Origin of the sequence: Hydrogenoanaerobacterium saccharovorans, assembly GCF_016901815.1 — a bacterium.
In the GTDB taxonomy this organism is placed as follows: Bacteria; Bacillota; Clostridia; order Oscillospirales; family Ruminococcaceae; genus Avimicrobium; species Avimicrobium caecorum.
The window spans coordinates 114,595-171,276 of the sequence record NZ_JACSNR010000002.1 but is presented as its reverse complement, the minus strand read 5'-3'; the positions used below and the strand labels follow the sequence as shown (position 1 = coordinate 171,276).

The 56,682-nt window shown below is 58.1% G+C and carries 57 protein-coding genes (2 of these 57 cut by a window edge); 40 read left to right on the top strand and 17 right to left on the bottom strand.

Annotated features, from left to right (window positions below):
- From H9X81_RS03130 to H9X81_RS03120, 3 genes are all read right to left on the bottom strand, one after another.
- Positions 1-888, bottom strand: the 5' portion of a protein-coding gene (locus H9X81_RS03130) for a hemolysin family protein (RefSeq protein WP_243423965.1). The gene continues 444 nt to the left of window position 1, outside the view; the window shows 888 of its 1,332 coding nt (coding positions 1-888); it begins with the start codon at positions 886-888; its stop codon lies off the left edge, out of view.
- Between the two features lie 286 nt (positions 889-1,174).
- Positions 1,175-2,113, bottom strand: coding sequence for a hypothetical protein (locus H9X81_RS03125; RefSeq protein ID WP_204719738.1), 939 nt, complete (start codon positions 2,111-2,113; stop codon positions 1,175-1,177).
- Complete coding sequence (locus H9X81_RS03120; RefSeq protein WP_243423963.1) at positions 2,103-5,132, bottom strand: RNA dependent RNA polymerase; 3,030 nt, start codon at positions 5,130-5,132, stop codon at positions 2,103-2,105. The genes H9X81_RS03125 and H9X81_RS03120 overlap by 11 nt, the downstream gene beginning before the upstream one ends.
- A 123-nt stretch (positions 5,133-5,255) precedes the next feature.
- Here H9X81_RS03120 and H9X81_RS03115 point away from each other — a divergent pair, with 123 nt between their 5' ends.
- The 7 genes from H9X81_RS03115 to H9X81_RS03095 all read left to right on the top strand — a co-directional run bounded on the left by H9X81_RS03115 (position 5,256) and on the right by H9X81_RS03095 (position 10,408).
- Complete coding sequence (locus H9X81_RS03115) at positions 5,256-6,092, top strand: AAA family ATPase (protein ID WP_204719736.1); 837 nt, start codon at positions 5,256-5,258, stop codon at positions 6,090-6,092.
- Between the two features lie 542 nt (positions 6,093-6,634).
- On the top strand, positions 6,635-6,946 hold the full coding sequence (locus H9X81_RS03110; RefSeq protein WP_204719734.1) for a plasmid mobilization protein: 312 nt from the start codon (positions 6,635-6,637) through the stop codon (positions 6,944-6,946).
- A gap of 3 nt (positions 6,947-6,949) precedes the next feature.
- On the top strand, positions 6,950-7,567 hold the full coding sequence (locus H9X81_RS11745; RefSeq protein WP_243423961.1) for a relaxase/mobilization nuclease domain-containing protein: 618 nt from the start codon (positions 6,950-6,952) through the stop codon (positions 7,565-7,567).
- Positions 7,568-7,696: 129 nt separating this feature from the next.
- On the top strand, positions 7,697-7,945 hold the full coding sequence (locus tag H9X81_RS11740) for a hypothetical protein (RefSeq protein ID WP_243423959.1): 249 nt from the start codon (positions 7,697-7,699) through the stop codon (positions 7,943-7,945).
- Positions 7,930-8,157, top strand: a complete 228-nt coding sequence (locus tag H9X81_RS11735) for a hypothetical protein (protein WP_243423957.1) — start codon at positions 7,930-7,932, stop codon at positions 8,155-8,157. Before H9X81_RS11740 ends, H9X81_RS11735 begins: the two co-directional genes overlap by 16 nt.
- Before the next feature lie 177 nt (positions 8,158-8,334).
- Entirely contained in the window at positions 8,335-8,619 is a 285-nt protein-coding gene (locus tag H9X81_RS03100; RefSeq protein ID WP_016413476.1) for a hypothetical protein, read from the top strand.
- 85 nt (positions 8,620-8,704) lie between these two features.
- Positions 8,705-10,408, top strand: a complete 1,704-nt coding sequence (locus H9X81_RS03095; RefSeq protein ID WP_204719732.1) for a recombinase family protein — start codon at positions 8,705-8,707, stop codon at positions 10,406-10,408.
- 512 nt (positions 10,409-10,920) lie between these two features.
- On the opposite strand, the gene H9X81_RS03090 is transcribed toward H9X81_RS03095, so the two are convergent.
- Positions 10,921-11,205, bottom strand: coding sequence for a hypothetical protein (locus H9X81_RS03090; RefSeq protein WP_204719730.1), 285 nt, complete (start codon positions 11,203-11,205; stop codon positions 10,921-10,923).
- A gap of 426 nt (positions 11,206-11,631) precedes the next feature.
- On the opposite strand from H9X81_RS03090, the gene H9X81_RS03085 reads away from it, so the two are divergent.
- Genes H9X81_RS03085 through H9X81_RS03060 form a run of 6 tightly spaced genes read left to right on the top strand, consistent with a single transcriptional unit; the run spans position 11,632 to position 17,724 of the window.
- Positions 11,632-12,714: an ABC transporter ATP-binding protein gene (locus H9X81_RS03085; protein WP_204719728.1), complete on the top strand. Its 1,083-nt coding sequence runs from the start codon at positions 11,632-11,634 to the stop codon at positions 12,712-12,714.
- Positions 12,715-12,719: 5 nt separating this feature from the next.
- Positions 12,720-13,670 carry a carbohydrate ABC transporter permease gene (locus H9X81_RS03080; protein WP_204719726.1) on the top strand — a complete coding sequence of 317 codons (951 nt, stop codon included), beginning with the start codon at positions 12,720-12,722 and terminating at the stop codon, positions 13,668-13,670.
- A gap of 18 nt (positions 13,671-13,688) precedes the next feature.
- Entirely contained in the window at positions 13,689-14,534 is an 846-nt protein-coding gene (locus H9X81_RS03075; RefSeq protein ID WP_204719724.1) for a carbohydrate ABC transporter permease, read from the top strand.
- A complete protein-coding gene (locus tag H9X81_RS03070) occupies positions 14,534-15,355 on the top strand; it encodes a PHP domain-containing protein (protein WP_204719722.1) in 822 nt (273 codons plus the stop codon). The genes H9X81_RS03075 and H9X81_RS03070 overlap by 1 nt, the downstream gene beginning before the upstream one ends.
- Positions 15,356-15,408: 53 nt before the next feature.
- The gene (locus H9X81_RS03065) at positions 15,409-16,719 is read left to right on the top strand and encodes an ABC transporter substrate-binding protein (protein WP_204719720.1); all 1,311 of its coding nucleotides are present in this window, start codon (positions 15,409-15,411) and stop codon (positions 16,717-16,719) included.
- Positions 16,720-16,764: 45 nt separating this feature from the next.
- Positions 16,765-17,724, top strand: coding sequence for a CehA/McbA family metallohydrolase (locus H9X81_RS03060; protein WP_204719718.1), 960 nt, complete (start codon positions 16,765-16,767; stop codon positions 17,722-17,724).
- Between the two features lie 167 nt (positions 17,725-17,891).
- Here H9X81_RS03060 and H9X81_RS03055 read toward each other — a convergent pair whose 3' ends face one another.
- A complete protein-coding gene (locus H9X81_RS03055) occupies positions 17,892-18,761 on the bottom strand; it encodes a YitT family protein (RefSeq protein WP_204719716.1) in 870 nt (289 codons plus the stop codon).
- Positions 18,762-18,949: 188 nt separating this feature from the next.
- Positions 18,950-19,315, bottom strand: coding sequence for a CoA-binding protein (locus tag H9X81_RS03050; protein ID WP_177502885.1), 366 nt, complete (start codon positions 19,313-19,315; stop codon positions 18,950-18,952).
- A gap of 204 nt (positions 19,316-19,519) precedes the next feature.
- Between H9X81_RS03050 and H9X81_RS03045 the strand changes: the two genes are divergently transcribed.
- The 6 genes from H9X81_RS03045 (at position 19,520) to H9X81_RS03020 (ending at position 26,374) form a co-directional block, all read left to right on the top strand.
- Positions 19,520-20,236, top strand: coding sequence for a Crp/Fnr family transcriptional regulator (locus H9X81_RS03045; RefSeq protein ID WP_204719714.1), 717 nt, complete (start codon positions 19,520-19,522; stop codon positions 20,234-20,236).
- Between the two features lie 241 nt (positions 20,237-20,477).
- Complete coding sequence (locus tag H9X81_RS03040) at positions 20,478-21,677, top strand: hypothetical protein (RefSeq protein WP_204719712.1); 1,200 nt, start codon at positions 20,478-20,480, stop codon at positions 21,675-21,677.
- A 58-nt stretch (positions 21,678-21,735) separates the two neighbouring features.
- On the top strand, positions 21,736-23,346 hold the full coding sequence (gene ggt, locus H9X81_RS03035; protein ID WP_224762481.1) for a gamma-glutamyltransferase: 1,611 nt from the start codon (positions 21,736-21,738) through the stop codon (positions 23,344-23,346).
- A gap of 112 nt (positions 23,347-23,458) precedes the next feature.
- Positions 23,459-24,142, top strand: coding sequence for a DUF1275 family protein (locus H9X81_RS03030; protein ID WP_204719710.1), 684 nt, complete (start codon positions 23,459-23,461; stop codon positions 24,140-24,142).
- Positions 24,143-24,430: 288 nt separating this feature from the next.
- A complete protein-coding gene (gene pepD / locus H9X81_RS03025) occupies positions 24,431-25,879 on the top strand; it encodes a beta-Ala-His dipeptidase (protein WP_204719708.1) in 1,449 nt (482 codons plus the stop codon).
- Positions 25,880-26,020: 141 nt separating this feature from the next.
- Positions 26,021-26,374 carry a RidA family protein gene (locus tag H9X81_RS03020; RefSeq protein ID WP_177502890.1) on the top strand — a complete coding sequence of 118 codons (354 nt, stop codon included), beginning with the start codon at positions 26,021-26,023 and terminating at the stop codon, positions 26,372-26,374.
- A 69-nt stretch (positions 26,375-26,443) separates the two neighbouring features.
- Here the strand turns inward: H9X81_RS03020 and H9X81_RS03015 are convergent, their stop codons facing one another.
- The 3 genes from H9X81_RS03015 to H9X81_RS03005 are packed head-to-tail and all read right to left on the bottom strand — an operon-like array spanning position 26,444 to position 29,032.
- The gene (locus tag H9X81_RS03015; RefSeq protein ID WP_204719706.1) at positions 26,444-27,055 is read right to left on the bottom strand and encodes a hypothetical protein; all 612 of its coding nucleotides are present in this window, start codon (positions 27,053-27,055) and stop codon (positions 26,444-26,446) included.
- A complete protein-coding gene (locus H9X81_RS03010) occupies positions 27,052-28,284 on the bottom strand; it encodes an AI-2E family transporter (RefSeq protein ID WP_204719704.1) in 1,233 nt (410 codons plus the stop codon). The genes H9X81_RS03015 and H9X81_RS03010 overlap by 4 nt, the downstream gene beginning before the upstream one ends.
- Positions 28,285-28,327: 43 nt before the next feature.
- Positions 28,328-29,032 carry a gamma-glutamyl-gamma-aminobutyrate hydrolase family protein gene (locus H9X81_RS03005; protein WP_204719702.1) on the bottom strand — a complete coding sequence of 235 codons (705 nt, stop codon included), beginning with the start codon at positions 29,030-29,032 and terminating at the stop codon, positions 28,328-28,330.
- A 222-nt stretch (positions 29,033-29,254) separates the two neighbouring features.
- Between H9X81_RS03005 and H9X81_RS03000 the strand changes: the two genes are divergently transcribed.
- The 5 genes from H9X81_RS03000 to H9X81_RS02980 are packed head-to-tail and all read left to right on the top strand — an operon-like array spanning position 29,255 to position 33,041.
- Entirely contained in the window at positions 29,255-29,956 is a 702-nt protein-coding gene (locus tag H9X81_RS03000; RefSeq protein WP_204719699.1) for a YjjG family noncanonical pyrimidine nucleotidase, read from the top strand.
- A 3-nt stretch (positions 29,957-29,959) separates the two neighbouring features.
- Positions 29,960-30,397, top strand: a complete 438-nt coding sequence (locus H9X81_RS02995) for a C-GCAxxG-C-C family protein (protein ID WP_204719697.1) — start codon at positions 29,960-29,962, stop codon at positions 30,395-30,397.
- On the top strand, positions 30,381-31,094 hold the full coding sequence (locus H9X81_RS02990; RefSeq protein WP_204719695.1) for a hypothetical protein: 714 nt from the start codon (positions 30,381-30,383) through the stop codon (positions 31,092-31,094). The genes H9X81_RS02995 and H9X81_RS02990 overlap by 17 nt, the downstream gene beginning before the upstream one ends.
- A complete protein-coding gene (locus H9X81_RS02985; RefSeq protein ID WP_204719693.1) occupies positions 31,091-32,371 on the top strand; it encodes a CCA tRNA nucleotidyltransferase in 1,281 nt (426 codons plus the stop codon). The genes H9X81_RS02990 and H9X81_RS02985 overlap by 4 nt, the downstream gene beginning before the upstream one ends.
- Positions 32,322-33,041 carry an NAD-dependent protein deacylase gene (locus H9X81_RS02980; RefSeq protein WP_191393028.1) on the top strand — a complete coding sequence of 240 codons (720 nt, stop codon included), beginning with the start codon at positions 32,322-32,324 and terminating at the stop codon, positions 33,039-33,041. Before H9X81_RS02985 ends, H9X81_RS02980 begins: the two co-directional genes overlap by 50 nt.
- Before the next feature lie 60 nt (positions 33,042-33,101).
- Here the strand turns inward: H9X81_RS02980 and H9X81_RS02975 are convergent, their stop codons facing one another.
- The 5 genes from H9X81_RS02975 to H9X81_RS02955 form a co-directional block, all read right to left on the bottom strand.
- Positions 33,102-33,380: a hypothetical protein gene (locus H9X81_RS02975; RefSeq protein ID WP_177502899.1), complete on the bottom strand. Its 279-nt coding sequence runs from the start codon at positions 33,378-33,380 to the stop codon at positions 33,102-33,104.
- Positions 33,381-33,502: 122 nt separating this feature from the next.
- On the bottom strand, positions 33,503-34,807 hold the full coding sequence (locus tag H9X81_RS02970) for a hypothetical protein (protein WP_204719691.1): 1,305 nt from the start codon (positions 34,805-34,807) through the stop codon (positions 33,503-33,505).
- Between the two features lie 133 nt (positions 34,808-34,940).
- The gene (locus tag H9X81_RS02965; RefSeq protein WP_177502901.1) at positions 34,941-35,147 is read right to left on the bottom strand and encodes a hypothetical protein; all 207 of its coding nucleotides are present in this window, start codon (positions 35,145-35,147) and stop codon (positions 34,941-34,943) included.
- 203 nt (positions 35,148-35,350) lie between these two features.
- Positions 35,351-35,689, bottom strand: coding sequence for an ArsR/SmtB family transcription factor (locus tag H9X81_RS02960; protein ID WP_177502902.1), 339 nt, complete (start codon positions 35,687-35,689; stop codon positions 35,351-35,353).
- A 25-nt stretch (positions 35,690-35,714) separates the two neighbouring features.
- Positions 35,715-36,539 (bottom strand): DNA-3-methyladenine glycosylase family protein, encoded by an 825-nt coding sequence (locus H9X81_RS02955; protein ID WP_204719689.1) that lies wholly within the window; start codon positions 36,537-36,539, stop codon positions 35,715-35,717.
- A 699-nt stretch (positions 36,540-37,238) separates the two neighbouring features.
- Here H9X81_RS02955 and H9X81_RS02950 point away from each other — a divergent pair.
- The 4 genes from H9X81_RS02950 (at position 37,239) to H9X81_RS02935 (ending at position 43,912) form a co-directional block, all read left to right on the top strand.
- A complete protein-coding gene (locus H9X81_RS02950) occupies positions 37,239-37,523 on the top strand; it encodes a hypothetical protein (protein WP_177502904.1) in 285 nt (94 codons plus the stop codon).
- A 232-nt stretch (positions 37,524-37,755) separates the two neighbouring features.
- Complete coding sequence (gene rlmB, locus H9X81_RS02945; protein WP_345941519.1) at positions 37,756-38,613, top strand: 23S rRNA (guanosine(2251)-2'-O)-methyltransferase RlmB; 858 nt, start codon at positions 37,756-37,758, stop codon at positions 38,611-38,613.
- 30 nt (positions 38,614-38,643) lie between these two features.
- On the top strand, positions 38,644-41,619 hold the full coding sequence (locus H9X81_RS02940) for a hypothetical protein (RefSeq protein ID WP_204719686.1): 2,976 nt from the start codon (positions 38,644-38,646) through the stop codon (positions 41,617-41,619).
- 226 nt (positions 41,620-41,845) lie between these two features.
- On the top strand, positions 41,846-43,912 hold the full coding sequence (locus H9X81_RS02935) for an elongation factor G (protein ID WP_177502905.1): 2,067 nt from the start codon (positions 41,846-41,848) through the stop codon (positions 43,910-43,912).
- A 109-nt stretch (positions 43,913-44,021) separates the two neighbouring features.
- Here H9X81_RS02935 and H9X81_RS02930 read toward each other — a convergent pair whose 3' ends face one another.
- Together H9X81_RS02930 and H9X81_RS02915 are read right to left on the bottom strand one after the other, a co-directional pair.
- Positions 44,022-44,294: a metal-sensing transcriptional repressor gene (locus tag H9X81_RS02930; RefSeq protein WP_177502906.1), complete on the bottom strand. Its 273-nt coding sequence runs from the start codon at positions 44,292-44,294 to the stop codon at positions 44,022-44,024.
- A gap of 13 nt (positions 44,295-44,307) precedes the next feature.
- Entirely contained in the window at positions 44,308-47,625 is a 3,318-nt protein-coding gene (locus H9X81_RS02915; protein WP_430673026.1) for a heavy metal translocating P-type ATPase, read from the bottom strand.
- A 210-nt stretch (positions 47,626-47,835) separates the two neighbouring features.
- Between H9X81_RS02915 and H9X81_RS02910 the strand changes: the two genes are divergently transcribed.
- The 7 genes from H9X81_RS02910 (at position 47,836) to H9X81_RS02880 (ending at position 53,542) form a co-directional block, all read left to right on the top strand.
- Positions 47,836-48,150, top strand: coding sequence for a DUF3795 domain-containing protein (locus H9X81_RS02910; protein WP_177503193.1), 315 nt, complete (start codon positions 47,836-47,838; stop codon positions 48,148-48,150).
- Between the two features lie 62 nt (positions 48,151-48,212).
- A complete protein-coding gene (locus H9X81_RS02905; RefSeq protein ID WP_275951248.1) occupies positions 48,213-49,406 on the top strand; it encodes a phosphoglycerate kinase in 1,194 nt (397 codons plus the stop codon).
- Positions 49,407-49,421: 15 nt separating this feature from the next.
- Positions 49,422-50,210 carry a triose-phosphate isomerase gene (gene tpiA / locus H9X81_RS02900; protein ID WP_204719684.1) on the top strand — a complete coding sequence of 263 codons (789 nt, stop codon included), beginning with the start codon at positions 49,422-49,424 and terminating at the stop codon, positions 50,208-50,210.
- Positions 50,207-51,718, top strand: coding sequence for a 2,3-bisphosphoglycerate-independent phosphoglycerate mutase (gene gpmI, locus H9X81_RS02895; RefSeq protein WP_204719682.1), 1,512 nt, complete (start codon positions 50,207-50,209; stop codon positions 51,716-51,718). The genes tpiA and gpmI overlap by 4 nt, the downstream gene beginning before the upstream one ends.
- A 167-nt stretch (positions 51,719-51,885) precedes the next feature.
- A complete protein-coding gene (locus H9X81_RS02890; protein WP_191393034.1) occupies positions 51,886-52,131 on the top strand; it encodes a hypothetical protein in 246 nt (81 codons plus the stop codon).
- Positions 52,132-52,380: 249 nt separating this feature from the next.
- Positions 52,381-52,905 carry a TetR/AcrR family transcriptional regulator C-terminal domain-containing protein gene (locus H9X81_RS02885; RefSeq protein WP_191393035.1) on the top strand — a complete coding sequence of 175 codons (525 nt, stop codon included), beginning with the start codon at positions 52,381-52,383 and terminating at the stop codon, positions 52,903-52,905.
- Between the two features lie 97 nt (positions 52,906-53,002).
- Positions 53,003-53,542, top strand: a complete 540-nt coding sequence (locus H9X81_RS02880; RefSeq protein WP_191393036.1) for a rubrerythrin family protein — start codon at positions 53,003-53,005, stop codon at positions 53,540-53,542.
- Positions 53,543-53,635: 93 nt separating this feature from the next.
- On the opposite strand, the gene H9X81_RS02875 is transcribed toward H9X81_RS02880, so the two are convergent.
- Entirely contained in the window at positions 53,636-54,274 is a 639-nt protein-coding gene (locus H9X81_RS02875) for an AAA family ATPase (RefSeq protein WP_191393037.1), read from the bottom strand.
- A gap of 42 nt (positions 54,275-54,316) precedes the next feature.
- Between H9X81_RS02875 and H9X81_RS02870 the strand changes: the two genes are divergently transcribed.
- From H9X81_RS02870 to H9X81_RS02850, 5 genes are all read left to right on the top strand, one after another.
- A complete protein-coding gene (locus tag H9X81_RS02870; RefSeq protein ID WP_204719680.1) occupies positions 54,317-54,523 on the top strand; it encodes a hypothetical protein in 207 nt (68 codons plus the stop codon).
- Positions 54,524-54,545: 22 nt separating this feature from the next.
- Complete coding sequence (locus H9X81_RS02865; protein WP_204719677.1) at positions 54,546-55,064, top strand: DUF4830 domain-containing protein; 519 nt, start codon at positions 54,546-54,548, stop codon at positions 55,062-55,064.
- Between the two features lie 68 nt (positions 55,065-55,132).
- Entirely contained in the window at positions 55,133-55,870 is a 738-nt protein-coding gene (locus H9X81_RS02860; RefSeq protein WP_204719675.1) for a pseudouridine synthase, read from the top strand.
- Positions 55,867-56,109, top strand: coding sequence for a hypothetical protein (locus H9X81_RS02855; protein WP_191393039.1), 243 nt, complete (start codon positions 55,867-55,869; stop codon positions 56,107-56,109). Before H9X81_RS02860 ends, H9X81_RS02855 begins: the two co-directional genes overlap by 4 nt.
- Positions 56,110-56,278: 169 nt before the next feature.
- A protein-coding gene (locus H9X81_RS02850; RefSeq protein WP_204719673.1) for a hypothetical protein crosses the window boundary here: on the top strand, positions 56,279-56,682 show its 5' end (the start). Its footprint extends 559 nt past the window's final position; the window shows 404 of its 963 coding nt (coding positions 1-404); the start codon lies at positions 56,279-56,281; its stop codon lies beyond the right edge, outside the window.

Below are 56,682 nucleotides of genomic sequence, written 5' to 3'. Positions count from 1 at the left end.
TACATCCGCCTTGACGCTGTCCGGTACCAAATAGGGAGTCTCCACCGCCTGTTCCATTACGGTCTCACGGCTCCGGTCCGTCAGGCGGAAGTAATCTTTTGCATTGAGGATACCCACCACATCGTCCGCGGATTCTCCACACACAGGATACCGGGTGTGGCGGCTGTTGTGGATGGTGGCGGCCCACTCCTCCATGCTCTCCTCCAGCCACAGAATGGTCAGGTCGGTTCGGTGGGTGGCAATCTCCCCGGCGGTCAAGTCGTCAAACTCAAAGACGTTTTGGATGAATTGCTTTTCTTCGTGGTCAATGGTGCCTTTCTGGGTACCCACATCCACCATCATGCGGATCTCCTCCTCGCTGACGGTCTCCTCCTCGGCATTGGGGTCGATGCCAAGCAGGCGGAGGACGGCATTGGTGGAAGCGGTCAGGAACCACACAATAGGGGCAAACAGCTTGGCGATGGCGGAGATCAGGCCGGAGATTCCCAGCGCCAGAGACTCTGCCTTACGCATGGCCACCCGTTTGGGAACCAACTCACCAAAGATCAGGGTAAAGTAGGACAAAACCAGCGTGATGATGACCACGGCGATGGCGTCCAGGGTAGCAGCGGGAATGCCCACACCCAGGCCTACCAGCCAATTGACCAGGCCGTCTGAAAAGTTTTCCGCCGCAAAGGCGCTGCCCAGGAAGCCGGACAGAGTGATAGCTACCTGAATGGTGGCGAGAAAGCGGGCCGGTTGGCTGGTCAGACGAGCCAGACGCACGGCCCGTTTGTCTCCCTCCGCTGCCATTCGGGCCAGCTTGGCGTCATTGATAGAAATTACGGCAATCTCCGCACTGGCAAAGACTGCGTTGAGCAGGATCAGAAACACCTGCAGTAAAATCATAAATAAGATAGAATTTTCCATTGTAAGTACCTCCTCAAATCATAACAATTACAGAAAAAAGCGCAAAAAGACATGACCTGTCACATTATTCGCGAAAGTACAGGCCATGTCTCATTCGATTCTGTTCATAATTGTACGAGGGAGGCTTGGTGGGGGCGTTACTGTCACCGTCATCCATAAGTTGAAGACCTTCTCCTTTCATCATAATGGCTCATATCTTATCAGATAATCCTCGATTCGTCAACCTATGGAGTGACGACGATGCATAGATGCATACAGATTCTGTTCAGACTATGCTATTTGGCTTTTTAGCGCAGTTGATTTTATTGCTATAATCAGGGCTCCATCCCTGCTTGATTGCAAGAACATTGCCCAATCGGTACCGGCATAGCCCAAACCCGGTCTCTGAACGTTCCAGAAACGTCTCCGGAATCTGCTTGAGATACTTCCGCCCAAAGCTGGTAGTGCCGAAGTATGCGTCGAAGTTGGCCACCGGCAGCACTACCCAGTCGGAATCCTCCGGCTTATTGGCAAGGTAGTAGGATACCAGCGTCGTGACTATATCCAAAGGAACGCCCTTGGGCGTGAGCGTGCGAAATTGCTCCACCAGCGTGGGCGGCAGCTCTGGTTCCTCTTTCCGGAGTGGCCCAAGTTCCAGCGCCTGGGCCAGAAAACTGTCAAACCGCAGGCCCCACTGCCCCTTGGTGGTGGGGGCGAAAAGGGGGATCTGCATCTGGATCACCTTGTCCTGCCAGGCATGGTCAAAGCCCTTCTCAATGGCGGCACACTTCTTCTGGGCACTGCTGGACACCCTCCTCTCCGGGTTTTCCCGCACAAAAGCTGCCACCCGATGCACATGCCTGTGAAACCATCCGCTGCCGTTTTCCTCCACAAGGCCGGGGAATTCCGAATAAAGTTCCCCAAAATCACTGCCAAACTGCCACGCCTCCCGGGGCGTGGTTTTTTTACTGTCTGGCACACTGCACCAGGCGCATAAACCCCGCTTGGCATAGTCGATGCGTTCCCGGGGCGCTTCGGCTGGGCTGCCATCCTCATTATGAAACAGAAATCCTCTTGCCAGGATGGTCAGTACCCGGTTGAGTCCCTCAAAATCCAGGATGGTGTCGAAGGTGAACCGGCCCAGGTAGGTGGTGTCCTGTTTGTTCCGGGCGGTGTAGTTTACTGCGCCGGTGTAGTCCTGAAACTCCTTCCACTCATTCAGCATGGTCCACCTCCAGCACATGTTCCTCAATGTGATCCGGCAGCAGGTCCCACAGCAGGTTCCGCTTACCCAGGGCTACTACATAGGGCACTGCCAGGCTGGGCCGGACGATCTTGTCCAGCAGCCTGCGGCAGACCTTGGGCACCACGGCCCGCTCGTTGCCGCTGAAGGGGGCGGACAGATAGGCCTCCATCATCTTCTGGAAAGCCGGAGAGTCCGTCGGGCGGCGGAGCTGTTTCCGCTCCCGGGCCGCCTCCAGATCGTCGATGTCACAGACCAGATCCCCCAGCAGACGGAACCCGCCATGGCGGAAGTCGGTCAGGAGATCGTAGTAGTCGGCTCCCTCCGGCAGCCACTCCCGCAGGAATGTTTCTCTCTGTGCTTCTGTCATCAGGTGCCACTGCTGTTCCACGATTTCCTTTCGCAGAGCGGCGATACGCTCCGGGGAGAGCTGCTGGAAGAAGGCATACAGTTCGTCGCTGTCGTAGACTTCTTCCTGTCCCCTGGCGTAGAGAATGCGGTCAATGTCCGTTTTCCGCTGCTGTCCCTTGGCGGGGGCACGGCAGGCCCGGATGCGGGAGAGACAGTGCTCGTAGTCCCACAGCAAAGCAGAAACAGAAGAAAGAATGTTTTGGTCCAGCTGCCTCTTCCAGTTTCGTTTCTGGGCAAAGGCAAACAACTCGCTGTCCTTCGCTGGTTTCTCCTGAATCTTGGGCGTGTTGCGCTCCAGCTGGCGGGCCAGCCAGGGCAACCGCTCCACCGGAGAGTCCACCTGATCCCAGTCAATCCCGGCAAAGAAGGCCTCCAGCCGCTCCCGGTGGGTGGACTCATACCAGGCGCGGCGGCGCTCCTCCGCACGCTCCAACAGATATTTGTACTGGAGGAAAGGGGTGCGCTTTACCTTCCGTCCGCTCAGAAATTCATCCAGGTTGGGCCGCACACCGGTCTTGGCCGCGTCGATCTCCAGTCCGCTGTAGATGGCCAGGGCCTCCAAGTCCCGGCGGCACCGCTTGCGCTCCTCCGGGTCGGCGTGGTCATTGTAGGCGATGACGCTGCGATCCAGGGCGGCGTTGCAGATCTGTCCAATGCGGGCAGCAAAGGTGTTCTCCACCGTCTGAAACCGGGCCTGCCAGTCGTTAGCGTCGGACTTGGGTGCGGACAAGGATGGAATTTTCAGCAGGGGCAGGTTGGCGTTATTGGAGAGCTGCTGATGGACATCGTAGTCATAGTTCCGCTTCACACATCGGTTCAGAATGGGATCGGCAATGGTCTTGATGAGGTCGCCGTCGTAGTCGGCGCCGCCCAGCCGCTCCGCTGCCAAACTGTCAGCGGTCACCATGACCACATCGGTGAGGTGGCCCAGGTAGTGTTGGCGCAGGTCGTCTCCCTCTGGGTACACGGACAGCTGCAATTCCTCGTTCCGGGCGATGTGGGGATTGCGGAGAAGGGTGCAGCTGTCCTCGTGGTCATAGGCCGCACCGGGTGCAAAGAAGCTGTCCTCCGCAAAGAAATCTCCCATCACCTGATTGCAGAAGTCCAGCTCACCGGGCAACTGGAACACACGGGGCGCGATCAACTGCCGCAGCAACTCCAGTAGGTCACCGGAGAGGAAACGGTTGTCCCCCGGCACCAGCAACCGCCCGACGGCGTAGCCTCGAAGGATCTTTCGGGCCTGTCCGTCCAGTTGCTCGGTATAGATAGGCTCCCGGATAAACTTTGGATTTTTCTCAAGCACCCGGGCCATGATGTTCGCCCGGCTTCCCCTGGGCTGGCTCAGGCCCCGGCGAAAGTATTCCTGTTGATATGTTTCATTGGCCCGGAAGTTGAAGTAAGCGGTCTCGGTGGCCTTGGTCAGCCATTGCCGGGGGTCATTCTCCGGACTGTGGTCCCAGCCTTCCGGCAGGTCGGCGGGGCGGAACTCCTCCGGCTGGATGGAGAGGGTGGAGAGAAATTGATAGTTGAGCTCTGCCAGTTTCTCCGGCTCCGTCTTACCAAGGTTGGTGATGTACAGGGCGTGGTTGTAGTCCCGAAAGGCGTCCCAGTAGTCCTCCCAGGTCATACCGTTCTCCCGCAGCCAGCCGTAGGCCTTGAACTGACTGCGGGTGAGGATGATGTCCACACTGCGGACAGGGTGCGCCTTGCCCCAGATGTCCACGATGGTCTGGGTGCCGCTGCGCTTCAAAAAGTCTTTGAAATCCACCTGATGGAGCATCCCCTTGATGTAGGGCATCCGAATCTGGAAGGAGGTGTGGGTGTGGCTGCCGCAGCAAGCCTTGTCCACCACCTGGGCGTACTCCTTGGAGATGAGACCTACGCCGTCAAAGCAGGTGATGTCCAGATCTTCCAGTGTATCTGCCCGGTAGAAGGTTCCTGGCTCTCTGCCTTCCCGCAGGGTGATGACAGGGGCTCGCTCCACTCTCTTGGTTGGATTGTCTATGACGATGACCCGGTGATTTTTGTCAATGCGGATGCCGTCTACCCGGGTTCCGCTGGAAAACATGAGACCGTTGTAGGCGTAGAGTTTACTGAGCTGGCAGCGTCTCAATTCCATATTCAGCATGATCCGTTGGCGTATGGGTTCATACAGATCCGCCCGGATAAAGGAGAGACGGGACTGGCGGCTCATGCTGGCGGAGCGTTCAAAAGCCACATAGCGGTGTGGGCCGCTGCCGAAGTCCAGAGTGATCCCCTCGGGACGGAACATGTCTCTGGCCTTCTCCCGGCGGGCCTGCTGCGTCCTTCCGGTTCCACGCCGGTCAAAGATCCCGGCGAAGTCCATATAGAACAGCACATCGGAGAGGGTCGTTACCTTCTCCTCGCTACGCTCCCGCCAGCCTTTCCCGTGGAGTTGGTACATCAGCTGATGGAACATAGCGCAGCTATCCTGCTCGTGCTTGGCACCCGGTACCTTGCAGTGCTCGGTGGCGCTGCGGTTCAGAGCAAAGATGTAAACGCCGTCTTTCTCCGCGGCATAACTCATCACTGCCCGGGCAGAGAGTTCGTAGATCTGATAGGTCGCCATTGGCTCACCTCCGTCTGCTCCATTCTACCATAAACCATTTCAAAATCAAAATGAATACTACTCCCACTTCTTTTGAGGCGGGAGATTTTTTGTATTCAAATCTTTGAACTGGAGGAAACGAATATGAATAACAAAATGAACCATCCCCTGATTACAGTGGACGGCAGAACCCTGATGGATCGTCCGCTGGAGCCGCCCAATTTTGTGGTGGATACCCTGATCTCTCAGGGTCTGCACATCCTGGCAGGCTCACCAAAGGTGGGTAAGTCCTGGCTGGCTTTGTGGCTGGCCGTGACAGTGGCCAAGGGGGAACCAGTCTGGAACATGACCACCAAGCAGGGTACCACCCTCTATCTCTGTCTGGAGGATTCCGTTCTCCGTATCCAGAACCGGCTCTTTGAGATCACCGAGGACGCACCAGACAGCGTCCACTTCTGTACGGAGTGCGCCTTCATTGGTCAGGGGCTGGAGGAGCAGGTGGAAATATTCCTCACTGCCCACCCGGATACGGTACTGGTCATCATCGACACGCTGCAGATGGTTCGTCCGGCTCGCGACGCCACCTACGCCAACGACTACCGGGATCTGTCTGTGCTCAAGCGGCAGGCAGACAAGCACGGCATCGCCATCCTGCTCATCCATCATCTGCGCAAGGAGAGCGCTGACGATGTGTTCAATCGCATCTCCGGGAGCACTGCCATCAGCGGTGCGGTGGATTCCAGCTTCACACTGGTGGAGGAACGGCGGGGCAGCGGTAGAGCGAAACTCTCCTGCATCGGTCGTGACATTGAATACCGGGAGCTGACGCTGGAGCGCAACGGTGAAAATGTATGGGAGCTGGTGTCGGACAGCCGGAGCTGCTGGGCGATCGCATCGTCTATCTTCTCTCTGAACTGGTGGGTGACCAAAGCGAATTTATCGGCACTCCCACAGAACTGTCTGAATGAATCGACCCTGTAGGCGTGGAGCGTATCTCGCCCAAGAAAGTGCCCAGATAGATCCTGCAAAACCTTGACGCACTAAGGAAAATCGGCATTTCCGCTGGGGTGCGCCGCAGCAACGGAAGGCGGCTCATTGAGCTGCAGCGTGCCGAAAGTGACGATACCCAGGGTGTCCCGGCGGTCGACCCTGTTGACCCTGCCGGGGCGCTGTGCGGCGATTTGCGGGCGGTTTCCGGGTGCGGCGAGTAAACTCCCGCAAGGCAAAAGAAACGCCGTGTTGGGCCGCTTGTGGCCGAAGGAGGAGTGCGGGTGTTCGGCGCGGGAGAATCACCTCCAAACAGGGTTCCCGCCGAAGCCCAGCGACAGCGGGTTCGGTGGGAGGAGGACAAGCGACAGAGAGAGCGAGCTTTGCCGCTGGCGGCGAAGCGAGGGATTCGTCGTCCGCTTGGACGACGGCCAGCATTGCGTTTGTCTGGTCACCGGCACAGCCGCCGCCCGCCTTCCGCATAATTTCCGGGCAGAAGCCCGGACCCACTTTATCTGCGGTTTGGAGGAAACGACATGAAAAAAGATATCAAATTCAGCACCCGGATGGCATCCGAAGACCGGGAGGCCATCAAGGAATTGGCGAAACGCTCCGGGATGTCCATGAGCGATTATGTGACGGCCTGCTGTCTGGGAAAGCAGGTTGTGGTCATCGATGGACTGAAAGAAGTGCTCAAGGAGCTGAAGTCAATCGGCAGGAATCTGAATCAGCTCGTCACCCTGGCGCACATGGGGCGTATCACGGTGATCAACCTGGACAGCGTACGCCAGGCATTCTCTGAACTCTGCGCTGCTGTCCGGCTGATCCTGGAACGAAAGCGGTGGTGAAAAATGGCGATCATCAGCTTCACTAACTACAAGCGAGGACAGACCACCGGATGTATGGGAGCCGTGATGCGGTACACCATGCAAAACAAGAAAACCGAGTGTGACGGTCAACAGTTGGTCACAGGCATCAACTGCCAGCCGGAATCTGCCTACGCGGACTTCATGACTACCAAGCGGCTGCATCACAAAACCGACGGCGTACTGTTCTACCACATGGTGCAAAGCTTCCCAAAAGGCGAAGCGGTCGATCCGGGCACCGCTCATGCGGCGGCATTGAAGCTGGCTGAGTACTATGAGGGCCATGAAGTCCTGGTCTGCACCCACACAGACCGGGAACACATCCATTCCCACTTTCTCATCAACTCGGTCAACTTCGATACTGGGAAGAAACTGCACATCGCAAAGGAGCAGCTCCAGGAACTGCGGCAGCGCAACGATCAAGTCTGCATGGAATTTTCTCTTCCTGTGTTCAAGCCCAAGGATAGGAAGCAGGAAACGAAAGCCATGACGATTGGCGAATATCATACCGCAGCCCGTGGCCAGAGCAAAAAACTGCAGCTCATGAATATCATCAACGACTGTATGCGCCACGCTCCAGCCGGGAGGAGTTCATTGCGCTGATGGAGAGCGAGGGCTACAAGGTGCGCTGGGAAGCGGCCCGGCGGAACATCACCTACACCACACCCAGCGGCTGGCAGTGCCGTGACCACCTGCTGTTCGGGGAGAAATATCTGAAGGAGAATATGGAATATGAGTTCAGGATCAGAGAAGAAGTTATCTATGGACGAGCTGTTGGAGAAGAACCGACCTGCGCAGATGGCACAGGCCACACCGCAGACGCCGCCTCCCGAAGTGCATCCCACGAAAGCAGAGTGGGAGGATCTGATGAGCGACCTCTGCACGCTGGGGTACCACACCGAGAGACAGACTGGCTATCTCAAGAAAGTCAGCGAATTGCTGGTGCAGCTCCCGCCCAGACGCAGATGGACGAGCTGCTGAAAGCGGTGAAGCATCTGGAGCAGATGAGCGAACAGGCTGGGAAGCGGAACGAGAAGTGTTTTTCTCTGTCCGGCATCAGGCTGCCCAGACTGCGGCTGCCGCACCTGGATGGTCCCACATGGGCGGTCCTGCTGATGGGGACAGCAGCATTGCTTCTGCTGTGGTGGGGCTTGGATACCGTCTGGAGCAGTCTCAGCCTGTTGCTCCAGTGATGGACGGCACCACAATGCACCCGCATACAGACAGGAAAACGCTCCGTAAGGAACGGCAAAAGAAAATCGCCCAAGGCCACGCCGAGGACGATCATGAAGAAGAACCAACTTGGCAGCAGACCATGTGACGGTCTGCTATTTTTGTTGCCCGAATTGGTTCTGGGAGAAAGGAGCGCCATGAAAAAGGCATATGAGGAATACCGTGATACCGGCATGCTGGGCGGATATGATCCCGGCGGAGCTCTGCTGCGGGAAACGGAAAGCGGAGAGGTGCTGACCAGTTTTCGTGACACCTGCTACCAGCACCAGGGCGATCACATCATCAATCAGAGGGAGATGCTCATTGAAGGGAAGGTCTTTCATGTGATCTCTGTGTTCCTGATGGAGGCCACAGCGACACCCACAGACAAGCTGCTCTCGCTCATTGACACAGACCTAAAGAAGGAAACCCACAGCGCATAAGGTTTCCGTGGACTTGCGCAGGCCGGTGGGGTATACTGTCCGTACCCCATACCGGCTTGCCCCAGTAAAAGGAGGTTACAGATATATGGCAAGCCAAAAATACAACATTTTATACGGAAGACTCAGTCAGGAGGATGAGCGGCAGAGGGATGACCGGCAGAAAGAGTCCAATTCCATCCACAATCAGAAACTCTTCCTGGAGCAGTACGCAGCGGATCATGGGTTTGAAAACACGCTGTTCCTGGCGGACGATGGCTACTCCGGTACAAACTTTGACCGTCCGGCCTGGAAGAAGATCATAGAAATGGTGGAACGGGACGAGGTGGAGACCATCATCGTCAAGGATCTCAGCCGCCTGGGACGAGAATACCTTCAGGTGGGACAGTACACGGAGATCTACTTTCCGGAAAAGGGTGTCCGCTTTATCGCAGTCAATGATGGCGTGGATTCCCTGGTGGAGAGCAGCAACGACTTTAATCCTATCCGAAACTGGGCCAACGAACTCCACGCCAAGGACACCAGTAAGAAAGTACGCGCCATCAAGAAGATGCAGGCGGAGCGCGGAGAACGACTGGGCGGCAAACCGCCCTACGGCTACAAGAAGAAGGACAAGGACTCCAAGGAGATCATCCCCGACGAGGAAACCGCCCCCATCGTGCGTCGGATCTTTGACCTGTGCGCTGCGGGGAAAGGACCGAACCAGATCGCCAGAATCCTGACCCGAGAGCAGGTGCTGAATCCGACCAACCAGTACTACCAGGCCACCGGCACTGCCTGCACCAATCTGGATACCACCCGTCCCTACACCTGGTCCGGCAGAACCGTGGCTAAAATCCTGGAAAACAAGGTTTACATCGGGCACACGCTCAACATGAAGAAAACAACGCTCTCCTATAAAAACAAAAAGCAGATCCAGAAACCAGAGAGCGAGCAGATCCTGGTGGAGAGCACCCATGAACCACTCATCTCAATGGAAATCTGGGAGATCGTGCAGGATGTGCGAGAGCATAAGCGGCGACCGCCCAAGCACATGGAGGAACCCAATCTGTTCTCCGGATTGGTCTACTGTGCCGACTGCGGAAAATACATGGTGCTCTGCCGGACAGAGAAGATGCGGGAGGATCAGTATTATTTCCGGTGCTCCACTTATGGCAAGCGCGGGAAAACCGCCTGCTCACCCCACCAGATCCGGGAGGCGGACCTGAAAGCCATCGTGCTGGACGACCTGCGCAGGGTCACGCACTTCGCACGGATGAAGGAGCGGCAGTTCGCCCAGTACATCAACCAGAGGAACACCGCAGAACTGCGCCGGGAGATCAACCGCCTACAGAAGGAACTGGATTCCATGCATCGGAGATATGATGAGCTATCCGCGCTGTTCAAGCGCCTCTGTGAAGACAATGTCCTGGGGCGAGTGAGCGATAAACAGTTCCGCATGCTGTCCGCAGACTACAACGCCGAGCAAAAAAATCTGTCTGTCGCCATTCCAGCCAAGGAGGAACAGTTGGAGAAACTGAAAGCCTCAGCCGCCAATGTGGACGCCTTCATTGAGAAAGCCAAACGGTACACTACCATCGACGAACTGACGCCGGAGCTGCTGCGGCTCTTCATCCAGCGGATCGAAGTGGGCGAGCGGAGCCAAAAGTATTCCCGCTCTGCGGGACAGAGCGTCAGGATCGTGTACCGAGACATCGGCAGAGTGGACAGCCCTATGCAGGAGGGAGAGCAAGCACCGCATATCGCAAAGCAGATTACAGATATTGAAGAAATCAAGCGATTGCTGGCATAAAACACAACAGGCGGACAATTCACAAGGTTCAGAAAATGTACCTATGGGAACTATCAGAACGGGTGCTCTTTTATTTTTCCAGGAGAATTCCTCTGGAAAGCGATTGTCGCAATGGGGACGCCGGTTCGCTCCAATGCGCTGTAAACCGTGCCTTTTCCCGCATGCTTTCCGGGCAAACCAGGCCGGTTTTCATTTTTCCTGCTTTCTCCCCGGGAACAGCCCCTTTTGAGCAGCATTTACACAGGAATTACACAGTGGATTTCCCTTTCCGCACACCTTATATATAGAAGAGCCTTCGTTTCTGTCCGGTACAGAAGCGGGGGCTCTTTTGTTTTTGCGGCAGGTCAGAAGGAGTCCAGCAGCATCCGGATCTGATCCGCCGCCACATTGACCAGCGAATAGGTGGGCGACAGTCCGGTGAACATGGTGAGGATCGCCGCTTTCATCTGCATCTCTCCTTTGGTTTTATGGACTGCCCGGGAACGGGCTTTTTTCATTCCCGGGCGGGGTGATCAGTTCCGGGGCGGGTTGCAGGCGCAGTCGGTGAACAGGCGCAGCTTCATCTCCAGTACGCTCTCCAGTCCGGCAATGGCATTGACGGTGGATTCCACCGAGTGGTTGGCAGCCAGGACTGTTTCAGGGGTGATGTTGTCAAAGGCAAAGATCCGCTGCAGCTTTTCCCCTTCGGCGTTGAGAATGTGCGAAAGCGCTGTCTGCTGCAGAGCCACCGACTCGAACAGGTCGGTGATGGCCTGTTCCCGGGTGGTTGTACTGGGGGTGATTACTGGCACACCCATAGTGATACCTGCTCCTTTACAAAGGGAATTGAGCTGTTGCTCATGTCATTCTATACGCTGTGATTTCAAAAAGAGCCAGTCCGGTCTGCGGGCGCCATACAAAAAATATCTCCGGAGCCGGGCCTGCCGCAATCCGGACGCAACGGACTGTTCACCTCCGGAAACGGAATTGTTTTCACAGATGCAACATTCCGTCACAGAAAAACCGGTCAGACCCTGGGGAAATGAATCATCTTCAGGATATTGTGAATAAAAATCCGGGGAGAATCCACCCGGGCTGCCATGGAAAAGCACAAATTCCGCGGACAGCGCCAGAGTGGAAAAAGCGGCGGGGATTTAACCGGGGCTGTCTTTTGGATGTTACAGCCGGAGGGCTCGTAATTTGCCTTGGCAATAAAAACCACGGCAATACATGGAGGTTACAGTATGGCAAGTATAGATCTGTGTTCGGTGACCAAAACCTACCCCGGCGGCAAGACTGTGATGGAGAATTTCGATCTCCATGTCCGGGACGGTTCCTTTACCGTGCTGGTCGGTCCCTCGGGCTGCGGCAAGACCACATCCATCCGGATGATCGCCGGACTGGAGGAGCTCACCGCCGGCGATGTGAAGATCGACGGGGAAGTGGTGACCCATCAGGAGCCCGGTGAACGGGGAATCGCCATGGTATTCCAGAACTATGCCCTGTATCCGCACATGACAGTGGAAAAGAATATCGCCTTCGGGCTCAAGAACCTGGGCTATTCCAAGGCGGAGATCGAGGCGTCGGTGACCGAGGTGCTGGAGATGGTGGGTCTGACCGAATACCGCCATGCCAAGCCGGGACAGCTCTCGGGCGGTCAGCGGCAGCGTGTGGCACTGGCCCGGGCGATTTCCAAGCGTCCCAAGGTGTTCCTGATGGACGAGCCCCTCTCCAACCTGGACGCAAAGCTCCGGGTACAGATGCGCAGCGAGCTGGTGCGCATGCATCAGAAGCTGGGCACCACCTTTGTCTACATCACCCATGACCAGGTGGAAGCCATGACCATGGGCGACTATATCGCAGTGCTGCGGGACGGAAAGATCATGCAGTACGATACCCCGCAGGAGGTATACAGCAATCCTGCCAATCTCTTCACCGCACGGTTCATCGGTGACCCGGGTATGAACTGCCTGCACCTGCCTGAGGGCGGCTATGTGGGCTTCCGGTCCCGGAAGGTCCGGCTGGGCCGGGGCGACGGCGCCCTGGGCCTGCAGTTCCGGGCAGAGCTCTCCACCAAGGAGCGTCTGGGCGGCGAGTTCAACTACACCGTCATGCTGGACGGCACCACCGAGATCGTGATCCGCAGTGAGGAGGATCTCCCCACCGGTCAGCTGCTCGACTTCTTTGTGAGCCGGGAGGATCTCTACGCCTTCCATGAGAATGAGGAGCGTATCCCGCTGGAGGAGCTGCCCGCCGAATCGGAGGGTGCCTCCTATACCCTGACCCTGGCAGAGCCCGTTGCCTGTCAGGCCCGCAGAGTGGGGTGAGCGGCATGGATCAGACTGTCAACCATTCCATGACCCCGGCGGCGGGGTTCCGCCGTCCCCGGAGCCTGCGACCCCTCTTTATGAAGTATCTCAACCCGGTGGTGGCCTGTCCCTATGTGCTGCTGGCTCCTGCCATGATCCTCTGCCTGATCTTCAGCCTGCTGCCGGTGGCCTATGTGATCCGCAGCAGTTTCTATCAGATCGACTTTGTCATGGGCACCGAATCCTGGGTGGGCCTGCAGAACTTCCGCTCCATCTTTTCAGACGCTGACTTCCTGCAGGCAGTGGGCAATACGCTGATCTTCACCTTCTTTACCGTGGGCATCGGCATCTCGCTGGCTCTGGCTCTGGCGGTCTTTCTCAACAAGAACCGTGCTGTCTACAACCTGGTGCAGAGCATTGTCTACACCCCGCACATCATCTCCTATACCTCCATCGCGGTGCTGTTCATGTTCCTGATGGACCCCCAGACCGGTATCTTCAACCTGGTGCTGGACTTCTTCGGACTGCCGCAGCTCAAATGGATGCTCAGTGAGGAGACTTCGCTGCTCTCCATCATCATCGTCTTTGTATGGAAGATGCTCGGCTACAATATCATGATTATCCTGGCGGCGCTGCAGAGTGTGCCCCGGGAGGTGTATGAGGCCGCCAAGATGGACCGGGCCGGACAGGTCAAGACCTTCTTCCATGTGACCATTCCCATGATCTCGCCCACCCTGGTCTTTCTCATCACCAACAATGTCACCAGTTCGTTCTGTTCCTTCGACATCATCGACCTGATGACCAAGGGCGGCCCGAAGAACTCCTCCAACATGATGGTGTACTGGATCTATGAGAATGCCTTCTCCTACTACCGGGTGGGACCGGCAATGGCAGGCGCTGTGGTGCTGCTCATGCTGGTGGGTTCCATCTCGGTGCTGGTGTTCACCATTTCGAACCGCAAGGCCCATTACTGATTTCTGGAGGCTGATACCATGACCCAAGCGATCCGTGACCATAAAAAACTGATCCTGACCCTGCTCTCCGGGGCACTGCTGCTGATTCTGGCAGTGGTATATATCTTCCCGTTCTTCCACATGTTCAGCACCTCGCTCAAGACCTTTGCCGAGGCAAACATGATGCCGCCCAGGCTGCTGCCGGAGGAGCCCCAGTTCCAGAACTATGCCGAGGCCTGGGACTCGATGAATGTGCTGCACTACCTCAAGAACTCGGTGATCATCACCGGCTGCACCATCATCGGGCAGATGTTTGTCTGCGTGCCCGCCGCCTATGCCTTTGCCAAGAAGCAGTTCCGGCTGAAGAAAGTCCTGATGCCCGCCCTCCTCTTTGACCTGCTGGTGCCAGCACAGATCGTCTTTCTGCCCATCTATGTGATTGTCAGCAATGCCGGCCTGCTCAATACCTACCGTTCGCTGGTGCTGCCCTTCCTCTACTCGGCCTTTACCATCTTCTTCCTCACCCAGTCCTTCCGCACCATCCCCGATGAGCTGCTGGACGCCGGAAGAATGGACCATGCCTCGGAATGGCAGATCATCACCCGCATCCTGATTCCCTCAGCCCGATCGGTGATCATCACGGTGGCACTGTTCACCTTCGTGGGCAAGTGGAACGACTACTTCTGGGCCAAGGTACTCACCACCGATGAAACAGTGCGCACCCTCCCCATGGCGGTGAGCGGACTGCTCTCGGTGGGGGACGGCATGATCCACTGGAATGTGGTCATGGCAGGCAATGTGTTCCTCTTTGCGCCCATGCTGATCATCTACCTGCTCGCCAACCGGTCGATCAAGCAGGCATTCATCTATGGAGGGATCAAGTGATGATGGATTCCCATCTGCATACCGAATGTTCCTTTGACTGCGTTCCCGGCTGTTCCGATGGCCTGGGGGAATGGGCTATGGCGCTGGGGCTTTCCGGCTTCACCGTCACCGACCACCTGGAAATCGGCGTGGGACAGCCCGGACGCTTCCGCCAGAACCTGCTGGATTCGCTGGACTATGTCCGGGGACTGCAGAAGCGCTTCCCCATGCTGGACATCGGCTTTGGCGCCGAGCTGGGCCAGCCCCATCATGATCTCCGGGAGGCGGCAGAGGCGGTCTCCGGGCTGCCGCTGGATTTTATCCTGGCGTCCTGCCATCTGGTGCGGGGCCAGCCGGACTTCTGTGATATGGCACCCGGCAGCTATGACCCCGATGCCCTGCTGGAACAGTACTTCCGGGAGGTGCTGGAACTGGTGCGGTCGGTGGACTTCGACAGCCTGGCCCATCTGACCTACCCGCTGCGGTATTTTGAAGGACAGCATGGAGTCCAGGTGGATCTGGGCCGGTTTTCCGGGCTCATTGATGCCATCCTCTCAGAGGTGATCATCCGGGGACGCAGCCTGGAGGTCAATTCCTCGGGGTGGCGTCAGGGCATGGGCGGCCCGCTGCCCGGCCGGGAACTGCTGGAGCGGTACCGGAAGCTGGGCGGCTGGAGGATCACGATAGGATCGGATGCCCACCGTACCGCCGATCTGGCAGCGGACTTTGTCCAGACCAGGAGGCTATTGCAGGAGCTGGGATTTGCCGGGGCGTGTCATTACCGGGCCCGGGAGCCCATCTTCCTTCCCTTTTCCGCCGAAATCCTGCCCCGGGTCATCTGAGCCGGGGACAGTTCGGGATAGATTGTAAGTGAGTGAATTAGGAGTGTACGAGAATGAAGAGAGTATTTTGTTCGATCCTTGCGGGTTTGATGATGCTGTCCATGTTCACCGGGTGCAGCAGTTCCCAGAACAGCAGTGCCGCAGCCGACGGGGAAAAGACCGTGGTAGAGCTGTGGACTGTCTGGAAGACCGATGCTGAAACCGGCAGCGGCAAGGTGCTGCGGGAAGCAGCCGAGGAATTCATGGCCCAGAACCCGGACATCGTGATCAATATCTCCAATCAGGGCGGCTATGACGACATCGCCGAAAAGCTGGAGGCTTCCATTGTTGCCAAGAATCCTCCGACCCTGGCTACGGTGGAGGAGACCCATGTGCAGCGGTTCTCGCCGGTGGCAGCGGATCTGTCCCAGTATCTGCCGGCCGAAGTGATCGACAACTATGTGGACGGCCTGATGCACACCTGCACCATTGACGGTGTGGTAAAGGCAGTTCCCTTCGGACGCAGCAGTACCATTCTGTATATGAACAAGAACCTGGTGGAGGCAGCTGGTCTTTCCACCGACGGCCCCAAGACCTGGGAGGAGTTCTACCAGTATGCCGAAGCCATGTCCGATCCGGAAAACGGCGTCTATGGCTGGGGTCAGGACTTTGATACCGATGCCTGGATCTGGGAGTCGATGCTCTATTCCTACGGCGGCGAGATCATCTCTGATGACCTGAAAACCGTCCTCTTTGATGAGACTCCTGCCAGCTACGAGATCGTAGAGACCATGCAGGATATGGCAGATGCCGGCACCCTCTTCAACCCCTATTCCATGCAGGGCGAGGCCTGGGATATTCTCAAGAGCAAGTTCATCGAGGGCAAGATCGGCATGCTCATCACCTCCATTGCCAGCTCCTCCGAGATCCAGCGCCTGGGCCGGGAGAACGGCTTTGAAACTGTCCTGGCCTTCCAGCCCATGGGCACCGAGTATTCTGTGCCCACCGGCGGCAACAACATCATCATGTTTGAGTCCGCTTCCGACGCGGAAAAGGAAGCCGCTGCCAAGTTCCTGGAATTCCTGGCTTCCGACGAGATCGCTGCCAAGCACAACCAGGAGACCGGCTACTTCCCTGTGACCGAGACCTCCATGGAGCACTCCATTGTACAGGAGCATCTGGCAGACTTCCCCTCCTATCAGAGGGCACTGGATCAGCTGCAGTATGCCCACAGCCGTCCCATGACCAAGAACTGGAAGAATATGTACACTGTGATTCTGGACGAACTCAAGGCCTGCATGACCGATACCTCGGCAGACGCCAAGGCAGCCATTGAATCCGCCGCAGAAAAGTGCCAGAAGATCCTGGACGAGAACCCGGACTGAGTTTATAATCAGAGCTGATAAGAAACTGTTTTTGGAGAGTTTGCAATGAAAAAGACCACATTTCTGGAAAACGGACAATTCTACAAGGGCAACATCCATTGCCACACCACCTGTTCGGACGGAAAACTCAGCCCGGATGCCATTGTAAAGGCCTATCAGGACAAGGGATATGACTTCCTGGCGATCACTGATCACAATGTCTTTTCCCACTACACCTGCTATAACACCGACCGCTTTGTGATGATCCAGGGCGTGGAGGGCAACCTCCGGGCTCCGGCAGACAACCACCGGGAGTATCACTTCATTGTGCTGCCCGGCCCGGATGGTCACTGGGAAGCGGCAGAGGGGGAGAAGTTTGCCCACGGGGAGCGTCTGGAGATCCCCATGCTCTCGGACAAGGCCAGCGTACAGGCCTACATTGATGACCTCTATCGCCGGGGCTATATGGTGATGATCAACCACCCGTTCTGGTCCCGCATCGAGTACGATGAGATCCTGGGGCTCAACAACCTCTTTGCGGTGGAGATCTTCAACTACTGTTCCCAGATCCTTGAGAACATGGGCGAATCCAATGTCTGCTATGACGCCCTGCTCCGGAACGGCATGAAGCTCTGGTGCACTGCTGTGGACGACAACCACAACGACTTCCCGCTGGATTCTGCCAAGTGCGACAGCTTCGGCGGCTTTGTACAGGTCAAGGCGGAGGAACTCTCGGAGCGTGCCATCTGCAATGCACTGGCATCGGGCAGCTTCTATGCCTCCATGGGCCCGGAGATCCACGACTTCTACATCGAGGACGGACGCTTCTACTTCAAGTGTTCGCCGGTGCAGAAGATCTATGCCAACGGCGATGTGCGCCAGATCCACTGCGCTGTGGCTGAGGACGCGGAGCATCCCCTCACCGAGATAAGCGGCGAACTCCGGGGCAATGAAAAGTACCTGCGCATCGAGTGCTATGACTTTGAGGGCCGCAAGGCCTGGACCAACCCCATCTGGCTGATCTGACCAGCCCGGGGCATAGAAAAAGATCCGTCCGGTTCTGTCCGGGCGGATCTTTTTTGCTGCAATGGGGAACACCGGCTGCATGGCGGCGGGCGCATGGGCGGTGTCCTGTGGTGTATGCTGCTTCCCGGTTCCGGCGGGGCTGGGTCCAGCCGGCAGGGACAGCGGGGTCACAGGCGCTTTTCGAAGTTGCCGAAGATCTCCGGGCCCTCGCTCATGATCACAAAGGCGTGGGGATCTTTTTCCAGCAGCATCTGGCGCAGCGGGGCGATCTCATATTTGGAGATGATGGTGATGATGACATAGGTGTCGGTTTCGGTGTAGCCGCCCACGGCCTTCCAGTAGGTCACACCCCGGCCCAGCTTCTGGAGGATCACATGGTAGAGCTCCGGGTCCTTGGTGAAGATCTGCACATTCATATTGATGTTCTGGAGGTGGACATGGTCGGTGACCAGAGCGCAGACTGCCGAATAGATGATGGAATAGAGGGCAGTGGGCAGCTCAAAGAGCATGGCGCAGATGAGATAGATGATGCCGTTGATGATGAGGGTCATGCGTCCCACACTGAACGACTCGTGTTTTTTCGCCATATAGAGGCCGATGATGTCATTGCCGCCGCCGCTGCCGCCTGCCCGCAGGGTCAGTCCCACTCCGGCGCCAGCCAGCAGGCCGCCGATGATGCAGGCGGTGAGCCGGTCCGAGAGGATGGGCACCGAGGGGATCGCAATGAGCGAGAAGAAGGCGGTCTGGGTGAGGACGCTGTACACCGTCTTGAGGAAGAGGGGGCGCCCGAACTGGAGAAAGGCCAGAGCCAGCAGCGGGATATTGAGGATCAGGTTGAGGATACCGGCGATGTCAAAGCCGGCGGGCAGTGCCAGCCGGGACTGGAGCAAGGTGCGGATGATCTGGGAGATGCCCACTGTACCGCCGTTGTAGAGCCCCACCGGGACAATGAACAGGTTGAGCCCGGCACAGAACAGCAGGGAACCAATGGTGATCCAGAAGTAGTTGACGCTTTCCCGATGAAAATTCTGCTGCATGGCAGAGCCCTCCTTGTGCCGGACCTCCGGCGTGAAATTCAGCTATGAGTATAGCACGAACCGGCAGGATTGTCATGCTTTTGGCAAAAAACTTTGTACAAATTCCCGCAGCGGCACAAAAAATACAGCATGGCGCTGTACCATGCTGTATTTTTATGGAACTTCCGGTACCAGGCCGGAACCGGGGGTTATTGCTTTTTCCGGGGATAGAGCCGCATGCCCACCAGCAGACAGCCCTCGATATAGGGCAGGTTCTGCTCCTGGAGATAACTGAGGATCTCCGGGCTTTCAGCGCCGGGCTGGATCACGATGCACCGGAAGGGTTTGCGGCACTCCCGGAGCAGCTGGATGCCCTTGGCGGGGTTGATGCACAGGTCGATGATGTCCAGGTCACCGGGGATTTCGTTGAGCGACTGGAGCTCCTTGCCCACGCTGTGGACAGTATAGCCCTGTTCCAGCAGTCCCTCCTTGATCTTGTAGGCGTATTTTTCCGGGTTGAGGGTATCTCCCACCACGGCGAATGTATTCATCTGCATGATCTGTTCCAGATCCATCTGCTGCAGCCTCCTTTGTCATTGACTTCCGCGGGATTGATCCGCTGTTTTCAGTATAGCGGGTTTTGAGGACTCTCTCCGTGAGTTTTGTCACCGAGCGGGGAAATATACCCCGATTTTTGTAGTAGATGTTACAAACATTTTATGTTACAATGAAATATAGAGAACCTGTGGGGAATTCCCCTGGAGAGGAGCAATGCAAATATGTATATTGGCAGCAAACGGGGGATCATCTCGCAATTTGAACGGTATTCCCTCTATCTGAGTTTTGAACCGGAGGTCTGGGCGGAACTGGCTGCCCAGGTAAAACCCACCTCCTACCGCCGGGGAGAGATCATCCGCCCGGGCGGCGATACCAGTGCCCGGATCACCATCATGCTGTCAGGGGTTGCCCAGGTGGGAACCGTGCTCCAGAGCGGACGGGGAATCGTTACCCACATCATCGGGCCGGGAGCTGTATGGGGAATGCCCAGTACCTATGTCGATGATGTCACCCTGCCCACCCGCACCTCCCTCACCGCCATGAGTGAATGCGAGGTCTGCCATGTGCCCCGGCATATCCTGCTGCAATGGGTGGAAAAGGACCGCCGCAACTATGAGCACATCATTCACCACGAATGCCGCAAATCGCTGGTATTTGTCCAGCATATCGAGCTGCTCTCCATTCCCACCGTGCGCTGCCGGATCGCCACCCTGCTGCTGAGCCTGTGCAGCAGCGTCGGTGAGGACTGTGAGGAGGGGCTGCGCATCCCGCTGCGCCTGACCCATCAGCAGATCGCTGACATCGTCCATTCCGACCGGGTCACCGTGGCGCGGATCATCTCAGAACTGGTCAAAAATGCCCTGGTGACCAAGGTCCGGGGCTGTCTGATCCTTGTGGATGTCAACCATCTGTGTAACCTTGCGATGGGTCTGGCATAAATGCAATTTCCATTCTTTCGTCCTTCATTTGAATACAAACCCGGTCCGGGTCCAGAAATGCCGGAACATTTTAAGAAAAATAGTATAAATTGCGAAAAAAGTGTGACGGATGCTACTGAAATTTCACAATTTACCGATTTACAATTAGCCTTATAGCCGACGGCTCTGCAGAGCGCCTGATTCAGCCCTGCGGAACCCAGGGGGGATGCCGCGGTTTATTCCATAAGGAGGTAAGTGAAAAATGAATCAATGGATTGCAATTGTCATTGTGCTGGGTCTGTTTGCCATCGGTGATGCCATCAGCTCGGCCACAGGCGCCCGGGTTTCCTCTGTGTTCGTTACACTGATCGGCTTCCTGGCCCTGTTCATGTCCGGCATTCTGCCCGGGGATATCATGACTATTTCCGGTCTGCAGGGCGCTGCTGCCATCGCCGGTCAGGGTCTGGTATTCCACATGGGTACCAACATCAACATCCGCCAGCTGCTCAAGGAGTGGAGAACTCTGGCACTGGCTATCATCTCCATGGTGGTTGCGATGGTATCGGTATTCGCAGTGGTCCCGCTGGTTGGCTGGGATGCTGCCGTAGTTACCATTCCGATCGTTAACGGCGGTATTGTTGCCACCAACCTGATGGTAGATGCTGCTCTGGCCAAGGGTGCTACCATGGCTGCTGCCCTGGGTACTCTGGCTTACGGCGTTCAGAAGTTCGTAGGTACTATTCCCGCTTCCAAGATGGGTCTGGCTGAAGCCAACCTGGTTGTAGAGGAACTGCGCCGCAAGAAGGCTGCTGATCCCAACTACTCCTGGTATGCGGAGCGTGACGCTGAACTGCACAAGGATGGTTCTGCCGCCAAGGTTCCCTTCTGGAAGAAGCACGACAAGATCTGGACCACCTATGTCTGCCTGTTCGTTGTCTATGTAGCCAACGAAGTAGGTGTGATCCTGGCTGGTCTGACCAATAACTTCATCACCAGCTCGATCTGGTGCCTGATCCTGGGCTGCCTGTGCTCTGAAATCGGCATTGTGCCTCCCAAGATCCTGGATCGTGCCAAGTCCAGCGGTTTCTTCATGGTACTGGTTTATGTCAGCATCATCGCATCGCTGGCTACCATCACCTTCGCTGACCTGATGGATCTGAGCGTTGACCTGATCATCATCTTCGGCGCTGTACTGATCGGTACCTTTATTTTCCTGTACATTCTGCCCGGCTGGAAGATTGTTGGTTCCAAGAATCTGGCTGTGGGTATTGCCATGGCACAGCTGCTGGGTTATCCCGCTACATACCTGATCACCCAGGAGATTGCCCGTACCGTCGGCAAGACCGAGGAAGAAGTGGATGCCATTACAGCACGGATCGAGCCTGCCTATGTACTGGCTGGTTTCGCCACTGTTACATCCTTCTCCATCGTCATTGCCGGTTTCTTCCAGAACCTGCTTTGATCCGCTGACAGAATCGGTAATTGATTTAGTCCAAGTATTTTGAAAGGAAGGGTAACGCGTGAAATTCGATACTCAAAAGTATTCCTATGCCTCCCGCCGTACCGTATCGTTCGCCAAGAACGGTATGGTTGCTACCTCCAGCCCCCTGCCTGCACAGGTAGGTCTGGATGTGCTCAAGAAGGGCGGCAATGCCATTGACGCCGCAGTTGCTACCGCAGCTGCACTGTCGGTCATCGAGCCCACCTCCAATGGTATCGGTGCAGATTCTTTTGCACTGATCTGGTACAAGGGCAAGCTGTATGGCCTCAACGGAAGCGGTCGCAGCCCCCGTCTGATCAGCGGCGAAAAGCTGCTGGAGAAGGGCCTCAAGGCTGTTCCCAGTGATGGCTGGGACCCGGTCATGGTTCCCGGTACACCTTCCGCCTGGGCAGAAGCTGTAAAGAAGTTCGGCAATCTGTCCCTGTCTGAAGTGCTCGAGCCTGCTGCCAAGTACGCAGAGGAAGGCTACCCGCTGGCTCCCAACATCGGCAAGCAGTGGGTACTGGGCTACAAGCGCTTCATGAAGGCCGGCGGCCCCGAGAAGTTCGAGGGCTGGTTCGAGACCTTTGCTCCCGATGGCAAGATGCTCAGCGACGGCGATGTATTCCGTTGCCAGGCTATGGCTGATACCCTGCGGGAGATCGGTGCCACCAATGCGGAGAGCTTCTACCGCGGTGAGCTGGCAAAGAAGATCGCTGCCTACTCGGAAAAGACCGGCGGCTGGATGCGCCTTGACGACCTCGAGGACTACCGTGCTGAGTTCGTGGAGCCCATCACCACCAACTATCATGGCTATGATGTATACGAGCTGCCTCCGAATGGACACGGCATCACTGTACTGATGGCCCTGAATATCCTCAAGGGCTTTGACCTGGGCAACAACCGTGAGAGCGTAGACGTATACCACAAGACCATCGAAGCCATGAAGCTGGCCTTTGTAGATGGTAAGGAATATGTAGCCGATCCCAAGGCCATGAAGACCAAGGTAGCTGACATGCTGTCGGAAGAGTATGCTGCTGAGCGCAGAAAGCTCATCACCGACACTGCTGTAATGCCTGAGCCCGGCACTCCCTTCTCCGGCGGTACTGTATATCTGTGCACCGCTGATAAGGAAGGCAACATGGTATCCTGGATCCAGTCCAACTACATGGGCTTCGGTTCCGGTATCGTGGTTCCCGGCACTGGTATTTCCTTCAACAACCGTGGCGCCAACTTCTCTCTGGACCCCACCAAGGACAACTTCCTGGAGCCCGGCAAGAAGGCTTACCACACCATTATCCCCGGCTTCCTGTGCAAGGATGGCAAGGCAGTTGGCCCGTTCGGCGTAATGGGCGGCTTCATGCAGCCTCAGGGTCACCTGCAGGTGCTGCTGAACACCATCGACTTCGGCATGAATCCTCAGGAAGCTCTGGATGCTCCCAGATTCCAGTGGGTAGGCGGCAAGAAGGTACAGCTGGAGCGTGCCGTTCCCACCGATATTGCCCTGAAGCTGGCTGCTATGGGTCATGAGGTAGAGATCATGAACGATACCTACTCCATGGGCCGTGGTGAGATCATCTGGCGTTGGGACGATGAAGTGCTGGTTGGCGCTTCGGAGCCCAGATGCGATGGTCATGTAGCTTCCTGGTAAGCAGTACGGACTGAAAAGCGTATCACGCTGGGGATACAACAATTTGATAAAAGAGTTCGGCAGAATTTTGGTTCTGCCGAACTTTTTTGCGGCGGAAAAAAGGATGGAACAAGTGGAACAGACTGCAAAACGTTATAAGACCATTTCAGAGAGTACAGCCTTCATGGTGATGCTCACATTGCTCAGCGGCTATCTCAATGCCTATACCTATGCCACCCGGGGCGGGATCTTTGCCAATATGCACACCGGCAATATGTCCAAGCTGGGCATCAGCCTGGCAGGCGGAAACTTCGCCGGAAGCTGGCAGTACCTGGCGCCGATCCTGGCCGCCCTGCTGGGCGTGATGTTCAGTGAGCTGGTGCGGCACAGGTTTTCGGGCATTGCCTTCGGCAGCTGGCAGAAGAATATGCTCGCCTTTGAGATCCTGGTGCTGGTGGGAGCGGCTTTCATCGCTTCGGGCTGGCATGATATGCTCATCGCCTGTGTCTTCTCCTTTGTCACCGAGGCACAGCTCTCGGTGTTCGGCAAGTGGGAGGGTAAGGGCCATTCCACCACCATCTGCACCGGAAACCTGCGCAACCTGGGTCAGTACCTCTATCCCGCCATTGCGGTGCACGACCGGGAATCCCTGCGCACTGCCGGGCTCTATTTCGTGATGGTCTTTTCCTTTGCACTGGGGGCGGTGCTGGGCATCTGGGCCTGCGCACCGCTGGGTACCTTCGGGTCGATCCCCGCTGCCCTGGGCTTTGTGCTGCTGCTGGGTTCCATCCTGCGGGAAGAACACACCCGGGCCTGATCTGCTGAATATGCAAACGGCGCTCTGTCATATGGCAGGGCGCCGTTTTTGTATGGTGAATCTTAGCCTGGGCTGATATAAAAATCCTTTGCGTTTTCGAAAATTCCATTGAAAAACAGCCGGGTTATGGTATAATGATTTTAGCGAGCCGCTTTCGGGCTTTAATTGGCTGATAACCGCCATAAGGCTGGTCTGTCAGCTCCCGCGGCGGCTGTCCCTGTTCCAGAGCGGGTTCCCGGTGCTGGAGCAGGATTTTACAATTATAACCATACAGGAGGTCGTATCAAGATGGAATATGTAATCAAAAACCGTGAACCGGCGGATGTGCTCCGGTATTTTGAGGAGATCAGCGCCATTCCCCGTGGTTCGGGCAATGAGAAGGCGATTGGTGAATATCTGCTGGACTTTGCTGCCAAGCAGGGGCTGGAAGCCAGAATGGATGACCTCTATAACGTGGTGATCAAGAAGCCGGCTTCTCCGGGCTGCGAACATCTCGACCCGGTGATCCTCCAGGGCCATACCGATATGGTCTGCGAGAAGAACAAGAATGTGGAGCATGACTTCACCAAGGACGGCATCAAGCTGGTTGTGGACGGCGATATTCTGCGGGCAGACGGCACTACACTGGGTGCGGACAACGGTCAGGCTGTGGCCTGCATGATGGCCTTCCTGGCCCGGAAGGATATGAAGCATCCGCCGCTGGAGTGCGTATTCACCTCCCAGGAGGAAGTGGGCCTCATCGGCGCCATCGGCTTCGATCCCTATGACCTCAAGGGTACCCGCATGATCAATATGGACTGCGGCCCGGAGGGTGTCTGCGTAGCTGGTTCTGCCGGCGGCACCACCATCGACATCTATAAGACTGTCAAGCGTGTGCCCTTTGCCGGAGAAGCGGTATCCCTCAAGGTGCGCGGCCTCAAGGGCGGTCACTCGGGCGGCGACATCGACAAGGAGCGCGGCAATGCCAACAAGATTGCAGCCCGTGTGCTGTATGCCATCGCCAAGGAGATGAAGGTGAACCTGGTATCCATGGACGGCGGCATGATGATGAACGCCATCCCCAGAGAGTGCGACGCAGTGGCAGCCGTAGCCGATGCCGCCAAGGCAGCTGAGATCGCTGCTGAGGTGGAAAAGAAGGTAAAGAGTGAGCTGGAATTCAGCGATCCCGGCCTGACCATCACACTGGAGCCTGCTGCAGCCCCGGCTGAGATGATCTGCGATGAGGACAGCGATGCCTTCCTGAAGATGCTCTACCTGATGCCGGCTGGTCTGGTTGCCAAGAGCATGGCACTGGAAGGACTGACTGTTGCCTCCCAGAACCTGGCAGCTGTCAAGACCCAGGAGGACGGACGGCTGTATATCCTCTACTCGCTGCGCAGCTCGGTGAACTCCTTCCTGGACGACATGGGCGAGAAGATCGACCTGCTCTGCCATGTATTCGGTGCGGAAGCCATCTTCCGTCCCGGTTTCCCCACCTGGGAGTACACTGCCAAGAGCGAACTGCGGGATATGCTGGCAAAGGCCTACAAGGAGCTCACCGGCAAGGAGATGAAGGTGGAGGCTACCCACGGCGGTCTGGAGGGCGGCGCCTTCCTGTCCAAGATGCCGGGGCTGGACATTGCAGCCATCGGCTGTGATGCCACCGGTGCCCACACCCCTCAGGAGCAGCTGGATCTCAACTCCTACAAGCGCATGGTGGACCTGGTTGTCCGTGTGCTGGAAATGATGTGCGAATAATCCATTCCGGATACAGAAAACAGGAGCGGTATTGTACCGTTCCTGTTTTTGTGTTTTGGGGAAAGCAGGTTGAATAACCCGGGCGTCTGTGGTAAACTGAAGATACCAAAACCCGCAGAAGCGAAAGGAGAAGGAACCCCTATGAAAATTGAGCGTTTTGACTGCACCGGTCGGATGAGCCGTGTGGTAAAGTATGGTGATATGCTGTTCCTGAGCGGTGTGACTGCCGGTCAGGCCGGTGAGAGCGTGGAGGAGCAGACCAAGGCTGTTCTGGCCCGCATCGAGGAGCTGCTGGAGCAGCATGGCTCGGATAAGGAGCATATCCTTTCCACCACCATCTACCTCAAGGACATCAGCGATTTCGCCGGTATGAACAGCGTCTGGGACCCGTGGGTTGCCAAGGGCAATGAGCCGGCCCGTGCCTGTGTGGAAGCCGCTCTGGCTGCTCCCAGCATCAAGGTGGAGATGTCGGTGACTGCCGCTGTCAAGGACTGAGTGTCCCGCACCAAATGACCTGAAACAGAACAGGGACTGTCCCCATGGGGACAGTCCCTGTTTTTTGCGCTATTCAGCTGTATTGCCGGAGAGGAGTTCATCGGGATTCCGGCTGAGCAGGGCCGTGATCTCCTCCAGGGCGTCCACCGCCCCGGAGAATTTCCCCTGGGCCTGGGTGAGCAGCCCGGCGCCCTCCTGGGTGTCCAGTCCGGCGGCAAAGGCCTGTTCCACCAGGCTGGCGACTTCCTCCATGGTGGAGGCGGCCCCTTCCGCCAGCGGGACGATCTCCTCATAGCCCTCGGGCGGGGTCAGAGCAGCCATCTTCTCAAACTGCTCCTGCATCATCCGCATCACTTCCACCGAGCGCTGGGGAAAGAGCTCCGCCTCGGGCGAAAGCTGGCTGTACTGTTCCAGCGAACGGTTCATCTCATCAAGGATCATCTGCTGATCGAAGAGATAGCCGGTCACGGAAACCGTTTCCGGGCTATCCGGCTCAGAGTCGGAACCGGATTCCGTCCCATTTTCCGCGGGCTGGGAGGATTCCTCCGGCAGCTGGGAAACTGTCTCGGAACCGGGTTCGGATACAGAGGGTTCTTCTGTTCCGGTGCAGCCGGCAAGCAGTCCCAGACAGAGAACAGCACACAGCAGGCAGCCGGAAACCTTGGTACGAAACTGGATCACTGGGGCTGTTCCGGCTCCTTTCCGAAGATTTCAGCCACCGAGTCATCCAGCACACAGCTGTCCCCTTCGCAGAGGTGTTCCTCGGGATTGTTGATCTGGCGGTTCTTGGCGAGCAGACGGCGGTGCGCCTGTTCCCGCACCAGCACATAGATCACGCTGAAGGCCGGGAGACCCGCCACCATGCCGGGGACCCCGAACAGGCTGCCGCCGACGATGATGGAGAACAGCACCCACACGCCGGATACACCGATGCTGCTGCCCACGATCCGGGGCGCCATGATATTGCCGTCAAACTGCTGGATGCAGACGATCAGGATAATGAACAGCACCGCCTTGATGGGATTGGAGAGGAGCAGGAGCACCACGCCGGGAATGGCGCCGATGATGGGGCCGAAGTAGGGAATGATGTTGGTGACGCCGACGATCACCGACGAGAGCATGGCATAGGGCATCTTCATCACGCTCATGCCCAGGAAGCAGAGCAGCCCCACGATAGCCGAGTCGATGATCTGTCCGGTGAGGAAGCCGCCGAAGGAGCGGTTTGCCACATGCCCCACATGCATGGCATAATCCGCCCAGCGGTCCGGCAGGAAGGCATAGAGCATCTTCTTGAAGGTGCGGATCAGCTTATCCTTGCCGGTGAGCAGATAGATGGAGATAATCAGGCCGCTGAACACATTGTAGATGCTGGTGGCAGCGCCCATGGAGAAGTCCACCAGAGCCGGGAGCAGGGTGTTGAGGGTCTGGTAGATGCCGGCGAGCAGATCCTGCCAGTAGGTATTGAGCAGTCTGGCAATTTCACTGTTCAGCTGGAACTGGGTGGATATTCTGGAAATCAGTGCGGTCATGTCACTGAGGTAGTCGTCCATATTGCTGCTGAAGGTTTCGATGGAAACGATTAGTTCCGGGATCACCGAGCTGACCAGCTTTCCCACAATGAAGAAGAGCAGGAAATAGACGCTCAGAATGGAGAACACACCGGAGATGGAACCGACTTTCTTTTCGGAGAGTCCGGCTTTTTGCAGAAGCGGGGTATAGAACCGGTGGCGGATCAGCTTATAGGGACGGTTGAGCACAAAGGCGATGACCAGCGCGATGGTAAAGGGCATGATCACCGAAGTGATCCAGCTGATCTGACCGAGGATACGGTCCAGATGGGTCACAGTTAAAAAGACCACGCCGGCATAGGTAATCAGCAGAAGGTAGGGCTTGAGTTCCTTGGTGGACATAGATGAATCATCATTCCTTTTCTGCGGCAGAAAAGCCGCTGGTTCAGTCGATGCAGGCCTCGACAAAAGCCTCAAAGATCTTGACGCTGTTGGCATCATCCGGAGCCATGTGTTCCGGATGCCACTGTACGCCCCAGGCAAAGCGGCTGCCCGGCAGACAGATGCTTTCAATCAGGCCGTCCGGCGAAGTTGCCATGACTGCCAGACTGGGAGCCAGTTCCCGGATGGCCTGATGGTGACGGGTGTTGACGCCGATGGTGGACTGTCCCAGCAGGGTATGGAGCGGACTGCCCGGAACCAGTTCCACAGAGTGGGTGGCGGCGCCATAGGGCTTGCCCTGGGAATGCTTGATCTCAGAGGGGCGCTGGCTGGGCAGATCCTGCCACAGGGTACCGCCCATCACCACATTGAAGAGCTGCAGGCCGCGGCAGATGCACAGCACCGGCTTTTTGGCAGCCAGTGCGGCACGCAGCAGACGAATCTCCAGTTCGTCCCGGACAGCAATGCTCTCGCCGCATACCGGCAGACGCTCGGCATGGTACCAGGAGGGATCAATATCCTCACCGCCGGTGAAGATCAGTCCGTCACAGAGCTCCACCATCCGGTCGATCGACTCGTCATCATACTGGAACGGGAGCATCAGCGGCAGACCGCCCGCCTGCTGCACTGCCTGCATATAGTCCGGCAGCATCCAGTAGCTGTCCAGTTTTGTATCCATCAGAGGGGTAATTCCAATCACAGGTCGCATGAGAATAATCTCCTTTCCATTTGCCGAAGTATCACAGCTGTGGTTCACAGCAGAAGTTTGTCCCGGACTGTCCGGTTTCATTGTGTACTATTATAGGACGAAAGGACTGGGCAAGTCAATGAACAAACAGTGAAATCCCCGCGCATGCACTGGCGCTCCGGGTGAAAGGGTGATATACTGGAACAGGATCTGATTCTGATATTTCCAAAAGGAGAATGGCAAGTGAAATACCGATATATATTTGTGGATCTGGACAATACCCTGCTGGATTTTGAAGCGGCAGAGGAGTACTCCTTTTATTATACTGCCCAGAGCCGGGGGCTTTCTTTCGGGGAAGCGGAACTGGAGCGCTATCAGGCCATCAATGCCCCGCTGTGGAAGATGATGGAACGCCGGGAGATCACCAAGGAGGCCCTGGTGGTGCGCCGGTTCCGGGAGCTGTTTGAGGAGCTGGGCATCACCGGCATCGACCCGGCCCAGTACAATGCCGACTACCTGAACAACCTGGCGCTCTGTACCCGTACCATTGACGGCGCCGAGGAGCTCTGCCGGTTTATCCATGAAAACGGCGTGCTCATCATCGCCACCAACGGCGTATCGGCCACCCAGCACCGGCGCATTGCGGCCTCGGGTCTGGAACCCTGGCTGGATAAAGTCGTGGTATCGGACGATGCCGGGGCAGAGAAGCCCGATCCCCGGTATTTTGAGCGTGCCTTTGCGGTGAGCGGCGCCGGGGATAAGAGCGAATGCATCATCATCGGAGATTCCCTCACCTCGGATATTAAAGGCGGACAGCAGTTCGGCATCGACACCTGCTGGTTCAACCCCAAGGGGAAGGCACTGCCGGAGGACATGCCCGCCCCCACCTATACTGTGTCCGGACTCAGCGAGTTTATTGATATACTGAATGGAAAGGATCTGTAACACATGAGCGAGTATCGTAAGGAACTGGAAAAGTATCTGACCATGCCGAACGCACACATCAACTGTGCGGAAAATACCTCCATGGCGCTGACCGATGCCCTGGGGATCGGCGGCGGCCTGGAAGATGCCCGGTATATGGCGGCATTCGGCGGCGGTATGGGCTGCGGCAGCGTATGCGGAGCACTCATCGGCGCCGAGAGCGCCCTGGGCCGGTACATGGTGAGCCGTCTGCCCGAGGGGAGCACCCCCATCGGCGACAGCTGCCCCGAACTGCGGGAACTGGCTGCCCAGTACCATGAGCGGTTCTGTCAGGAGTTCGGCAGCGAGTTCTGCCGGGAGCTCAAGGAGGGCTGGGTAAAGGGTCAGCCCGATGGCTGCAAGGACCTGATGCGCCGTGCCGGTGACCTGATGGAGGAACTGCTGCGTGAGCGGGGACTGTGAGTTCCGGTTCAGCACATTGAGTGAACGCACCCTGCACCGGGCGGTGAAGGACTATCTGGAACCGAACCGCCAGTATCAGGAGGTACCGGTGGCAGGGTTTGTGGCGGATATATTCCGGGACGGACAGCTCCTGGAAGTGCAGACCGGCAGTGTGACCCCGCTGGTGAAGAAACTGCTGCGTCTGCCAAAGGAATATCCTGTGACCATTGTACTGCCCATTGTCCGGGAAAAGACCCTGGTCATCCTGTCGGAAGAGGGGGAGTTGCTCTCCCGCCGCCGCTCCCCGAAAAAGGGCGGCTGGTGGGAGGCCTATTACCAGCTGCCCCGGCTGCTGCCGCTGGCAGAGCGTCCGGGTGTGCGGCTGCGGCTGATCCTGGTGGACGCCGACGAATACCGCACCGAAACCCCTTCCAAACGGGTGGGGCGCTCCCTCTGCCGGCGGCTGGACCGGGTGCCCACCGCCTTTGGTGAGGAACTGGACCTGGCCTTCCCGACGGAGCTTGGAGCACTGCTCCCGCCCGGACTGCCCGACCCGTTTACACGGGAGGAACTGCGGAAGCTCACCCGGCTTTCGGTGCGGGGCATGAGCGGCGGGCTTTCGGCGCTGATGAAGCTGGGAGCGGTGCGCCCGGCAGGCAAGGACGGACGCAGGACACTGTATGAACGGGTGAATCCCCAAGGAGTGAAACAGCCATGAGAGAACCCCTGCCCCACTGGGTGACCGAAGCGATGCTGCGGCTGGAACAGAACAGTGAAGAGGCCTGGCTGGTGGGCGGCTGTGTCCGGGACCGGCTGCTGGGCCGTCCGGTGCATGACTATGACCTGACAGTATCCTGTCTGCCTGACCGCACCGCCTGGCTGTTCCGGGATCACCGGCTGGTGGAGGACGGGCGTAAACACGGTACCATCGGAGTGGTGACCGAGGGCGGCGTCCTGGAGATGACCACCTTCCGCACCGACGGCGAGTACCGGGATCACCGCCACCCCGAATCGGTGCGGTTTGTGCCCGACCTCCGGGAGGATCTGGCCCGGCGGGATTTCACAGTGAACGCCATGGCTCTGAGCTGCCGGGGCGAACTCCGGGACCCCTTCGGCGGACAGGCGGATCTTGCCGCCCGTCTGCTGCGCTGTGTAGGAGACCCCTGCCGGCGGTTCCGGGAGGACGCTTTGCGCATCCTGCGGTGTGCCCGGTTTGCCTCGGAACTGGGGTTTCGGGTGGAGGAGGCCACCCTCCGGGCGGGCGAGGAACTCGCCGGGGAGGCGGCAGCTGTGTCCCGGGAGCGGATCACTGCCGAGTGGGAAAAATACCTCGCCGGACATCACTTTGCCGGGGCGCTGGAACTGCTGCCCCTGTGGGAGGGCGTCTTCCCCGGCCTGGGGCGGCTCCCGGCAGCATGGAAAGAGGCCCTTTGCCAGGCACCTTCCCCGGAGAGCCGGGCCCTGCTGCTGGCAGGCGGCCTCTGGGAGGTGCGGCATGGGTCAGCCCCCGGTGGGACGGAGGACTGGGACGGAGCCGTCCGGGAACTGTGCGCCCCGCTGCGGCTGTCCGGAAACCGGGAGCGTCTCTTCCGGGAGGCGGCGGGCTGTCTGGCCCTGCCTCCGGCAGAGTCGTTCCGGGAGGTGTGGCGGAGGTCGGCAGATGATTCCCCCTCAGCTTACCGGGCCGCGCTGGAAGCCGCTGCGGCAGCGGACTCGGCCCGAAAAAAGGAGCTGGACTGGCTTTCCCGGGTGGAGAGCGGCGGTTACTGCCGCAGCCTGCGGGAGCTGGCGGTGTCCGGGCGGGAGCTGACTGCCCGGGGAATCCCGGCTGGCCCGGCACTGGGACAGCTTCTCCGGGAACTGCTGGAAGCGGTCATAGCGGGAGAAACGGAGAATACTCCGGCGGCGCTACTGGCGCTGGCGGAACAGAAGTGGAGGAACCAAGATGGACAAGCAGATGGAAGCGCTGGCCCAGGCAATGGCGCCGGGGCGTAAGACAGTCTTTTTCGGCGGCGCCGGAGTGAGCACCGAATCGGGCATCCCGGATTTCCGGAGCGCCGGCGGCATCTATGGGCGGCAGTATGCCTATCCGCCCGAAGTGATGGTGAGCCACAGCTTCTTTATGGCGCACCCGGACGAGTTCTATGAGTTCTACCGCCGGGAGATGGTCTGGCCCAGGGCAAAGCCCAACGCGGCCCATATCCGTCTGGCGGAACTGGAAGCCGAGGGCCGTGTGACCGCGGTGGTCACCCAGAATATCGACGGCCTGCACCAGATGGCGGGCAGCAAAAATGTGCTGGAACTGCATGGGAGCATCCACCGCAACCGCTGCATGCGCTGCGGACGGAAGTATGGCCTGGAGGCCATTCTCACCACCGACGGCGTGCCCCGGTGTGAATGCGGCGGCATTATCAAGCCGGAGGTTGTGCTCTATGAGGAGGAACTGGACCCCCGCACCCTGACAGCGGCTGTGGATGCCATCTCCCAGGCGGATACCCTGCTCATTGCCGGGACTTCGCTGGCGGTCTATCCTGCCGCCGGGCTGATCCGGTACTTTGAGGGGGACTGTCTGGCGCTGGTGAACCTGTCGCCCACCCCCATGGACCAGAAGGCAGACCTTGTGATCCGGGGAAAGATCGGCGAAGTGCTCTCCCGGATTCAGTAGAAACGATAAAAGCCCTTCTCCCATTTGCGGGAGGAGGGCTTTTTTGGATGCGGGCGGCATTCATCGCCGGAGAAGGTCAGGCAGCAGGATCAGGGCTGCACCCAGCAGGAGCAGCAGCGCCCGTTTGTAGTCCCGGCTGCGGAGCGCCTGGATCATTGTTTGGAGCCAGCTGATGCCAAACAGCAGAACCCCTGTGCCGCAGAGAACTATTCCGGACAGGGTGAGGACAGAAAACAACGGATTCGGGGCGGCGATGCCCGAAATGATTACGCCCAATAGAAGCAGGACGCCGGCGGAACCCAGTCTCAGACCCCATTGAAAAAAGCGGCTTTGCTGCATACGATCCCTCCTGTATTATATGCTTGATACAGAGATCATAGCATGATCCTGTGGACGATACAAGGGCAATTTTGTGAACAAAAAAGACGGGGCCAGCTGGCTCCGTCTTTTTCAGTGCGGGATTACTCTTCGGGTTCCGCTTCGGTGACGATAATGGTCAGGGTTTTGGTGTTGGTGCTGTACCCGCTGCGCTGGCAGGTGAGTGTGATGGTGGTCTCACCGGCGGCAAGGCCCTCCAGTTCCAGTTTGTTTGACTTCTGTACAGCCGATACAATGGCGGGGTCATCGATCTCATGGGACAGGTCGCCTTCCGAGGGGTTGAGGACTGTCAGTTCCACGATCTCCCCCTCAGCCAGATGAACTACATTGTTGCGCTCCAGACGGTCTCCGAGAATGGTCATCGAGATCAGTTCCGGCACCGAGTGAACCTGCAGGGTCAGCTGGGCATCCTGGTATCCGGGAGTGGAGGCGTGGATGGTCACACTGCCGGTGCCCTCCTCCACAGCGGTGATGGTGATGCGCTTGTCCTCGCCCACTGTGGCAGTGACGATGCTGTTGTCCGCGGTGACGGTGAGAACAGTATCCTCCGAAACAGTCTCCGCATCGAGAATGATGCTGCTGCCCACTTCCACGGTGGGAGCGTAGGCGTCAAATCCCTTGGCGGAGAGGGCAATGCTCTGGGAGGGTTCGGATACGCTGATCTGGATCTGTACCGGAAGATCGGCATAGCCTTCACAGCTCAGCACCAGATCCAGGGTATACTGTCCGGCTTTGGGGCACTGGAGGATCACCCGGTCCTCCGAGAGGTAGTAGGTTCCGTCAAAGGTGACCTCATTTTCGGAGGAACGCACAGTCACCGGAGTTTCCAGGGGCTTGGGTTCGCCGTCGGTGACATCAAAGCCGGTGAACAGGATTGTGGCCTGATTGCCGGCCTGCAGTTCCAGATAGCCCGAGGCAAAGGTGGCAGAGCCGAAGTTTTCCCGCTCGGGGTGGAAGGCACTTTCCAGGGCGTTTTCCGGCTGGATAGCCCGGGAGTCGATCAGGGTCATGCCGGCCTGCATGTGCCGGGCTGTGATCTGGATCTCATAGCTCTTGGAGAGGCTGGAGCCGTTCATCGAAAGCTCCACCGTCACAATGGCATGTCCGCTTTCCACAGCTGTGAGGGTGATGGCATTGTCGGCATAGTCGGCGGTCATTAGTTCCCGGTCGGAGGAAACCACATTGACTTCGCAGCCCTCCGGCAGCTCATTGAGATGGAAGGTACGGCTTTCCCCCGGAGTCCAGTCGCTCACCGAACTGAGGGTCACCCCTCCTTCATCCACCAGATCCATGGAAGTGACTGCATCGCCGTCCACAAAGATAGTACAGCCAGCCAGCAATACTGCGGAAAGCAGTCCGGCTGTCAGGGTGGATATGATTTGTTTCATGTTCATTTGGCACCTCTGTGTATTTTGTCAGGGAAACAGTCCTGTTTCCCGGGGCTTCGATTCTTAGCCCCATTATACACAAAACAGCGCCGGATTACCAGAGAAATTTGTGGGAAAATGCGCAGATGCTGGTTTACTGATTTTCCGCCTGCTCCAAAGCCTCCACAAGCTCCAGGTATTCCGCGCACTTGTGGTTGAGCAGATTCTCATAGCGATAGAATACATCATTCTGCCGGTCCTCGCCGGCACGGTACAGTCCGGATACGACTTCACGCAGCCGGAGAATTTCCAGCTGCAGCTGGCACAGATATTCTTCCGCGGCTATGGTTTTGGTAGTCATGTTTGATCATCCTTTCCGGTTACAAGGGGCCTCGGGGCAGACTTCTGTGTCCCCGGTGCCTTTATTATAGCGGGTAGGCTGTGTCGAATTTCCGAAAAACAGCGCAGAACTCCCGGAAAGTTTTTACTTATAGTAGAAAAATGCTCTGCAATACGGAAAGTATAGCAGAGCTGCCGGAATATATGGAAAAATCGGGAATTTTGTCAGCGTCCGGTGTGACGGATATGGGCCAGACCCTGGCTCATAATGGTGACGACATGGTCATCATCCAGGCTGTAAAAGATGCTTTTGCCTTCCCGGCGGGTCTTGACCAGGTGGGCATTGCGCAGCAGCCGGAGCTGATGGGATACCGCCGACTGGGTCATGCCCAGGGCCTGGGTGAGGTCATAGACGCACAGTTCCTTTTCCAGCAGGGCGGCAATGATGCGCAGACGGCTGTTGTCCGAGAAGATCTTGAACACTTCGCTGAGCCGTTCCAGTTCCGGGTCGGAGGGCATCTGGCTGAGGATCGGCCGGGATTCCGGCAGGGGAGATACAGACATGGCAGTTCCTTTCTATATAAGAGAGTCAGGCTTCAAACAGCTCCGGATGGCTGCGGGAATAGTGGAACAGATACTGCTGGGCAATGCCCGCATAGGGCAGCAGTTCCTCCGGGAGTCCCTGGGGATACATGGTGGACATCACCCGCTTCATCCACACATCCACCGGCAGGCATTCGATGCGGTGGAACCCGTAGAGCAGCGCACAGTGGGCCACCTTGATGCCCACCCCCCGGATGCGGCAGAGCTCGGCAGCCGCTTCCTCGGTGGGCAGGGAGGCCACATGGTCCAGGTCCACTTCGCCTGAGGCGGTTTTACGGGCGGCATCCAGGATATACTTGGCCCGGAATCCGCTGCGCAGCGGCTGGAGATCCTCCTCGGTGAGGGACGCCAGCACCTCCGGTCCGGGGAAGGAACTGCGCCCGCCGGGCAGCGGTTCTCCCCAGGTATTGCAGAGGGTTTCCACAATGCCCCGGATGCGCTTGATGTTGTTGTTCTGGCTGATGATGAAGGAGCAGAGCGCCTCCCAGCGGTCCTGGCGCAGCACCCGGATGCCCCGGGCATAGTCAACAGCCTGGGCCAGCTGCGTGTTTCTGCGGAACTGTTCCTGGATGGCGGCATAGTCCTCATCCAGTGCCAGATAGGGGATCAGCCGCTGTTCAGCTTCAGCCTGATCCAGGCCGGCAACCAGAAGGTCATCGCCGTCTGTCCGCAGGGTGATGACATTCCGCCCTACCACGCCGGTATAGCTGCCGTCATCACCGGGCAGCCAGCGGAAGCACTGCCCGCATTCGAAGGTCTCCTGAAGATTGAAGGGAACGGCACCGGTGAGCCGGGCGGTATATTGTGTCATAGCTTGTCCTCCTGCCGGTTCCGGCGCTGGGTTTTTCAAAGGGGTGGGAAAAGTATAATAGGCCAACAGGACGGGAGCGGGCAAAGCCTGTGGATCGTCCGGCACAAAAAAGTATCATAGTCGCTTTGCGGCTATTATACCATGAAGCGCCAGCGAAATGGTATAATTGGCCATTGGGACGGGAGCGGGCAAAGCCTGCGGATCGTCCGGCCGTAAAATTAAGTATAATAGCCGCTTTGCGGCTATTATACCATTAAATCCCCGCCTTGAAAAGCGTGCCGGAATGGGTCGGAGGGGGAGGGGTTCGGCAAAATGCCATACCCTTGGCCCGTCTGTGTAAAATACGGATTGTAGCCATGTGACCGTCGGATTACAGACCAGAAACTGGCAAAATCCGGGTTTTTAACAGGGAACAGATGTTTTGTTTTCAATTCGTTCACGATTCCATGGGAGTTTTCCACACTTTCAACTGAGTTTTCAACACGGCTTGTGGAAGCACCAGTTGAAACTGTGGAAATCCCGGCTTATACAAGCAGTAATATCTCCGGGGCTATCTGTAAAGCAAAATTTCTTTACACTGCGCCAGACCCCGGGAATCCGTTGTGAAAAATGCGCAGACAGCGCATAAAGCGCCGCCGGACCGGTGATACTATCAGCGAAATGACATGAAACCGGAAAAAGGGGAAAGAGGGGAAAAAGATGCTCAAGGGAGTCAATCGGAAGATCATCGAAGTGCGGGACCCGGACAGCCGCTATTTTGAGCGTGCGATCCTGTTTGTACGCCAGGGGGACTGGGCGCCCAAGGAGATCGACGAACAGGCGGAACAGTACCTGCGTGCCGCCAGTGAGGAGATGGGCCGCACCCGGACAGCCGCGCCGTCCGCCACCCTGCTCAAGGAGCGGGTCGGGCTCAGAAAGCTGCTGTTCCGGGCCGGGGCGGCGGCAGGGCTGCTGCTGCTGGCAGCGGCGCTGGTACTGCTCTGAGGCGGTCCGGCTCGGGACTGCTCACCATTTCCAGAATCTCTCAAATTTTGATTAAACCACCTGTGGATCATGGATCTGCGGGTGGTTTTTGTTTGGAGAGGCTATAAAAGATGAAGATTTATAGTGTCAATCGTCAGAAAATGTGTTAAGATAAATATGTATATCGAAAAGCGCCGCCGCCCCGGGACACAGGACTCCGGACTGGACGGACGGCTCATTGGAGCGAGAGAGTATGAAAAACAATCGAAATTATCGCCCGGCTGGTCGTGACAAGACCCGTCCGGAAGCGTCCCGCCGCCCCGCGCGGCCCCAGTCCCGTCCCCAGGAGGAAGAATCTGCCCGGGGTATGCAGCGGGAGGATATTGTCATTGGCCGCAATGGAGTCATTGAGCTGCTCAAGAGCGGTCGGGCTGTGGAGAGCATCCTGGTCACCGGCGGCGAAACCCAGGGCAGCATTGTGAAGATCCTTGCCATGGCAAAGGAACAGGGCATTCCGGTCAAGGAGACCAGCCCCGCCAAGCTGGACAACATGTGCGGACACCAGAACCATCAGGGTGTGATCGCTGTCACCGGCGCCGCCAACTACTCCACCATGGAGGACATCTATAAGAAAGCCGGGGATCAGCCGCTGTTCGTCATCATTGCCGATGAGATCACCGATCCCCACAACCTCGGCGCCATTATCCGGACTGCCGAGATCGCCGGCGCCCATGGCGTGATTATCCCCAAGCGGGGCAGTGTGGGCCTCACCGTGACTGTGGCAAAGACCTCTGCCGGCGCGGTGGAGCATCTGCCGGTGGTGCGGGTATCCAACCTGGCTGCCACAGTGGATCAGCTCAAAAAGGACGGCGTGTGGGTCTACGGCACCGATATGGAGGGCCAGTGCTGGTGTGAGATCGATTACACCGGTCCGGTGGCGCTGATTGTCGGTTCGGAGGGCAAGGGCATGAGCCGTCTGCTCACCGATAAGTGTGATTTTATCGCCTCTCTTCCCATGTATGGAGAGATCAACTCGCTGAATGCTTCGGTGGCAGCGGGAATTGTGATGTATGAGATCGCCCGGCAGCGGGCAGGTATCAAGGCCAGATAAGGAAATTTTGCTGCGGCAGGAGGATAGACAATGGCAGACCGATACAATGTCGATGATATTCTCGAGGAGATCAAGCGCAAGAAGAGCGGGTCAGGCAGTATGATCTCCTCACGGCGGGCGCAGGACGAGGACGAAGCGCCGGTTTACAGCCGTTATGACCAGGAGCCGGACGAGGCTTCCTATGAGACCCGCTATACCCGGAGCCGGTCGGTGGACGACTATGAGGAGCCGCCCCGCCGCCGTCGGGAGAGCCGTTATGAGGACGACCGGTATGAGGACCGCTATGCGGCCCGTCCTGCCCGGAGCCGGGACTATGACGATTACGATGACTATGATGACCGTCCCCGCCGCCGTCCGGAGCCCCGCCGGGAGTATGAGGACTATCCGGCAGAGCGCCGGGAATCCCGCCGGTACGACAGCCGGTATGACGAGGACTATGAGGAGCCCCGCCGTCCGGCACGCCGCCGGGAGGACCGGTATGACGATGACCGGTACGACGACCGTTACGCGGCCCGTCCTGCCCGGAGCCGGGACTATGATGACTACGATGACTATGACGACCGTCCCCGCCGCCGTCCGGAGCCCCGCCGGGAGTATGAGGACTATCCGCCCGAGCGCCGGGAATCCCGCCGGGACGAAGAACCCCGGAGCGGATTCCGGTTCCGTGGGGAGGCCGAAGACGAGATGCCGGCAGCCCGTACCGAGCGGTACAAGGAACCGCCCCGCCGCCGTCGGGACGAGTATGAGGAGCCGCCCCGCAAGGCGGAGCCGGAGCGCACCCGGGAACCCGAGCGCAGCCGCGAGCCGGACGATGATCTGAGCATTCTCCGGGACCGCATCAGCGACAACACTCCCCGGCGCAGCCGGTTTGCCGACCTGGAGGAGGAAGAATCCTCCGCACCGGCGGCAGCGCCTGCCGCACCCCAGGGTGTATCGGGTGAGACCATCATCACCAGCCGGGAGGATATCCTCAAGAACTTCGGACGGGGCCGCACCCAGTCCTTCACCCGGAATTTTGATGCAGCCAAGGCCGAGCGCCGGCAGGACATCGCCGCCATCCAGAAGGAGGTCTCCGGAGAGGAGGAACCTCCGGTGCCGGACGACTACACCGCCACCCAGATGAATATCGACCTCTACTCCATGGACGAGCAGGGCAACTCCAAGGCGGAAACCGAACGCCGGGACCGCCGCCGCCGTCAGAAGGAGGAGAAGGGCGAACCGGTGGTGGAGGAGGAGCTGGACGACCTCACCGATGAGGTGGACGACTTCAATACTCCCAAGGACGCCAACAAGGTCTATGCCCGCATCCGCAAGACCAAGAAGGGCCTGATGATCCGGCTGGGGCTTTCGGTGGTGCTGTTTGCCCTGATGTGCTACCTCACCGTATCCCTCAAGAATATCAATCTGCCGCTGCTCACCTTCATGCTCCCCGAGAAGAATATGCGCGTCTTTATGGGCGTCAACCTCGGTGTGCTGGTGCTGGCAGTGCTGCTCAATATCTCCACTATCCTGGGCGGCCTCAAGGCGCTCTTTACCCTCCGTCCCAGCGGCGACGGCCCGGTGGCTGTGGCTGCTCTGGCGGCGGTGATCCAGGGCATTGTGCTGATCGTCTTCCCGGATCAGGTCACCAGTGACAATGTGGGTTACTACTTCGCCGTGGTGATCCTGGTGCTGATCTTCAACCTCATCGGCAAACTCTTCATGATCAACCGGGTGGACCAGAACTTCCGTCTGCTGGCGGAAGGCGGCTACCAGCGCCATGCCTTCAATATCATCAATGACCGCAACCTCGCCCGGGAACTCACCCAGAACCTGGATCTGGAGCAGCCGGTGGTGGGATACAGCCAGCCGGCTGACTTCCTCACCAACTTCATGCACCTCTCCTTCACCGAGGACTTCGGCGAGAATGTGTCCCGCATCACCACCCCCATCTTCCTGGTGGCGGATCTGGTCTGCTCCATCATTGTGATGGTCATCTACGGGGACCCCTTCCTGGCACTCACCGTCTTTTCGGCGGCGACCCTGCTCAGTGCGCCTCTCACCAGCACCATTGTCGGCAACCTTCCCCTGCGCCGCATGAACAAGGCGCTCTCCCAGGATGGTTCGATGGTAGCGGGTTATACTGCCCTGGACCGGTTTGATGACATCAACTGCTTTGTCATCCGGGACAGCGAGCTGTTCGGGCCTCAGTCCATCACCCTCCACGGCATCAAGACCTTCGATCAGAAGCGCATTGATGAGGCCATGGTGGATGCCGCCAGCATTGTCTGCAAGAGCGACTGTGTGCTCAGCTACATCTTTACCCAGATGATCGGCGGCAATGAGAAGATCCTCAAGAAGGCGGACAGCATCGTCTATGAGGACTCCATGGGTATCTCCGCCTGGGTGGACGGCAAACGGGTGCTGATCGGCAACCGGGAACTGATGATGAACCACAACATCGAGATCCCGTCCAAGGACTATGAAAAGAAGTTCGTCAAGGACGGACGGGAAGTACTCTACCTGGCAAATTCCGGCGAGCTCACCGCCATCTTTGTGCTGAGCTATGCCGCTGATCCGGATATTGTGGACGAGCTGGGCGTGCTGGTGGATCGGGATATCGGTATCTCGGTCTACACCACCGATTCCAACATCACCCCCCAGAAGATTTCGGAACTCTTCGACTTCCCGGAGGATATGGTGGAGATCGTGCCCTACAAGCTCCATGGTCAGTGTGACCGCCTGATGGCCCACAAGGACCGCGCGAGAGCCGAGATCGTCTACAATGGTTCGCTGGCTTCCAAGGTGCGCACCCTGAGCGGCATCATCACCGCCAAGACCTCCATCCTGCTGGGTGTGATCCTCCAGGGCGTGGGTATGACACTGGGTTACTTTGCGGTCTGCCTGCTGGCCTTCACCAACAGTAACGGCAATGGCTTCGGTACTCTGAGCTTTACTCTGCTCATTGCCTACCAGCTGTTCTGGGGACTCATCACCATGCTGCTGCCCAACCTGCGGCGCTACTGATAAAACAAGCAGAATGCACAATACACCACCCGTAAATTGTATATGGGTGGTGTATTTTTTTGCGCTTCCTCTCTTGTACTTGCTTCGCCGGGATTGTATAATAAAACTATAATTATTGAAAGAGAAGTTCGCAACTTATTTAATTTGACGAATACCAGGCCGAAACAGTCCCCGATGGACTGCAGGCGGGCTCTTTTAATAAAAAATGGAAAGGGGCGATGACGCCATGAAACAATATCTGGCAGGTAAAATAAGGAATGTTGCGCTGGCGGGCCACAGTTCCAGTGGTAAGACCACACTGGCTGAGGCTCTGCTTTACAAGACCGGCTATTCCGACCGGCTCGGCAAGGTAGCGGACGGCAATACTGTCTGCGACTTTGACCCGGAGGAGATCAAGCGCAAGGTATCGGTATCTTCCACCGTGGCACCGTTTGCATGGGGCAGTACCAAGATCAATCTCATCGACACCCCCGGACTCTTTGACTTTGAGGGCGGTATGTACGAAGGCATGATCGCAGCCGAAAGCGCACTGATCACTGTATCTGCCCGGGACGGCGTGGAAGTGGGCACCGAAAAGGCCTACGAACTGGCAGACCGTCTGGGCCGTGCCAAGATGTTCTTTGTCACTCAGATGGATATGGACCATGCGGATTTCTATAAGGTGCTCGAACAGCTCAAATCCGAATTCGGCCCGAGTGTCTGCCCGCTGGTAGTTCCGTTCATGAAGGACGGCAAGGTGGACTGCTACATCAACCTGATCGACAACAAGGCTTACCGCTATGAAAACGGCGTGATCGCTGAGGCTGAAATGCCCGATACCGGTCACCGTCTGGAAGGCCTGATCGCAGCGATGTCCGAAGCGATTGCTGAAACCGATGAAGGCCTCTTTGAGAAGTTCTTCTCGGGCGAACAGTTTACCCGGGACGAGATCCTGCACGGCATCCATCAGGGTGTGAAGAGCGGTTCCATTGCGCCGGTATTCTGCGGCTCGGCTGTGACCATGGACGGCATCGATATGCTGCTGGACGCTATGGTGGACCACCTGCCGTCCGCCTATGAGAGCGCCGGTCTGGTTGCTGAAAACGAAGCCGGTGATCCGGTGGATGTTCCCTGCACCGATGAAGCGCCCCTGGCAGTTCTGGTATTCAAGACCGTAGCTGACCCGTTTGTGGGCAAGCTCTCCTATGTCAAGGTTGTATCCGGCAAGATCACTGCCGATACCGAACTCTATAATATGCGCACCGGCAATGTGGAGCGGCTGGGCAAGATGCTGCACACCCGCGGCAAGAAGCAGGAGGAGACCACTGTGATCTCCGCCGGTGACATCGGCGCCATCACCAAGCTCCCCGAAGCTGTAACCGGCGATACCCTCTGCGATCCCGCCTACAAGGTAAAGTTCGCGGAACTGGTATTCCCGAAGCCCACCCTGTCCATGGCTGTGGTAGCCAAGAACAAGGCAGATGAGGGCAAGGTAGCCCAGAGCATGCAGCGCCTGATGGAAGAAGATCCCACTATCCGCTTTGAGCAGAACAAGGAAACCCGGCAGCAGGTACTCACCGGCCTGGGCGACCAGCACCTGGATGTGATCGTATCCAAGCTGGCGAACAAGTTCGGTGTGGAGATCAGTCTGGAAAAGGCCAAGGTACCCTACCGTGAGACCATCCAGAAGAAGGTCAAGGTACAGGGACGCCACAAGAAGCAGTCGGGCGGACATGGTCAGTTCGGCGATGTATGGATCGAATTCGAGCCCTGCGACAGCGAGACTCTGGTCTTTGAAGAGAATGTGTTCGGCGGCGCTGTGCCCAAGAACTACTTCCCGGCTGTTGAAAAGGGTCTGCAGGAGTGCGTTCAGAAGGGCGTACTGGCCGGCTATCCCGTTGTAGGCCTCAAGGCCACTCTGGTGGACGGTTCCTACCACCCGGTAGACTCGTCTGAAATGGCGTTCAAGACCGCTGCTTCAATCGCTTATAAGACTGCGCTGCCGCAGGCATCTCCGGCAATCCTGGAGCCCATCGGCAACCTGAAGGTCACTGTTCCGGACAGCTACACCGGCGACATCATGGGCGATCTCAACAAGCGCCGTGGCCGTGTGCTGGGCATGGAGCCCGCCGGCAAGGGCCTGACCACCATCGAAAGTGATGTGCCCATGAGCGAAATGGGCGACTTCACCACCGTGCTGCGTTCGATTACCCAGGGCCGCGGCAGCTTCACACTGGACTTTGCCCGGTATGAACTGCTTCCCAAGCAGCTGGAGGAAAAGGTCATTGCCGAAGCTGGCAAGCAGGCTGAATAATTGTGTTTTCCCGAAAGGAAAGAAATTCCCCCTTTGAATAACAAAAGCCGGACGGCTCATCGGAAATACCCGGTGAGCCGTTCGGCTTTTGTTGTCTGAATCGGGGTGGTCAGCGGGACATCTTATCCAGAACGGACATGACTTCATCCAGCTTGGTTTCCACTTCCTCGGGAGTGCCGCCGGTGAGGGAATCCTTGACGCATCCAGCCAGATGGGCCCGGATGATCTCCTTGTTGGCCTTGCCGAGGATCGAGATCACTGCCAGCACCTGATTGGAGATGTCAATGCAGTACCGGTCCTCATCGATCATCTTGAGGATTCCGTCCAGCTGTCCCCGGGCGGTTTTGATGAGAGGGACTACCTTGTCACGGTCGGCTTTCATGGCAGAGCCCTCCTCAGCCAATGGATACTACGGTGTAACCGGCATCGGTCACAGCCTTGGCAAGTACATCATCTGCCACCGGAGCAGTCAGTTCCACATTGGCGCACTTCTGCTCCAGATCCACCTTGGCGGTTACGCCGTCCAAAGCGTTCAGAGCCTTCTCCACCGAACCGGCGCAGTGCATGCACATCATACCATCAATGACAATCTTCTTGTTCATAGCAAATTCTCCTTTGTTGTTTGAGTCTATTGTATCAGAAATCGAAACCGGCGTATAGCCTGCCTCGATCACAGCGGCTTCCAGCACCGAATCCTCCACCGGGTGCGCCAGGGTGATGGCGGCAGTTTTGGCTTCCAGATCCACATGGGCGCTTTCCACGCCCTCCACGGCGGAGAGTGCCTTCTCCACCCGGGCAGAGCAGTGAGCGCAGCTCATGCCCTCCACCTGCATCACACGGACGATGGGCTCGGGTGCTTCGCCGGACAGGAACCCGGCAGGCTCATAGCCCGCCTCGGTGACGGCGGCTTCCAGCACCGAATCCTCCACCGGGTGCGTCAGGGTAATGGCGGCAGTTTTGGCTTCCAGATCCACATGGGCGCTTTCCACGCCATCCACGGCGGAGAGAGCCTTCTCCACCCGGGCAGAGCAGTGAGCGCAGCTCATGCCCTCCACCTGCATCACACGGACGATGGGCTCAGGCGCTTCGCCGGACAGGAACCCGGCAGGCTCATAGCCCGCCTCGGTGACAGCGGCTTCCAGCACCGAATCCTCCACCGGGTGCGCCAGGGTAATGGCGGCAGTTTTGGCCTCCAGATCCACATGGGCGCTTTCCACGCCCTCCACGGCGGAGAGCGCCTTTTCCACCCGTGCAGAGCAGTGAGCGCAGCTCATGCCTTCCACCTTCATCACACGCACAGCAGAGCCAGCGGGAGCCGGTGCGGGTTCTGCCGGATCGCAGGCAGCCGGACAGACGGCACAGGCAGCTGCCGGGCAGGCCGGAGCTTCGGCCCTGGGTGTCGCAGGAGCCGCAGGGGCAGCCGGAGCGGAGACGCTGGGCTTAAAGAGCTTGAGCCGCAGGGCGTTTGTGACAACGCTCACCGAGCTGAAACTCATGGCGGCAGCGGCGAACATAGGGTTGAGCTTGAGTCCGAAGGGGATAAACAGCACGCCCGCAGCCAGCGGGATGCCGATGGAGTTGTAGAAGAAGGCCCAGAACAGATTCTCCTTGATGTTGCGGATTACCGCACGGGAGAGTTCGATGGCGGCGACAGCGTCAAGCAGGTCGCTCTTCATCAGGACGATGTCGGCGGATTCGATGGCGACATCGGTGCCGGCGCCGATGGCAATGCCCACATCCGCTCTTGCCAGGGCAGGGGCATCGTTGATGCCGTCGCCGATCATGGCGACCTTTTTGCCCTCTGCCTGGAGCTTGCGCACTTCCTCCTCCTTATCCTGGGGGAGAACCTCCGCTACCACCCGGTCAATGCCGGTCTGGCGGCGGATGGCTTCGGCGGTCTTCTTGTTGTCGCCGGTGAGCATGACCACATCAATGCCCAGCTTTTTGAGCTCCGCAATGGCCTGACGGCTGGTGGGCTTCACCACATCCGCCACAGCGATGAGTCCGATGACGATGCGGCTGCCCTCAGCTTCCCGCACAAAGAAGAGCGGGGTCTTGCCCTCGTCTGCCAGGCGGTCGGCCTCGGCTTCCAGTTCGCCCGAGTCAACGCCCAGGGCGCCGAGCAGGCGGCGGTTGCCCGCATGGATGGTGACGCCGTTCACCCGGCCCCGGACGCCCTGACCTTCAGCGGCGCCGAAGTCCTCGGCTTCGGGGCAGGCAATTCCGGATTCAGCGGCATACTGGACGATGGCATCTGCCAGCGGATGCTCCGAACGCTTTTCCACTGCCGCAGCCAGCATTACCAGTTCGGCTGCGTCGGTGCCGCCCAGGGGAATCACATCGGTCACCCGGGGCTTGCCCTCGGTGACGGTGCCGGTCTTATCCAGAATGACCGTGTTCACCAGATGGGCGGTTTCCAGGCTCTCGGCGCTCTTGATGAGAATGCCGTTTTCAGCGCCCTTGCCGGTGCCCACCATGATGGCCACCGGAGTGGCAAGGCCCAGAGCGCAGGGACAGGAGATCACCAGCACCGAGATGCCGATGGAGAGGGCAAAGTCAAAGCTCTGCCCCAGCAGCAGCCATACAATGGTGGCGATGAGGGCGATGGTCATCACAGTGGGGACGAACACCGCCGCCACCTGGTCTGCCAGCTTGGCGATGGGAGCCTTGGAGGAGGAAGCCTCCTCCACCAGGCGGATGATCTGGGCCAGGGTGGTGTCGTCGCCCACCCGGGTAGCCCGGAACTTGATGGAGCCGTTCTTGTTGACCGTGGCGGCGATCACCCGGTCATCCACCGTCTTTTCCACCGGGATGCTCTCACCGGTGAGGGCGGATTCGTCCACCGAGGTGCGTCCCTCCAGGATCACGCCGTCCACCGGAATGCTCTGTCCGGGACGGATCACCACAATATCCCCGGGCACGACTTCCTCCACCGGGATCTCCACCTCCACGCCGGAGCGCTCCACGGTGGCAGTCTTGGGGGCCAGGTCCATCAGTTTGGTGATGGCCTCGGAGGTCTTGCTCTTGGAGCGGGCCTCCAGCCACTTGCCGAAGGTAATCAGGGTCAGGATGGTGGCGGCGCCCTCAAAGTAGAGGTCCATGGAATAGGCCATGAGTGCCGCATGGTCCCCGGCTACAAAGGCAAAGGAGATCTGATAGATGATATAGATGCCATAGATCATCGCTGCCGAGGAACCCACCGCGATGAGGGAATCCATGTTGGGGGAGCGGTGCCACAGGGTTTTGAAGCCGGTGAAGAAGTAGTTCCGGTTCAGATAGAGAATGGGCAGGGTGAGCAGGAACTGGGTAAAGGCAAAGGCCAGAGGATTGTGCATGCCGTCCAGCCAGCCGGGGACCGGCAGTCCCACCATGCTGCCCATCGAGAGATAGAACAGCGGCACCAGGAAAATGAGCGACCGCAGGAACTGCCGCTTTTTGGTTTCGGCCTCCTTGAGGGTGAGGTTTTCCGGAGGTTCGGGGCGGGCGGATTTCTGCCGGGCCGCGTCAGCGGGGGAAGCGCCGTAGCCGGCCTCCTCCACCAGCCGGGAAATATCCGACGGCTTCAGGGTGGATTCATCATAGTCCACCATCATATTGTTAGCCAGCAGGTTCACATTCACCGAGCGGATGCCCTCCGCTTTGGAAAGGCTCTTTTCGATGTGTGCCGAGCAGGCCGAACAGGTCATGCCGGTGACAAGGAATTTCTGTTTCATGGTTTCACCTCAACAGTTTCATGTAGGTTAACCCTCCCCCGGGGGAGGGGGTGTTTTTCGTCTATAATTATACTGTGAAAGTGTAGTTTGTCAAGAGGGGGCGAGAAGATTTTCAGGCAGGTGGGTTTTCGGCTTGCCAAAGGACGGCGGATATTCTACAATAGAGGGGAAAGATCACCAACTGGTGAGAGTAAAAAAGGAGATGAAGCCATGCTGATATCCTGCTGCGGAAACCGCTGTGATGAATGTGAGCGGTATCCGGGGGAGTGTCCCGGCTGTGCGGCCATAGGCGGAAAAGCGGAGTGGTGTGCCAGTCTGGATGTGGAGGTCTGCCCCTTTGTGACCTGTGCGGCAGAAACAGGAGTTTCCCATTGCGGCGAATGTGAGGAGTTCCCCTGTGAGCTCTATGAGCTGACCCTGTCCGAGGACGCCGGAGAGGAAGAACGCCGGGCCTTTGCCATGGCACGGTACCGGAATTTCGGCCTTCTGGATGCCCAGCGGTTTTTGGAAAAACAGTCCGATTGAGTCGGACGGGAGTTTTCCCGTCCCATGACCATCAAAATAAAAGAGAAGCAGGTGTCTTAGTTATGAATCGTATGCTGAACAAGAAGAGCATCCGGGATATTTCTCCCAAAGGAAAGCGGGTCCTGGTGCGCTGTGACTTCAATGTGCCGCTGGATGGCAGCACCATCACCGACGATAAGCGCATCACCGAGGCGCTGCCCACCGTCCGCTATCTGCTGGAACAGGGCGGACGGGTGATCCTCTGCTCCCATCTGGGACGCCCCAAGGGTCAGGTGAACCCCAAGTACAGCCTGGCTCCGGTGGCAGCACGGCTTTCGGAGCTGCTGGGCTGCGAAGTGCCGCTCTCGGCTGACATCATCGGCGAAGATGCCCACCGGATGGCTGATTCCCTGAAGGACGGTCAGGTCATGCTGCTGGAAAATGTGCGGTTCGATCCCAGAGAGGAAAAGAACGACCCCGAATTTGCCAAGGAACTGGCTTCCCTGGCAGAGCTCTATGTCAATGACGCCTTCGGCACTGCCCATCGTGCCCATGCCTCCACTGCCGGTGTGGCAGACTATCTGCCCGCTGTCTGCGGCTTCCTCATCGAGAAGGAGATCGGCTTCCTGGGCGGCGCGCTGGAAGACCCCAAGCGTCCCTTTACTGCCATTCTGGGCGGCGCCAAGGTATCGGATAAGATCGGTGTGATCCGCAGCCTGCTGGAAAAGGTGGACAGCCTGCTCATCGGCGGCGGTATGGCCTATACCTTTATCAAGGCACAGGGCGGCGCCATTGGTGACTCGCTCTGCGAGGAGGATAAGCTGGATCTGGCCCGGGATCTGCTGGCAGAGGCCAGGGAAAAGGGTGTGCGCCTGCTGCTGCCGGTGGACACTGTGATTGCCGATGCCTTCAGTGAGGAGGCCAATACCCGCACTGTTGCCGCCGGGGAGATTCCGGACGGCTGGCAGGGTCTGGACATCGGCGAAGCCACCCGGGAACTGTTTGCCCAGGAGATCAGGAATGCCGCCACTGTGGTCTGGAACGGACCCATGGGCGTCTTTGAGATGAAGAAGTTCGCTGCCGGTACCGAGGCAGTGGCAAAGGCTCTGGCAGAGAGCGATGCCATCACCATCATCGGCGGCGGCGATTCGGCTGCGGCTGCGGCTCAGCTGGGCTATGCCGACCGCATCAGCCATATCTCCACCGGCGGCGGTGCGTCGCTGGAGTTCCTGGAGGGTCTGGTGCTGCCGGGTATCGCCTGCCTGGAAGACAAGTAAGCGCAGGAGGACAGCATGAATCGGGAAAAGAGAACGCCTGTGATCGCAGGCAACTGGAAGATGAACAGCGGCAGTCCGGCAGAGGCTTCGGCTCTGCTGGGCGGTCTGCTGGAGGCCTGCCCCAAGGCTCCGGCCTGTGAGGTGGTAGTCTGCCCGCCTGCAACAGCGCTGGCACTGGCAGCCGACACCCTCCGGGGCAGCGCCATTGCCCTGGGCGCCCAGAACTGCCACTTTGCCCCGTCCGGTGCCTATACCGGCGAGGTATCTGCCGCCATGCTCACCGGAGTGGGCTGCACCCATGTCATCATCGGACATTCCGAGCGCCGGCAGTACTTCGGCGAGACCAACGAAACCGCCGGAAAGCGTCTGGCGGCTGCGGTAGCCGGAGGGCTCTGCGGTATCCTCTGTGTGGGCGAGAGCCTGGAACAGCGGGAGGCCGGACAGGAGATCGAAACCTGTGCTGCCCAGCTTGCGGGCGGCCTGGCGGAGATTCCGGCAGAGGCACTGGCCCATGTGATGATCGCCTATGAGCCGGTGTGGGCCATCGGCACCGGACGCACCGCCACTGCACAGGAGGCCAACCGGGTATGCGGCGAGATCCGCCGCCTGCTGGCAGAGCGGTATGGTACAGAGGCAGCCGACAGGGTGCGCATTCTGTACGGCGGCTCGATGAATGAGAAGAACGCCGCGGAACTGCTGGCCCAGCCGGAGATCGACGGCGGGCTCATCGGCGGAGCTTCCCTCAAGCCGGAGAGCTTTGCCGCCATTATCCGCGCCTGTGAAGCAGGGGAGGCGAAGGCATGAAACAGCCGGTGATCCTCATTATCCTGGATGGCTTCGGCATTGCGCCGGACAGCCAGGGGAATGCCATTGCGCTGGCAAAGACCCCGGTGACCGACCGTCTGTGGCGGGAGGTACCCCATACCCAGCTTTCCGCTTCGGGGGAAGATGTGGGTCTGCCCGCTGGTCAGATGGGCAACTCCGAGGTGGGACATACCAACATCGGTGCCGGACGGGTGGTCTATCAGGAGCTGAGCCGCATCACCCGTGCCGCTCAGAACGGTGAACTGGAACAGAATCCGGCGCTCCGGCAGGCAGTGGAGCATATCCGTGCCACCGGCGGCAGCCTGCACTTTATGGGGCTGCTCTCGGACGGCGGTGTCCACAGCCACAATACCCACCTCTATGCCATGATCCGGGCTGCCAGGAGCCTGGGCGCTGAGAAGATCTATGTCCATGCCTTCCTGGACGGACGGGACTGTCCGCCCAAGTCGGGCCTGGGCTTTGTGAAGGAACTGCGGCAGGAGCTTTCTGCCATCGGCGCCGGAACACTGGCTACCGTCTGCGGACGGTACTATGCCATGGACCGGGACAACCGCTGGGAGCGGGTGGCAGAGGCCTATGATGCCCTGACCCTGCCGCCGGCGGAGATCGCCGATCCGGAACAGTGGGTGGAGGAGTCCTACCGCCAGGAGATCACCGATGAGTTCGTGAAGCCTGCGGCCTGCTGTGAGGGCGGACGCATTTCGGACGGGGACAGCGTGATGTTCTTCAACTTCCGTCCCGACCGGGCCAGAGAGCTCACCCGGGCGCTGACCCAGCCGGGCTTTGACGGCTTTGAAAAGAAGGCAGCCCCGAAGGATCTCTGCTATGTCTGCACCACCGTCTATGACGACAGCTTCGAAGGGGTGCTGGTGGCCTTCCCGCCCGAGCGCCCGTCCCAGACCCTGGGCGAAGTGGTTTCCCAGGCGGGACTTTCCCAGCTGCGCATCGCCGAAACCGAAAAATACGCCCATGTGACCTTCTTCCTCAACGGCGGACGGGAGGAGCCCTTCCCGGGCGAGGACCGCATTCTGGTGCCGTCCCCGCAGGTGGCGACCTACGACCTTCAGCCGGAGATGAGCGCCCCGGAGGTCACCGAAAAGGTAACCGCCGCCATCCGCAGCCGGAAGTATGGGCTGATCGTGCTCAACTTTGCCAACTGTGATATGGTCGGGCATACCGGCAGCATTCCCGCAGCCGTACTGGCGGTGGAAACAGTGGACCAGTGCCTGGGTGAAGTGCTGGCGGCGGCAGAGGAGGCCGGTATGGCGGCGGTGATCACCGCGGACCACGGCAATGCCGATGAGATGCTGGCAGAGGACGGCGGCCCCAAGACCTCCCACACCACCAATCCGGTGCCGCTGTGGGTGACTGTCCCGGGGCTGGAACTGCGCTCCGGCGGACGCCTGGCAGACCTGGCTCCCACTGTCCTGGAACTGATGGGACTTTCCCAGCCGGACGAAATGACCGGCACATCGCTGATTATGTAAAAAACTTCAGCCCTGTTCACAGAAAATTGATGATTTTTCACCAGTATTCACAGGAAAACCGGTTGAGGTTTTCGCTGAAAAGATTTATAATAAGAACAGGTATACATACAATAGGATTGTTGCCATCTGACACAGAAATCAAAAACCCCAGCAAAGGAGTTGTTTTTATGAAAAAGAGTATCTGGATCTCCCTGGCGGCATTTGCTATCTTTGTAGCGGGCGCCCTGGCAGCTATCGCCATCTATATCAGCCGCAATGGCAGCCGTCTGATCGGTGACGATGAATATGACGATTATGATTTCGATTTCGATGAGGACGAAGATGCCTCGGATGAATACTGCGGTGAATGCGCCATTGATGATGACGCACAGAAGTCGGTTGTAATCGAGGACAATGCCAGCGAGGAGAAGTAAATCTCCCGTCTGGTTCCCACGATCCATGCAGGGCCCTGGTATACAGCCGGGGCCCTGTTTTTTAACTTGTGCCAAAGAATCTTCATTTGGTTCAGCAAAAATAAATGGGTTTCCCCGCAGATTTCCAAAAAATACAATTAGAATTCTATGAATTAGCACTTATACTAAGCAACTGCTGAAAACCTCTTGACCGATGGAGGGAAACATTCTATAATCTAACATATCGCCTAAAGGACAGGAGGAAGTACCATGGCAAATTCGGAACAGACCAAACGAGCCCTGGCCGAAGGGCTGAAAACTGCGCTGCGCAGTCAGGAGTTCGACCAGATCACTGTGGCGGACATCACCGAGTGCAGCGAAGTGAGCCGCAACACATTTTACTACCATTTCCGGGATAAACAGGAACTGGTGGATTGGATCTTCCATACCGATCTTGGTCCGGTGCTCCGGGACAGCCGCCCCGGACGCACCTGGAATGAAGCCCTGACTGAGCTGCTGGCCCGTCTGCAGCGCAGCCGGGTATTCTATGCCGGTATCCTGCGCAATCAGGGTCAGGACCGGTTCAGCAGCTGTCTGTTTGAGGACTGCAGCCAGATGGTAAGCAGCCTGCTGGCCCGCCGCCCGGGAGAGCTTTCTCTGGCGGAACAGGAGATGGCTGCCCGGTTCTATGCCCATGCAGTCATCGGATTGGCAATGGATTGGATTCGCGGCGACACCCAGGCAGAACCTGAAGAGATTGTCACCATGCTGCAGAAGCTGATCAATCGCCGCTGAGTGAAAAACTCCCGTCTGGATCACAGGCGGGAGTTTTTTCCGCGCATAAACCACAGCTCCCATGTCCACACTGATGGGTGAAAAGGAGCGTGGTACCATGGAATTTGAGAAAAGCAGGACCTGGGCCAATCTGATGAGTGCCTTTGCAGGTGAAAGTCAGGCCCGGACCAAGTATGAAAATTATGCCCAGAAGGCTTCGGAACAGGGCTATGAGCAGATCGCGGCCATCTTCCGGGCCACTGCCGCCAATGAGCTGGCCCATGCGTCAATCTGGCTGGAAGCCCTCCATGAAGGCGCCCTGCCGGATACCCTGGTCAATCTCCAGGACGCGGCCCAGGGCGAGCATTTTGAGTGGAGCAGCATGTACAAGGACTATGCCGAGATCGCCCGGGAGGAGGGCTATACCCGTCTGGCGGCGGCCTTTGAGCTGACTGCCAGGGTGGAGGCGGAGCATGAGGCCCGGTACCGGAGCCTGATCGGGCATCTGGAACAGGGCTCCCTTTCCAAGCGTGCCGAAAAGACTGTGTGGATCTGCCGGTACTGCGGGCATATCCACGAGGGGGAGGCGGCTCCGATGCGCTGTCCGCTCTGCGGCAAGGCCCAGGGCTTCTTCGAGGTGCACAGCCGGGAAGTGTGATCCCTCTTTATACGCAAAAACCGTCCGGAGCTGTTTGATACAGCCCCGGACGGTTTTTGTATTAAGGAGGAGAAAACAGATGAGATTCAGAATTTACTTGGCTTCCGCCGCTTCCTTTTCCATTTCAGCATTCTTGGCTTCGATGAAACGGATCAGGGTTTCCACTGCGCCGTCAATGCCGATGCAGTCGGTGCGCAGGGCCAGATGATAGTTCTCTGCCCGGCCCCACTTCATGCCGGTGTAGTAGTTGTAGTAGTTGGCACGGCGCTTGTCGGTCTTGTTGATGAGCTCAACCACATTGTCGCTCTCCACGCCGTAATCCTCTACAACACGGCGGACCTTGCTCTCCATATCCGAGTGGATAAAGACATTGAGCACATTGGGCTTATTGCGCAGGACATAGTCCGCGCAGCGCCCGACAATAACGCACGGGCCTTTTTCTGCCACGCTCTGGATGGTTTTGGACTGGGCGATAAACAGCTTATCGTTGAGCGGCATATCGTAGAGTCCCATGGTATTCCCGTACATGGACAGCGAATAGAGCAGGCTGTTGGTGATATTGCGGTCATTCTTTTCAAAGAGATGTTCTGCAAAGCCGCTTTCCTCAGCAGCCAGTGTAATCAGTTCCTTGTCATAGAAGGGGATGCCCAGCCGTTCTGCCAGCTTCTGACCGATGAGTCGTCCGCCCGAACCATACTGACGGCTGATGGTAATGATGGTGTTGTTTTTCATAAACAGCCCTTCTTTCTTATATAGATATCCGGAAAACGGACGATGGATCAAAGAGTTCCGATTCTCTTTGTTCAGCTTTATTATAGCACAAGACTTGGAAGAAATCAACAAAAAATATATACTTTTCTATTTTTATTACTGCAAAATAAACTGAACCAACTTATTGTTATGAATAAGTTGCCGGATGCGGCGGAGAATCCGGCCCGGGAGCGGGGACATGGACGCATATTCTTCCGCCCCAGGGGATAAATATGGGGACAGGAGGGATAGTATGATTACCATTTCACTGCGTATGGATAAGAAGCGTCTGGCGGCTCTGGTGCTGGCCCTGGCTCTGGCAGGGGCGGGAGCGGTGTGCGCCAAGCAGATGCTCTGGCAGAATGTGCTGCCGGCGGAGAGCACCGTATCCGCCCGGAAGGTGAATACAGCTGCCGCCAATGAACAGCAGCGCCGGGATTTTATGGCGGCGTACGGCTGGGAGGTGGAGGAGGAACCGCTGGAGATCCAGGAGGTGCTGATCCCCAGCGAGTTTGACGAAACCTATGAGAAATACAACTACATCCAGAAGCAGCAGGGCTTTGATCTGAGCCGGTACCGGGGCAAGGTGTGCCGGAAGTATGTCTATGCGCTGCCGGGGTACCCGGGCGGCGTGGAGGACGCGCGCATTACCCTGCTGATCTACAAGGACCGGGTCATCGGCGGGGACATCAGTTCGCCGTCAGCGGATGGGTTCATGCATGGGTTTGACGCCTCCTCGTCGGTATGGCTGGGACTGGAGCAGCTTGCCTGACCTGCGCACTTGAGAAAACAGCCGGGGTATGGTATCCTTGAATCAGCAAACCGAAGGAGGAGTACCCCATGGCAAAGATGCGTCTGGACCGGCTGTTGGCCGGACAGGGCACCCAGACCCGCAAGGAGGTCCGGGAACTGATCCGGAAAGGCCGGGTGACAGTGAATGGTCAGCCGGAAAAGGCAGCGGACCGGCAGGTGGAGCCGCTGACCGATGTGATTGAGGTGGATGGCGTCCCGCTGCGGGTGCGGGAACATGTCTATCTCATGCTCCACAAGCCCCAGGGGGTGGTATCCGCCACCGAGGACCGGCATCAGCCCACTGTAGTGGATCTGGTGCCGCCGGAACTGCGCCGGAAGAATCTCTTCCCTGCGGGCCGGCTGGACAAGGATACCGAGGGCTTTGTGCTCATCACCGATGACGGCGCCTTCGCCCACCGCATCCTCGCCCCGAAGAACAAGCTCCCCAAGCGGTACACCGCAGTGCTGGATCACCGTCTGGACCCGGCGGTGATCGGTGAGTTTGAAAAGGGCGTGGACATCGGCGGCGGGGATCACACCCTGCCGGCAGAGCTCACCATCCTGGAAAACGGGGAAAACCCCCGGGTATCGGTGATCATCTGCGAGGGAATGTACCATCAGATCAAGCGGATGTTCGAGCGGTTCGGCTATCGGGTGATCTACCTCAAGCGGGAACAGATCGGCGGTCTGCCCCTGGACCCCGCCCTGCCCAAGGGCGCCTGCCGGGAGCTGACCGATGAGGAACTCCACCGTCTGGAGGAGAAGGAAGGAGAGGACGCACAGTGAAACGATGGGATCGTCTGTCCCGGGGATTCCGGCAGCTCCGGTGGGGCGTGTCGGTATTCACCGGAACCCTGAGCATGGCTGCGGGCATCTTCACAGCCGGGACGGTGCAGCGGTTCCGCCTGTGGAAGATCAGCAAGCTGGTCTGGATTCCGCCGGCAGTGTGGACCGCCGGAGGGTTCCTGGGCGTCTGCCGGGCAACCCGCCGTCTGGAGCGCAGCCGCCCGCGCCGCCGTACATAAATACGCAGCCGCACCTGGCCGGAGAGACCTTCTCCGGAGCCGGTGCTTTTTATATACAATTTGTTTGGACAGTGATACAAAAACCACCATTTGAATTGATTCACCCGATGCCCTGTGATAGAATATCCGGGTAGTGTATTGTAGTATCAGATCAGAGGAGTGAACAGAAATGAATGGAAAAGTCCGTCGGTTCTACGAGGAGCTGGCTGCGATGTCCGGCCTGCGCCTGGACCCCGAGGGCGGTGCCCTGTACGGCACTTACAAGGGGTATGGCGTAGCAGTCCTGGCCCCCAACCCTTCCTATCCGTACCAGATGTGCGCGGTGTTCTCCTCCAGCCGTCCGGATGGCCCCCTCACCAAGGAGGAATGCAAGCAGTTCCTCAAGGAGCATAAGGCCGCGGCGGATCTCAGCCAGAATGGATGGCAGATCACCATGGTCATCCGGGGCGGCATGGGACAGAAGCACCTCCGGGAAAACTTTGTGCAGTCGCTGGAGGATACAACCGCCTACCTGCGCGGCGCCGGCTTCACCGACTGCTGCCAGTCCTGCGGCAAGGTGACAGAAACCGATCC

Bases quoted from the DNA above. Each gene is read 5' to 3' on its own strand.
- H9X81_RS03125 (WP_204719738.1), bottom strand. From the start codon at position 2,113: ATGCTGAATGAGTGGAAGGAGTTTCAGGACTACACCGGCGCAGTAAAC.
- H9X81_RS03120 (WP_243423963.1), bottom strand. From the start codon at position 5,132: ATGGCGACCTATCAGATCTACGAACTCTCTGCCCGGGCAGTGATGAGT.
- H9X81_RS03115 (WP_204719736.1), top strand. From the start codon at position 5,256: ATGAATAACAAAATGAACCATCCCCTGATTACAGTGGACGGCAGAACC.
- H9X81_RS03110 (WP_204719734.1), top strand. From the start codon at position 6,635: ATGAAAAAAGATATCAAATTCAGCACCCGGATGGCATCCGAAGACCGG.
- H9X81_RS11745 (WP_243423961.1), top strand. From the start codon at position 6,950: ATGGCGATCATCAGCTTCACTAACTACAAGCGAGGACAGACCACCGGA.
- H9X81_RS11740 (WP_243423959.1), top strand. From the start codon at position 7,697: ATGAGTTCAGGATCAGAGAAGAAGTTATCTATGGACGAGCTGTTGGAG.
- H9X81_RS11735 (WP_243423957.1), top strand. From the start codon at position 7,930: ATGGACGAGCTGCTGAAAGCGGTGAAGCATCTGGAGCAGATGAGCGAA.
- H9X81_RS03100 (WP_016413476.1), top strand. From the start codon at position 8,335: ATGAAAAAGGCATATGAGGAATACCGTGATACCGGCATGCTGGGCGGA.
- H9X81_RS03095 (WP_204719732.1), top strand. From the start codon at position 8,705: ATGGCAAGCCAAAAATACAACATTTTATACGGAAGACTCAGTCAGGAG.
- H9X81_RS03090 (WP_204719730.1), bottom strand. From the start codon at position 11,205: ATGGGTGTGCCAGTAATCACCCCCAGTACAACCACCCGGGAACAGGCC.
- H9X81_RS03085 (WP_204719728.1), top strand. From the start codon at position 11,632: ATGGCAAGTATAGATCTGTGTTCGGTGACCAAAACCTACCCCGGCGGC.
- H9X81_RS03080 (WP_204719726.1), top strand. From the start codon at position 12,720: ATGGATCAGACTGTCAACCATTCCATGACCCCGGCGGCGGGGTTCCGC.
- H9X81_RS03075 (WP_204719724.1), top strand. From the start codon at position 13,689: ATGACCCAAGCGATCCGTGACCATAAAAAACTGATCCTGACCCTGCTC.
- H9X81_RS03070 (WP_204719722.1), top strand. From the start codon at position 14,534: ATGATGGATTCCCATCTGCATACCGAATGTTCCTTTGACTGCGTTCCC.
- H9X81_RS03065 (WP_204719720.1), top strand. From the start codon at position 15,409: ATGAAGAGAGTATTTTGTTCGATCCTTGCGGGTTTGATGATGCTGTCC.
- H9X81_RS03060 (WP_204719718.1), top strand. From the start codon at position 16,765: ATGAAAAAGACCACATTTCTGGAAAACGGACAATTCTACAAGGGCAAC.
- H9X81_RS03055 (WP_204719716.1), bottom strand. From the start codon at position 18,761: ATGCAGCAGAATTTTCATCGGGAAAGCGTCAACTACTTCTGGATCACC.
- H9X81_RS03050 (WP_177502885.1), bottom strand. From the start codon at position 19,315: ATGGATCTGGAACAGATCATGCAGATGAATACATTCGCCGTGGTGGGA.
- H9X81_RS03045 (WP_204719714.1), top strand. From the start codon at position 19,520: ATGTATATTGGCAGCAAACGGGGGATCATCTCGCAATTTGAACGGTAT.
- H9X81_RS03040 (WP_204719712.1), top strand. From the start codon at position 20,478: ATGAATCAATGGATTGCAATTGTCATTGTGCTGGGTCTGTTTGCCATC.
- pepD (WP_204719708.1), top strand. From the start codon at position 24,431: ATGGAATATGTAATCAAAAACCGTGAACCGGCGGATGTGCTCCGGTAT.
- H9X81_RS03020 (WP_177502890.1), top strand. From the start codon at position 26,021: ATGAAAATTGAGCGTTTTGACTGCACCGGTCGGATGAGCCGTGTGGTA.
- H9X81_RS03010 (WP_204719704.1), bottom strand. From the start codon at position 28,284: ATGTCCACCAAGGAACTCAAGCCCTACCTTCTGCTGATTACCTATGCC.
- H9X81_RS03005 (WP_204719702.1), bottom strand. From the start codon at position 29,032: ATGCGACCTGTGATTGGAATTACCCCTCTGATGGATACAAAACTGGAC.
- H9X81_RS02995 (WP_204719697.1), top strand. From the start codon at position 29,960: ATGAGCGAGTATCGTAAGGAACTGGAAAAGTATCTGACCATGCCGAAC.
- H9X81_RS02985 (WP_204719693.1), top strand. From the start codon at position 31,091: ATGAGAGAACCCCTGCCCCACTGGGTGACCGAAGCGATGCTGCGGCTG.
- H9X81_RS02980 (WP_191393028.1), top strand. From the start codon at position 32,322: ATGGACAAGCAGATGGAAGCGCTGGCCCAGGCAATGGCGCCGGGGCGT.
- H9X81_RS02975 (WP_177502899.1), bottom strand. From the start codon at position 33,380: ATGCAGCAAAGCCGCTTTTTTCAATGGGGTCTGAGACTGGGTTCCGCC.
- H9X81_RS02970 (WP_204719691.1), bottom strand. From the start codon at position 34,807: ATGAAACAAATCATATCCACCCTGACAGCCGGACTGCTTTCCGCAGTA.
- H9X81_RS02965 (WP_177502901.1), bottom strand. From the start codon at position 35,147: ATGACTACCAAAACCATAGCCGCGGAAGAATATCTGTGCCAGCTGCAG.
- H9X81_RS02960 (WP_177502902.1), bottom strand. From the start codon at position 35,689: ATGTCTGTATCTCCCCTGCCGGAATCCCGGCCGATCCTCAGCCAGATG.
- H9X81_RS02955 (WP_204719689.1), bottom strand. From the start codon at position 36,539: ATGACACAATATACCGCCCGGCTCACCGGTGCCGTTCCCTTCAATCTT.
- H9X81_RS02950 (WP_177502904.1), top strand. From the start codon at position 37,239: ATGCTCAAGGGAGTCAATCGGAAGATCATCGAAGTGCGGGACCCGGAC.
- rlmB (WP_345941519.1), top strand. From the start codon at position 37,756: ATGAAAAACAATCGAAATTATCGCCCGGCTGGTCGTGACAAGACCCGT.
- H9X81_RS02940 (WP_204719686.1), top strand. From the start codon at position 38,644: ATGGCAGACCGATACAATGTCGATGATATTCTCGAGGAGATCAAGCGC.
- H9X81_RS02935 (WP_177502905.1), top strand. From the start codon at position 41,846: ATGAAACAATATCTGGCAGGTAAAATAAGGAATGTTGCGCTGGCGGGC.
- H9X81_RS02930 (WP_177502906.1), bottom strand. From the start codon at position 44,294: ATGAAAGCCGACCGTGACAAGGTAGTCCCTCTCATCAAAACCGCCCGG.
- H9X81_RS02915 (WP_430673026.1), bottom strand. From the start codon at position 47,625: ATGAAACAGAAATTCCTTGTCACCGGCATGACCTGTTCGGCCTGCTCG.
- H9X81_RS02910 (WP_177503193.1), top strand. From the start codon at position 47,836: ATGCTGATATCCTGCTGCGGAAACCGCTGTGATGAATGTGAGCGGTAT.
- H9X81_RS02905 (WP_275951248.1), top strand. From the start codon at position 48,213: ATGAATCGTATGCTGAACAAGAAGAGCATCCGGGATATTTCTCCCAAA.
- tpiA (WP_204719684.1), top strand. From the start codon at position 49,422: ATGAATCGGGAAAAGAGAACGCCTGTGATCGCAGGCAACTGGAAGATG.
- gpmI (WP_204719682.1), top strand. From the start codon at position 50,207: ATGAAACAGCCGGTGATCCTCATTATCCTGGATGGCTTCGGCATTGCG.
- H9X81_RS02890 (WP_191393034.1), top strand. From the start codon at position 51,886: ATGAAAAAGAGTATCTGGATCTCCCTGGCGGCATTTGCTATCTTTGTA.
- H9X81_RS02885 (WP_191393035.1), top strand. From the start codon at position 52,381: ATGGCAAATTCGGAACAGACCAAACGAGCCCTGGCCGAAGGGCTGAAA.
- H9X81_RS02880 (WP_191393036.1), top strand. From the start codon at position 53,003: ATGGAATTTGAGAAAAGCAGGACCTGGGCCAATCTGATGAGTGCCTTT.
- H9X81_RS02875 (WP_191393037.1), bottom strand. From the start codon at position 54,274: ATGAAAAACAACACCATCATTACCATCAGCCGTCAGTATGGTTCGGGC.
- H9X81_RS02870 (WP_204719680.1), top strand. From the start codon at position 54,317: ATGGATCAAAGAGTTCCGATTCTCTTTGTTCAGCTTTATTATAGCACA.
- H9X81_RS02865 (WP_204719677.1), top strand. From the start codon at position 54,546: ATGATTACCATTTCACTGCGTATGGATAAGAAGCGTCTGGCGGCTCTG.
- H9X81_RS02860 (WP_204719675.1), top strand. From the start codon at position 55,133: ATGGCAAAGATGCGTCTGGACCGGCTGTTGGCCGGACAGGGCACCCAG.